Below are 57,671 nucleotides of genomic sequence, written 5' to 3' on the forward strand. Positions count from 1 at the left end.
CCAGGCGAACCAGAAGCGCAGCTGCGCCACTTCGTCGAAGGCGCCCAGTGCATACAGGACCGGCACCGATATGGTGGCGCTGGTCAGGCAGATGACCGGCGTGAGCAGGAAATACACCATCACGTCGTGCCCGGAGTCGATCGCAGGGCGCATGCGGCGCCGGAACTGGCTTGCCCCGAGCCAGGCCTGCAGCAGCGCGCCCAGGGCGCCGGTGAGGGTCGCGACGATGGCGGCCGACTGCGACAGCGCCGGATTGTTGATGTGCAGGGGGAAGGCTGCCAGCCCGGCGCCGAGGGCCACCGCGGGCAGGACGCGCATGCCGCCGGCGGTGGCCAGGGCCAGGCCGACCCCGGCCGGAGGAAAAAGAGGCAGTGCATAGCCCGCCGGCAGCGCAAGCCAGTTGTTTACGACGCGCATCGCGAGGTAGACCGCGATGATCGACAGGCCGGCGACGAGGATCTGCGGCCAGCTCCAACGGGGGTAGTGGGGCGCCTTGCTGTCCATGTGCTTTAGTATTTACATGCCTGAGGCATACAGTACCGCAGCAGGCGGCTGTGCGGCGCGCTGATTGCACCGTCCCCGGCCCTGCGAAACAGGCCAAAAAAGACCCTTGCAGATTACTATCCCCTACGGTTACAATCACGCCCCGAAGCAACGCTGCTATTTGTGCCAGGTTGGTAGTAAAGGCGGAAATAGTTGACAGCATGTTGAGCTTGCTTCATACTCTGCGGTTCTTCGCGGTGGGGTGGCCGAGTGGTTAAAGGCAGCAGACTGTAAATCTGCCCTCTCTGAGTACGCTGGTTCGAATCCAGCCCCCACCACCAAAATGAAGAAGTCGTGAAGACGAATTGAAGTTGTACCTCGCGGGTGTAGCTCAATGGTAGAGCAGAAGCCTTCCAAGCTTACGACGAGGGTTCGATTCCCTTCACCCGCTCCAGTAAATTGTGCTGCAGTCTGTGCAGTGCAAACAATAAGCCCTTTTAGCTCAGTGGTAGAGCACTCCCTTGGTAAGGGAGAGGCCACGTGTTCAATCCACGTAAAGGGCACCAGAATTTAAGCGGCAGTGCGTTGTACTCGTCCGTCATGTGTGCCTGGTAATTCTCAAAATATCGTTAGGAGTCTCAAATGGCAAAAGGTAAATTCGAGCGGACCAAGCCGCACGTCAACGTCGGTACCATCGGACACGTTGACCACGGCAAGACCACGCTGACCGCAGCAATCGCAACCGTCCTGTCGAAGAAATTCGGCGGCGAAGCAAAAGCATACGACCAGATCGATGCAGCGCCGGAAGAGAAGGCACGCGGCATTACCATCAACACCGCGCACGTCGAGTACGAAACGGAAAACCGTCATTACGCGCACGTTGACTGCCCAGGCCACGCCGACTACATCAAGAACATGATTACCGGTGCTGCCCAGATGGACGGCGCGATCCTGGTGTGCTCGGCCGCTGACGGTCCAATGCCACAGACCCGCGAGCACATCCTGCTGGCGCGTCAGGTTGGCGTTCCATACATCATCGTGTTCCTGAACAAGTGCGACCTGGTCGACGACGCAGAACTGCTGGAACTGGTCGAAATGGAAGTGCGCGAGTTGTTGTCGAAGTACGAATTCCCAGGCGACGACCTGCCAATCATCAAGGGTTCGGCACGTATGGCCCTCGAAGGCAAGCCGGGCGAAATGGGCGAAGACTGCATCATCGCTCTGGCGCATGCACTCGACACCTACATCCCAACGCCAGAGCGCGCTGTGGACGGCGCCTTCCTGATGCCAGTGGAAGACGTGTTCTCGATCTCGGGCCGCGGCACCGTCGTTACCGGTCGCGTTGAGCGCGGTATCGTCAAGGTCGGCGAAGAAATCGAAATCATCGGCATCGTCGACACCGTCAAGACCACCTGCACCGGCGTGGAAATGTTCCGCAAGCTGCTGGACCAGGGTCAAGCTGGCGACAACGTCGGCCTGCTGCTGCGCGGCACCAAGCGTGAAGATGTCCAGCGTGGTCAGGTCCTGGCAAAGCCAGGTTCGATCAAGCCGCACAACCACTTCACCGGCGAGATCTACGTTCTGTCGAAAGATGAAGGCGGCCGTCACACGCCATTCTTCAACAACTACCGTCCGCAGTTCTATTTCCGTACCACCGACGTGACCGGCTCGATCGAGCTGCCAGCGGACAAGGAAATGGTCATGCCAGGCGATAACGTGTCGATCACCGTCAAGCTGATCAACCCGATCGCCATGGAAGAAGGCCTGCGCTTCGCTATCCGTGAAGGCGGTCGTACCGTCGGCGCCGGTGTCGTTGCCAAGATCCTTGCTTAAGTAACACGTAGTTCGTAGGGCCGAAGGGGTGGTGTGTGCTGCCCCTTCAAAACATTCTCCACCATGCGCGCGTATGGTGTAGAATGCGCGATTCAGCTGAAGTCTTCGTAGGGGTGTAGCTCAATTGGCAGAGCGTCGGTCTCCAAAACCGAAGGTCGCGGGTTCGATTCCCTCCGCCCCTGCCACCGAATTCTGGTGCGCAGCACCGAAAGTAAAGAAGAATGTCTAATCAATCCGTGCAAACCGTTAGCACCTCGAATGACAAGTTTAAGGTGGCCCTGGCGGTGGTTGCCGCGATTGCAGGCGTAGTCGGGTTCTTTTACCTGAAAGGCCAAAACAAACCAGCCTTGGTCGCCGCCGGCGCCCTCGTGGCTGGTTTAGTTTTTGCTGTCCTGCTTTTGTGGACCTCCACCTCCGGCCGTGAATTCCTGAACTTCGCCAAAGAGTCCGTTCGCGAAACCAAGAAAGTCGTCTGGCCGACCCGCAAGGAAGCGACCACGATCACCATGATCGTTTTCGCGTTTGTCGTCGTTATGGCGATCTTCCTGTGGGGCACGGATAAGCTGCTTGAATTCCTGTTGTACGACCTGGTCCTGGGGTGGAAGCAATAATGAACGATAACGTGCAAGAAAATACGCCGGACGAAGTGCCGGCGTCTGACGCTGGCGATTTGACTCCAGGCGCGGCGCAAGAGGCGGCGCCTGTCAGCGTCCCTGTCAGCAACAAGCGCTGGTACGTCGTTCACGTCTACTCGGGCATGGAAAAGAGCGTCATGCGCGCCCTGACCGAGCGCATCGAGCGCGGCGGCATGAGCGAGCAGTTCGGCCAGATCCTGGTCCCGACCGAAGAAGTCGTTGAAGTCAAGAACGGCACGAAATCGGTCACCGAACGCCGCTTTTTCCCGGGTTACGTGCTGGTCGAGATGGAAATGACCGACGAGACCTGGCACCTGGTCAAGAACACGAGCAAGGTCACCGGCTTCATCGGCGGCAAATCGAACAAGCCAACCCCGATTCCAGCGCGCGAGATCGACAAGATCATGCAGCAGGTCCAGGAAGGCGTCGAGAAGCCAAGGCCGAAAGTGCTGTACGAAGTGGGCGAGCAGGTCCGGATCAAGGAAGGCCCGTTCACCGACTTCAACGGCAACGTCGAAGAAGTGAATTACGAAAAATCGAAGGTGCGTGTGACTGTCACCATCTTCGGCCGCGCAACTCCGGTGGAACTGGAGTTCGGGCAAGTCGAAAAAGTATAAACGCAATAATCGGAGCGTCGCAGCAGCAAGGCGGAATCCGATAAGAGGAGCCCCGCCCAGCGACTAGCCGCGGTGGGGCGCTACTACTCAAAGCCAATCTAGGAGCACTCCATGGCCAAGAAAATCATTGGTTTTATCAAGCTGCAAGTGGCAGCTGGTAAAGCAAACCCATCCCCACCGATCGGCCCAGCACTGGGTCAGCGCGGCCTGAACATCATGGAATTCTGCAAGGCGTTCAACGCCCAGACCCAGGGTCTCGAGCCAGGCATGCCGATCCCAGTCGTGATCACCGCGTTCGCCGACAAGTCCTTCACCTTCGTGATGAAGACGCCTCCGGCAACCTACCTGATCAAGAAGGCCGCCGGCATTACCAAAGGTTCGCCGAAGCCACATACCGACAAAGTCGGCACGCTGACCCGTGCTCAGGCTGAAGAAATCGCAAAAACCAAGCAGCCGGACCTGACCGCAGCCGACATGGACGCAGCAGTGCGTATCATCGCCGGTTCGGCACGTTCGATGGGCATCACGGTGGAGGGTCTGTAATGGCTAAGCTGTCCAAGCGCGTTAAAGAAATGAAAGCTAAAGTCGACCGTAACAAGGTCTACGCCTTCGACAATGCGGTTTCGCTCGTCAAGGAATTCGCAACCGCCAAGTTCAACGAGTCGATCGATGTCGCCGTTCAGCTGGGTGTGGATCCGAAGAAGTCGGACCAGGTCGTTCGTGGTTCGGTCGTCCTGCCAGCAGGCACCGGCAAGACCGTGCGCGTCGCTGTCTTCGCGTCGGGCGACAAGGCCGAGGCTGCTAAAGCCGCCGGCGCCGACATCGTCGGTATGGAAGACCTGGCTGAGATGGTCAAAGCCGGCAACATGCCGTTTGACGTCGTCATCGCTTCGCCAGACACCATGCGTATCGTCGGTACCCTGGGCCAGATCCTGGGCCCACGTGGCCTGATGCCTAACCCGAAGGTCGGCACCGTCACCCCTGACGTCGCTACCGCGGTGAAGAACGCCAAAGCCGGTCAGGTCCAGTACCGTACCGACAAGGCTGGTATCATCCACGCCACCATCGGCCGCAAGTCGTTCGCCGATGCCGATCTGAAGGCCAACCTGTCGGCCCTGATCGAAGCACTGAACAAGGCCAAGCCGGCCACCTCGAAGGGCGTGTACCTGCGCAAGGTCGCGATCTCGTCGACGATGGGCACGGGCGTCCGTGTCGATCACGCTTCGATCGCCGCTTAAGTTTTATAAGAATCAAGTCCCCGCAAGTGTTTAGCGGGGCGCATCTTTGGGCTGTCGGGGCTACCAAGTCCCGGCAGGCAATCAAAGACCGTTGGGCCGGGTGCAGTGGTTGGGCAACCGGTTAATACATCACCCAACGCAGATGGTGTACCCGAACAAGTTTTGTAGTCCATGCTGCGTGAATTCATCCGCGTTAGTTTGACTTCTTAACTTCGGACGCCGTGTTCGAACCGATGCGAACGCTTTTGTTCGCATTAATTAAGGAGATTGACCGTGGGTCTTAATCTGAATGACAAAAAGGCCGTCGTCGAAGAAGTGAGCGCGAAAGTAGCATCCGCGCAAACGATCGTCGTGGCCGAGTACCGTGGCATCCAGGTTAGTCACTTGACGAAACTCCGTGCAGCCGCGCGCTCGCAGGGTGTGTACCTGCGTGTTCTGAAGAACACGCTGGCACGCCGCTCTGTCGAAGGCACGCAGTTTGCCTCGCTGGCTGATGCCATGACCGGTCCGCTGATCTATTCGATCTCGGACGACGCCGTTGCAGCAGCGAAAGTCATCAACGACTTCGCTAAAACCAACGACAAACTGGTCGTGAAAGCCGGTAACTACGCAGGTAAGCAGCTCGACGTAGCTGGTGTTACCGCGTTGGCAAGCATCCCATCCCGTGAAGTCCTCATCGCTCAGCTGTTGGGCGTGATGCTGGCTCCGGTGTCGGGCTTTGCACGTGGCTTGGCTGCCCTGGCAGCGAAAAAAGGCGAAGGTTCGGAAGCTGCTCCTGCAGCCGAAGAAACCGCTGCAGCGTAAGCGCAGCCCTTTTTTCTCAAGTAACTAATCTGTACTACAAACACAACATATTTGGAGTTTCAAATGGCAATTAGCAAAGACGATATCCTGAACGCAGTGAGCGAAATGTCCGTCATGGACCTGAACGACCTGGTCAAGGCATTCGAAGAGAAGTTCGGCGTGTCGGCAGCTGCAATGTCGGCTCCTGCAGCTGGCGGCGGCGCTGCTGCTGCTGCTGTCGAAGAGCAGACCGAGTTCAACGTCGTGCTGACCGAAATCGGCGCGAACAAGGTCGGCGTCATCAAAGCCGTCCGCGAAATCACCGGTCTGGGCCTGAAAGAAGCCAAGGACGTGGTTGACGGTGCACCAAAGACCGTCAAAGAAGCCATGCCTAAAGCTGACGCTGAAGCCGCCAAGAAAAAGCTGGAAGATGCCGGCGCCAAGGCAGAACTGAAGTAATCAAAAGCGATGGGCGTCGTCATGGCGCCCAAAGCCTGAGTCAAAGCTTGCAAGCCCCGTCGGAAGGCGGTGCTGCGGCTTTGGCTCTTTTGTCGTCCCTGCGTCAAACGCAATATGTTTGGTTCCAGCGCAACACGGCAAGAATCGTAGCACAGCATTCGCAGCACGCTAGTCCCTTTTCATTTGATGGAACAGCAAGAGACTTGAGGCCTTGTATGTGGTCGCTCCACCACTGGCAATCCCTGAATTCTCATCCTTTCTGTCACTCACGGAGTGTCCATGCACTACTCATTTACTGAGAAGAAACGCATTCGCAAGTCGTTCGCGAAGCGCGCCAACGTTCACAACGTTCCATACCTTCTGGCTACCCAGCTTGAATCCTACGAGAATTTCCTGCAGGCGGACGCTGGTCCTTCCGTTCGCAAGAATGAAGGCTTGCAGTCGGCTTTCAGCTCGATCTTCCCGATCGTGTCGCATAACGGCTTCGCCCGTCTCGAATTCCTGTCCTACGTGCTGGGTGACCCCGCGTTCGACGTCAAGGAATGCCAACAGCGTGGCCTGACCTTTGCCTCCCCACTGCGCGCCAAAGTGCGCCTGGTGATCCTGGACAAGGAATCGCCGACCAAGCCGGTCGTCAAGGAAATGAAAGAGCAGGAAGTGTACATGGGCGAATTGCCGCTCATGACCGCCAACGGTTCGTTCGTGATCAACGGCACCGAGCGTGTGATCGTCTCCCAGCTGCACCGTTCTCCGGGCGTGTTCTTCGAGCACGACCGCGGCAAGACGCACTCGTCGGGCAAGCTGCTGTTCTCGGCACGTATCATTCCTTACCGCGGCTCGTGGCTCGACTACGAGTTCGACCCGAAAGACATCCTGTTCTTCCGCGTCGACCGCCGCCGCAAGATGCCGGTGACGATCCTGCTGAAAGCCATTGGCATGACGCCGGAACAGATCCTGGCGAACTTCTTCGTATTCGATAATTTCACCCTGCGTTCCGAAGGCGGCGAAATCGAATTCGTCTCCGAGCGTCTGCGCGGCGAAGTGGCGCGTTTCGACATCGTCGATCCGAAGACCGGCAAGACCCTGGTCACCAAGGACAAGCGCATCAATGCCAAGCATGTGCGCGACATCGAAGCGGCCGGCATCAAGGCCATCTCGGTTCCTGAAGACTACCTGATCGGCCGTATCCTGGCCCGCAACATTGTCGACGCCGACACCGGCGAAATCATCGCGTCCGCCAACGACGAGCTGACCGACGAGCTGCTGGGTAAATTGCGCGACGCTAACGTCGACGCGATCCAGACCCTGTATACGAACGACCTGGACCAGGGCGGCTACATCTCGCAAACCCTGCGCACCGACGACACCGCCGACCAGATGGCCGCGCGCGTGGCGATCTACCGCATGATGCGTCCTGGCGAACCGCCAACCGAAGAGTCGGTCGAAGCCCTGTTCAACGGCCTGTTCTACAGCCCTGAGCGCTACGACCTGTCGGCTGTCGGCCGCATGAAGTTCAACCGCCGTATCGGCCGCGACGAACTCGTCGGCGCGATGACGCTGTCGAACGAAGACATCCTGGCCGTGATCAAGATCCTGGTCGAGCTGCGCAATGGCCGCGGCGAAGTCGACGACATCGATCACCTGGGTAACCGCCGCGTGCGTTGCGTGGGCGAACTGGCCGAAAACCAGTTCCGCGCCGGCCTCGTGCGCGTTGAGCGCGCCGTCAAGGAACGCCTCGGCCAGGCCGAAGCGGACAACCTGATGCCGCACGACCTGATCAACAGCAAACCGATCTCGGCCGCGATCCGTGAATTCTTCGGTTCGTCCCAGCTGTCGCAGTTCATGGACCAGACCAACCCGCTGTCGGAAATTACGCACAAGCGTCGTGTTTCCGCCCTGGGACCTGGCGGCCTGACCCGCGAACGCGCCGGCTTCGAGGTGCGCGACGTGCACCCGACCCACTACGGCCGCGTCTGCCCGATCGAAACGCCTGAAGGCCCGAACATCGGCCTGATCAACTCGCTGGCTCTGTACGCCCGCCTGAACGAATACGGCTTCCTGGAAACCCCGTACCGCAAGGTCGAAGGCTCCAAGGTCACCGACAAGATCGACTACCTGTCCGCCATCGAAGAAGGCCGCTACATCATCGCCCAGGCGAATGCGACCATCAACGCCGAAGGCCAGCTGGACGATGAACTGGTGTCGGCACGTGAAGCCGGCGAAACGATTCTGGTCTCGCCAGAGCGCATCCAGTACATGGACGTGGCGCCTGGCCAGATCGTCTCGGTCGCAGCTTCGCTGATTCCGTTCCTCGAGCACGATGATGCGAACCGTGCACTGATGGGCGCGAACATGCAGCGTCAGGCCGTGCCTTGCCTGCGTCCTGAAAAGGCGCTGGTCGGTACCGGTATCGAGCGCACCGTCGCAGTCGACTCGGGTACCACCGTGCAGGCTGTGCGTGGCGGCGTCGTCGATTACATCGATGCGGGCCGTGTGGTTATTCGTGTCAACGACGATGAAGCCTTTGCCGGCGAAGTCGGTGTCGACATCTACAACCTGATCAAGTACACCCGTTCGAACCAGAACACGAATATCAACCAGCGTCCGATCGTGCAGGTTGGCGACCGCGTTGCCAAGGGCGACGTGATCGCCGATGGCGCATCGACCGACCTGGGCGAACTGGCCCTGGGTCAGAACATGCTCGTGGCCTTCATGCCATGGAATGGTCTGAACTTCGAGGATTCGATCCTGATCTCGGAAAACGTCGTCAAGGACGACCGCTACACCTCGATTCACATCGAAGAGCTGTCGGTTGTCGCACGTGATACGAAATTGGGCGCGGAAGAAATCACCCGCGACATCTCGAACCTGGCTGAAAACCAGCTGGCGCGCCTGGATGAATCGGGCATCGTCTACATCGGCGCCGAAGTCACCGCCGGCGACGTGCTGGTCGGTAAGGTCACGCCAAAAGGCGAGACCCAGCTGACGCCGGAAGAGAAGCTGCTGCGCGCGATCTTCGGCGAAAAAGCATCCGACGTGAAAGACACCTCGCTGCGCGTGCCTTCGGGCATGGTCGGCACCGTCATCGATGTGCAGGTGTTCACCCGCGAAGGCATCGTCCGCGACAAGCGCGCCCAGCAGATCATCGATGATGAGCTCAAGCGCTTCCGCCTCGACCTGAACGACCAGATGCGTATCGTGGAGGGCGACGCCTTCCAGCGTCTGGAGCGTATGCTGGTGGGTAAGGTCGTCAACGGCGGCCCGAAGAAGCTGGCGAAAGGTGCTGCAATTACGTCGGAATACCTGGCTGACCTGGACAAGTTCCACTGGTTCGACATCCGTCCGGCCGACGACGAGAGCGCCAACGCACTGGAAGCGATCAAGGAATCGATCAACGAGAAGCGCCACCAGTACGACCTGGCCTTCGAAGAAAAGCGCAAGAAGCTGACGCAAGGCGACGAGCTGCAGCCAGGCGTGCAAAAGATGGTCAAGGTCTACCTGGCCGTCAAGCGCCGCCTGCAGTCGGGCGACAAGATGGCAGGTCGCCACGGTAACAAGGGTGTTGTGTCGCGCATCGTGCCGGTGGAAGACATGCCGTTCATGGCGGACGGCACCCCAGCCGACGTCGTGCTGAACCCGCTGGGCGTTCCTTCCCGAATGAACGTCGGTCAGATCCTGGAAACCCACCTCGGTTGGGCAGCCAAGGGCCTGGGCCTGCGTATCGGCGAAATGCTGCAGAAGCAGGCAGCAGTCGAAGAAGTCCGTGGTTTCCTGGGCCAGATCTACAACGAGACCGGCAAGAAGGAAGACCTCGACAGCTTCAACGACGACGAGATCATGGGCCTGGCCGGCAACCTGAAGAAGGGTGTGCCGTTTGCAACGCCAGTCTTCGATGGCGCCCACGAAACCGAGATCCTGCGCATGCTGGACCTGGCTTACCCGGACAAGATTGCCGCGCACCTTGGCATGACCCCGTCGAAGAACCAGGTCACGATGTACGACGGCCGCACCGGCGAAGCATTCGAGCGCAAGGTCACCGTTGGCTACATGCACATGCTGAAACTGCATCACCTGGTGGACGACAAGATGCACGCGCGTTCGACCGGTCCTTACTCGCTCGTGACGCAGCAGCCACTGGGCGGTAAAGCCCAGTTCGGCGGCCAGCGCTTCGGTGAGATGGAGGTGTGGGCACTGGAAGCGTACGGCGCATCGTACGTGCTGCAGGAAATGCTGACGGTCAAGTCGGATGACGTGAATGGCCGTACCAAGGTGTACGAGAACCTGGTCAAGGGTGACCACGTGATCGACGCCGGCATGCCTGAGTCGTTCAACGTGCTGGTCAAGGAAATCCGCTCGCTGGGTATCGATATCGACCTCGAGCGTAACTAAGAAGGTAGGGAAGGGGAGCCTTTCCCTTCCCGCACTACCCGATTGGTTTGGGATGCGTTGCATCCCGAAATAGAAATTTAGTCACCTCTGGAGTGATACATGAAAGCACTGCTCGATCTATTCAAGCAAGTACAGCAAAATGAAACCTTCGACGCCATCAAGATTGGCCTGGCGTCGCCCGAAAAAATTCGTTCGTGGTCGTTCGGTGAAGTCAAGAAGCCCGAGACCATCAACTACCGTACCTTCAAGCCTGAGCGTGACGGCCTGTTCTGCGCCAAGATCTTTGGCCCGATCAAGGATTACGAATGCCTGTGCGGCAAGTACAAGCGCCTGAAGCACCGCGGCGTCATCTGCGAAAAGTGCGGCGTCGAAGTCACGCTGGCCAAGGTGCGCCGTGAGCGCATGGGCCACATCGAGCTCGCCTCGCCAACCGCGCACATCTGGTTCCTGAAGTCGCTGCCGTCGCGCCTGGGCATGGTCCTGGACATGACGCTGCGGGACATCGAACGCGTCCTGTACTTCGAAGCATACGTCGTGACCGATCCTGGCATGACCCCGCTGAAGAAGTGCCAGATCATGTCGGAAGACGACTACGCCGCCAAGTACGAAGAGTACGGCGACGACTTCACCGCCTACATGGGCGCCGAAGGTATCCGTGAACTGCTGCGCTCGATCGACATCCACCGCGATGCCGAAGCCCTGCGCGTGGAACTGAAGGAATCGAAGTCCGAAGCGAAGATCAAGAAATACGCCAAGCGCCTGAAAGTGCTCGAGGCATTCCAGCGTTCGGGCATCAAGCCTGACTGGATGATCATGGAAGTGCTCCCGGTCCTGCCGCCGGAGCTGCGTCCGCTCGTCCCGCTGGATGGTGGCCGTTTCGCGACCTCCGACCTGAACGACCTGTATCGCCGCGTCATCAACCGTAATAACCGCCTGAAGCGCCTGATGGAACTGCGCGCTCCTGAGATCATTACGCGTAACGAAAAGCGCATGCTGCAGGAAGCGGTCGACTCGCTGCTGGACAACGGCCGTCGCGGTAAAGCGATGACCGGCGCCAACAAGCGTCCGCTGAAGTCGCTGGCCGAGATGATCAAGGGTAAGGGCGGTCGTTTCCGTCAGAACTTGCTGGGCAAGCGCGTCGACTACTCGGGCCGTTCGGTCATCGTGGTGGGTCCACAGCTGAAACTGCACCAGTGCGGCCTGCCGAAGCTGATGGCCCTGGAACTGTTCAAGCCGTTCATCTTCAACAAGCTCGAACTGATGGGTCTGGCAACGACCATCAAGGCGGCCAAGAAGCTGGTCGAAATCCAGGAACCAGTCGTCTGGGACATCCTGGAAGACGTCATCAAAGAACACCCGGTGATGCTGAACCGTGCACCAACCCTGCACCGTCTCGGTATCCAGGCGTTCGAGCCGGTCCTGATTGAAGGCAAGGCCATCCAGCTGCACCCACTCGTCTGCGCGGCGTTCAACGCCGACTTCGACGGTGACCAGATGGCTGTCCACGTCCCGCTGTCGATCGAAGCGCAGATGGAAGCGCGTACGCTGATGCTGGCGTCGAACAACATCCTGTTCCCATCGAACGGCGAACCGTCGATCGTGCCGTCCCAGGATATCGTGCTGGGTCTGTACTACGCATCGCGCGAGGCGATCAACGCCAAGGGCGAGGGCATGATGTTCCCGGACGTGTCGGAAGTCATCCGCGCGTACGACAACAAGGAAGTCGAACTGGCGACCCGCATCACCGTGCGTATCGTCGAGTTCCCACGCGTTGCCGGCACCGACGAGTTCGAGCGCACCGTCACGCGTTACGAAACCACGGTTGGCCGCGCCATCCTGTCCGAGATCCTGCCGAAGGGCCTGCCGTTCAGCGTGCTGAACCGTTCGCTGAAGAAGAAGGAAATCTCGAAGCTGATCAACACGTCGTTCCGCAAGTGCGGACTGCGTGCAACGGTCGTGTTTGCCGACAAGCTGATGCAGTCGGGCTTCCGCCTGGCAACGCGCGCCGGTATCTCGATCGCCGTCGACGACATGATGATCCCGGACGTCAAGAAGGGCATGATCGCGGCCGCCGAAGCCGAAGTGAAGCAGATCGAGCAGCAGTACAGCTCGGGTCTGGTCACGGCCGGCGAGCGTTACAACAAGGTCGTCGACATCTGGGGCAAGACCTCCGATGAAGTCGGCAAGGCGATGATGGACCAGCTCAAAGTCGAGCCGGTCACCCGTCGTGACGGCACCCAGGGCACCCAGGAATCGTTCAACGCGATTTACATGATGGCCGACTCGGGCGCGCGTGGTTCGGCAGCCCAGATTCGCCAGCTGGCGGGTATGCGAGGCCTGATGGCGAAACCGGACGGTTCGATTATCGAAACGCCGATTACCGCGAACTTCCGCGAAGGCCTGAACGTGTTGCAGTACTTCATCTCGACGCACGGCGCCCGTAAGGGTCTGGCCGACACCGCGCTGAAGACCGCAAACTCGGGTTACCTGACCCGCCGCCTGGTCGACGTGACCCAGGATCTGGTCGTGATCGAGGACGATTGCGGCACGACCAACGGCACGCACATGAAGGCGATGGTCGAAGGTGGTGAAGTCATCGAAGCGCTGCGCGACCGTATCCTCGGCCGCGTGACGGGTCATGACGTCATCAATCCTGAAAGCCAGGAAACCGTGTTCCCGGCCGGCACCCTGCTGGACGAAGACATGGTCGAAGAGATCGAGCGTCTCGGCATCGACGAAGTCAAGGTTCGCACCCCGCTGAACTGCGACACCCGTTATGGCCTGTGCGCTTCGTGCTACGGCCGTGACCTGGGCCGCGGCTCGATGGTCAACAGCGGCGAAGCAGTTGGTGTTGTTGCAGCACAGTCGATCGGTGAGCCGGGTACCCAGCTGACCATGCGTACCTTCCACATCGGTGGTGCGGCATCGCGTGCAGCAGTGGCATCGTCGGTCGAAGCCAAGTCGAACGGCACGGTCCGCTTCACGGCGACCATGCGTTACGTCACCAACGGCAAGGGCGCGCAAATCGTCATCTCGCGTTCGGGCGAAGTCCTGATCACGGACGACCATGGCCGCGAGCGCGAGCGTCACAAGGTGCCGTACGGCGCGACCCTGATGGTCAAGGACGGTATGGTTGTCAAAGCCGGTATCGCCCTGGCAACCTGGGATCCGCTGACCCGTCCGATCATTACCGAGTACGCCGGTACGATCCGCTTCGAGAACGTGGAAGAGGGCGTCACCGTTGCTCGCCAGGTCGATGACGTCACGGGTCTGTCGACCCTCGTCGCAATCGATCCGAAGCGTCGTGGTTCGGCCGGTAAAGTGCTGCGTCCACAGGTCAAACTGCTGAACGAAGAGAACCAGGAAGTCAAGATTGCCGGCACCGAACACGCCGTGGCCATCGGTTTCCAGGTTGGCGCGCTGATCATGGTCAAAGATGGCCAGTCGGTCTCGGTGGGTGAAGTGCTGGCACGTATCCCGACCGAATCGCAGAAGACCCGCGACATTACCGGTGGTCTGCCACGCGTTGCCGAGCTGTTCGAAGCACGTTCGCCGAAAGACGCGGGCATGCTGGCCGAAGTCACCGGTACGGTCGCCTTCGGTAAAGAGACCAAAGGTAAGCAGCGTCTGGAAATCACGGACATGGACGGCAACAAGCACGAGTTCCTGATCACCAAGGACAAGCAAGTGCTGGTCCACGATGGTCAAGTCGTGAACAAGGGCGAGATGATCGTCGATGGTCCGGCCGATCCGCAGGACATCCTGCGCCTGCTGGGTATCGAAGCGCTGGCCCGTTACATCGTCGACGAAGTGCAGGACGTCTACCGTCTGCAGGGCGTGAAGATCAACGACAAGCACATCGAAGTGATTGTTCGTCAGATGCTGCGCCGTGTGGCGATCGTCGAAGCCGGCGACACCGACTACATCGTCGGCGAGCAGGTGGAGCGTTCGGAGCTGCTGGAAGAGAACGATCGCATGGAAGCGGCAGGCAAACTGCAGGCAACCTACGAAAACGTGCTGCTGGGTATTACCAAGGCATCGCTGTCGACCGATTCGTTCATCTCGGCCGCATCGTTCCAGGAAACCACCCGCGTGCTGACCGAAGCGGCGATCATGGGCAAGCGCGACGGTCTGCGCGGCCTGAAGGAAAACGTCATCGTCGGCCGCCTGATCCCTGGCGGTACCGGTCTGGCATTCCACCGCGCTCGCAAAGAGAAGGAAGTGTGGGAGGCGGAAGAGCGCCAGGCACTGCTGCAGCAGGAGAAGGCGAATATGGCTGCCGAACTGCAGGCGATGGAAGATCAGCAGAATGCGGCGGCTCCGGTGGAGCAGCATGGCGACGGCGAGTAATCGTCTTCGTTAGCTGAAAGCGAAAACGGCACCCTGAGGGGTGCCGTTTTTTTTCTAGGAAAGCAAAAGGGGCTTGGCTGGCACAACTTGATGCGTTGAAGGTCTAACGCGGATTGAGTTAGGGAGAACGCCATGTCCCGTGATACCGCCCGAGCCGAGCCGGTCGAAGAAGTCCGGCTTACCCCTTGCATGCTCACCTGTCCGGCATGTGGGCAGCCGATGTCGGTGGCGTACACCAAAAAGCGCAAGCTGATGACCCGACGTGGACTAGTGCGCCTGCACCTGTCCATTCGTCGCTGCGAGCACGCCGGCTGCACCTGTTTCCATCATCCCTACCATCCCGAGGACGAAGGCCACTGGGCCTTGCCGGCGCAGGAATTTGGCCTGGACGTCGTTTTGCGCGTCGGGCAGTTGCGCTACCGCGAGCATCGCTCATGCACGGAAATCCACGCGCAACTGGAACAGGAAGGCGTGTCGCTGGCGCTGCGCACGACACAAAACCTGCTGGCCCAGTACGATCTTTTGTTAAGCCTGGCTCTGGAGACGCTTCCGGAGCGCGCGTCCCAGCTGTCAGCGCAGGGACGCGTCATCCTCGCCGTCGATGGCCTGCAGCCCGATGTCGGTCACGAAGTACTGTGGGTGGTGCGAGACGTCCTGTCCGGAACAATCCTGTGCGCGCGCAGCCTGCTTTCGTCGGCAAGCACTGAACTGCGCGCACTCATCGAGGATGTCGCCGCCTCGCTGCCGGTGCCCGTGGTGGCCGTGCTCTCCGACGGGCAAAACAGCTTGCATATCGCAGTTGCCCAAGCCTTACCGGACGTGCCCCACCAGCTGTGCCAGTTCCACTATCTGCGCGAGGCAGCGCGGCCGATATGGGAAGCGGACCGCCACGCTAAAAAGGAATTGAAAAAACGCGTGCGCGACGTGCGTAGCATCGAGCGCTCGGCCGAGCATCAAACCGATGCCGGCGACGACGTGGTGCTGGGTTACTGCGCGGCCGTGCGCAGTGCCATGACCGACGACGCCCGGCCACCCTTGGCGTTTTCCGGATTGCAGCTGGCTGAGCGAATAGAACAGATCGAAACCAGCCTGGAAACAGCAGGCAAAAAAAGGGGGCGCCGGCCACGCTGAAGCGACTCCAAGGCATCCTGCAACGCGCCCTTGCATACTGCGCGCCGCTGTGGCCAGAGGTGAGGCGAGGCGCGCAATGGGTGCGCCAGGCCAGCACTATCCTGGACAATGCAGACGGCGCAAGCACGCAGACAGTACGGCGGCGCTACGACCAATGGTTGCAAGGGCTGGACGGGGCCGACGTGCCCGCAGCCCTACGCGCATCGGCGCAGCACTTCCTCAAGGTGACACGCAGTTACGGTGACAATCTGTTTTACTGCTACCGGATCGCTGACCTGCCACGTACTAACAATGCGCTGGAGCAGACGTTTGGCCGCGTGCGCTATCACGAGCGGCGAGCCAGTGGGCGCAAAGTCGCGTCCCCCTCACTCGTGACCGACGGCAGTGTGCGCGTGCCGGCGTCACTGTACACGCGGGACGCCTTGGTGACGGTGCAAATGCTGGCCAGCGTGCCGCATGCACGCTGGCGCGCACGACGCGCCGAACTCGAACAGCGACACAACGCGCGCCGCCTACGCTGCCGCTTCCGCAAACATCCCGAGCACTACCTTGCAATGCTTGAGCTGGAAATCGACAAGCTGACTTTGCTTTCCTAGTTTTTTTTCGCCATACGCTGAGAGACTCAGTGCTGATAAATGCTGGTCCAGTTACGCGAGCCTGTCTGGTTCACACTGGCCGCATACCCCTCGCCGGCCTGGCGCACGAGCGCCGTGCTGTTGTTGCCCAGTTGCGCGATCAGGGCAGTGTTTCCCAAGCCCGGGAAGCCGGCGCGGCCTTGGGTGACGCTGGCGAAGTTGTTGCTGCCATTCTGGTCAATGTCTGCCTGATGCGCGTCGCCGGACTGGTTTATCTCGGCACGGTTGAGCGTTCCCAGCTGCCCAACCGTGATATTGGAATCCCAACCACCGGTCTGAAAGGCACTCACGCTGTTCATCGTGCCGGTTTGCAGGACGACCTGGCGGGAGCCTGGCGCACTTTCCGAACCTACCGAGGCGCGATTGCCGTCGCCGTTCTGCGTCACGTCCGGACCGTAGAACGTAGCATCGTACTGCCTGATCATGAGCTGGTTGCCGCTACCGTTCTGCGTGGCCCGGACGCTTGTATCGCCGCTGCTGAGCTGCTCGATGCGGGCCAGGTTGCCAATCCCGCTCTGCTCGATGGTGGCAGGACTGTAGGACACGATGTTCTGCCGGATCGTGGCGTCGTTCCGTGTCCCGCGTTGGGTGATCGTGGCGTTGAGCGGCGCGATCATCCCGGACGTTCCGTCCTGCGTGATCCCTGCGTTGTTTCCAGAACCGGCCTGGTCAACCAGAGCGGACGTCTGGTAGTGATTGTCTCGTTGGAATATGCCCCCGCCGGAGGAGCCGGGGCCGCCTACGTGATTGTTGTCGCCGACCTGGATGATGGTCGCGCTGATGCCCAATGGTTGGCTCGTGTCGTACGGTGTCAGGCCGACCTGCTCCGTGGATGACGTGTTGCGGTAGCCCTGCTGTGTCACCGTAACCGTTTGCGCTGAGGCGAGATGGCAAACGCTGACCAGGCTAACGCCGACGGCGATCGCCGACAGTGTGGTTCTCATGAGAACGCTCCTTGAAAAGATAACGAAATAAGAGTGGATACAAAAAAAAATAACTTCTCGTGCATCGAGTGTAGTGGGCGACCAAGCCGGGCCATTGAGCTTTCTCCGGTGTGCGGCCGAGGCGGCTATCTGCTAATGAAAACGGCACCTTCGGGTGCCGTTCTTTTCTCTCCGTACGCCGGACATCCGGATACCCATACGCGCAGCAAGCGAACAGCCGGCGTTACCTGTTACCGGATTTAGTGTTGATAAATGCTGGTCCAGTTGCCCGAGCCGGTCTGGTTCACGTTGGCCGTATAGCCGTCGCCCACCTGACGCACGATTGCGCGGTTGCTGTTGCCCAACTGCGCGATCTGGGCAGTGTTTCCGACGAAGGGGCTGGTCGTGAGGCGGCTCTGGGTGACGCTCGCGACGTTGTTGCTGCCGTTCTGGTCGATAGTCGCTAAGTTAGTCATGCCGGTCTGGTTTGCGTCGACACGGTTGCCCGATCCCAGCTGCCCGATTGTGATCGCGGCATCGAAACCGTCGGTCTGAACGGTGCTTGCGCTGTTCATCGTGCCGGTTTGCAGGAGGGTCTGGTCCCCCCCATCGTTCATGAATACCGAGGCGGTGTTGCCGTCGCCGTTCTGCGTAATGTCCTGGCCGATAAATCCGCTGATCTGGCTCACCGTCAGCCTGTTGCCGGTTCCATTCTGTGTGGCGCGCGTGTGCGAATCGCCGGTGGCGAAATGGTCCAAGCGGATCACGTTGCCAATGCCGTTCTGCTCGACGGTGGCAGGGGTGGTCGCGACGCGGATCTGCCTGATCGTGGCGTCGTTCAGTGTGCCGTGTTGCGTAATCCTGGCAATGGCGGGTCCGCTAAGACTCACTGTTCCATCTTGCGTGATACTTGCGTTGTTTCCAGAACCGTTCTGGTTAACCACAGCGAGCGCCCCCTCCCAGTAATTGTCGCGCTGGAAAATGCCGCTACTGGAGGCGCCGGGGCCGCCGACATGGTTGTTGTTGCCGATTTGCGTGATCGTTGCGGTGGCGACGCCCCTTGGAGGGCCCGGGTCGGTCACTATCGCGCCGACCTGCTCCGCGGACGACGTGTTGCCGTAGCCCTGCTGTGTCACCGTAACCGTCTGGGCCGAAGCGAACTGGCAAGCGCAGGCGAGGCTGGCGCCGATGGCAATTGCCGATAGTGCGGTTTTCATGAGATTGATCCTCAAAGTTGAAAAAAGTGGGACATTTGCACGCGGCACGCATCAGGTGTCTGACATCTAGACACGGCCCTGCCGCTTCCGCCTGGTTCTTCTCGACGCCGTGTGTAAATGTCAAACGTGACCTTGCTACTTGACTGCTAAGGTTAACGGCACGTAGGTACTGTTTTTTTTCCATCTGCGACGGACGTCTGGATACCCGTTGAGCTCGGGAAGCGAGCGGCCCGCGTTGCGGGTTACCCTCCTTAGTGTTGATAAATGCTGGTCCAATTACCCGAGCCGGTCTGGTTCACGTTGGCCATGTATCCTTGGCCGTACTGGCGCACTCTTGCACTGTTGCTGTTGCCGAGCTGGGCGATCAGGGCAGTGTTGAGCCCGCCGCCCAGGATGGGGCCCTGGGTGACGCTGGCGAAGTTGTTGTTGCCGTTCTGGTCGATGGTCGCCGACTGAGCGTAGCCGGTCTGGTTTGCGTCGGCATGGTTGCCCGATCCCAGCTGCCCGATCGTGATCGTGGCATCGAAACCGTCGGTCTGGACGGTGCTTGCGCTGTTCATCGTGCCGGTTTGCAGGATGGTCTGGTCGCCGGCACCCATATTGTCCGCGATTGCCAAGACGGTATTGGCGTCGCCGTTCTGCGTGATATGCGGGCCCCTGTACGCGCCCCCACGCTGGCTGACCGTGAGCTGGTTGCCGGTACCGTTCTGCGCTGTCCGGATCCTCGTGTCGCCGCTGTCGACCTGTTCCACGCGCGCCAGGTTGCCGATGCCGTTCTGCTCGACGGTGGCAGGGCTGTAGGACACGATGTGCTGCCGGATCGTTGCGTCGTTGCGCGTTCCCCGTTGCGTAATCGTGGCGTCGACCGGCGCGAGCATTCCGGAGGTTCCGTCCTGCGTGATCCCCGCGTTGTTTCCGGAACCGACCTGTTCAACCACAGCGGCCGTCTCGTAGTGATTGTCGCGCTGGAATATGCCTCCGCCGGAGGAGCCGGGGCCGCCCACGTGGTTGTTGTCGCCGATCTGGGTGATGGCCGCGCTAACGGCCAATGGTTGGGCCGTGTCGTACGGTGTCAGGCCGACCTGCTCCGCGGACGACGTGTTGCCGTAGCCTTGCTGTGTCACCGTAACGGTTTGGGCCGAAGCGAAATGGCAGGCACAGGCCAGGCTGGCGCCGATGGCGATCGCCGACAGTGCGGTTCTCATGAGATTGCTCCTCGAAGTGGAAAAACGAAGTAAGCAGTCGCCCTAATGCTGGACGATTGTGGCGGACTTGCCATTGCCGTACTGGGTGATGCGGGCCATGCCCTCGCGGCCGTACTGCTCGATGCGGGCCGTGTTCAGGACGCCCTGCTGGTCGATGGCCGCGCGGTTGCCCAGGCCGGCTTGCAGGATGCTGGCCTCGTTCTGCTGGCCGCGCTGCTGCACGAGGGCCTGGTTATCCAGTCCGGTTTGGATGAGGTTCGCGCTGTTGCCGCTGCCCGACTGCAACACCGAAGCCTGAAGCTGCTGTTGCTGGCCCAGCAGGGCGCGTGCTGCCGCCTGCGCGGCCGCTGGCGGCCCGAGTTCGGACGGGGCGAGGTCGCCGGCACAGGCGCCGGAGATGAGCGCCATGGCCAGCAGGCTGCAGAAGCCGCCCCGCGCTGCGTTCATAGCGTGCTCCCGGAGGTGGCATCTGCCACGCGGCGATCCTCGGCTGCCGCGGCAGTGCGGGTTGCGCCAGGCGGCGTGCGGCCGGCGCTCAGATAACGTTTGAGGACCGGATTGGCCATCTCGGCCTGGTTCTGCAGCGTCCAGTTGCCGGCCTGGATGCCCTGGGCGACCAGGTGCGCCACCGCCGATTCGATCGCCTCGCTGACGCACAATTGCGCCGGCTCGTTGCGGGTGGTGCCGGCCTCGAATTCGGCGAGGTCTTTCACGTTGACGAACTTGAATACACTGGGGTGGAGTTCGTAGGAATAAATGCTTTTCGTGGTCGATACGCTCTGCAGGATCTGGCCGCCGCGGATGTCGACCGTGCGCAGGCTGACCGTCACCTGGTCCACCCGGTATTGGGTCGACAGGCCGATGCCGAGGAAGCGCGCGCCCACGCCGCCGGTGCGCACATTGCTTTCGTAGGCCACGATGCCGCCCTCGATCAGGACCGAGGCCGCCAGCAGCGGCGGGATCTTGACCTCCGGCGCGCCCGGCGGCTGCGGCATTTCCAGCGCGCGCACGATCTTGCGTTCGGTCAGCAAATTCTGCAGGTTCTCGCGTTCGACCGGGATGAACCAGCCCGAATCCTGCAGCGCCCGAACCAGCATCGACGAGGCGCCCTGCGTCACCGCGGTCGAAAACGAGCTGTCCGGCGCGGGTTTATATTGGCCGGTCTGGTCGCGGATGCCATACACGGCCACGGCGATCTTGCCCATCGGCGCAGGCAGTTTCAACAAGTCGCGGGTAATGCTGGTCTCGGGCGTAAGCTGGGCGTTGTCCCGTACCCCCGACGGCGCGTGGGCGCAGCCGCTCATCAAGAGCAGGAGCGCCAGTGCGGCCAATGTTGCCGGGTGCGCGGCCTTCATTGCGAGACCTCGAACGAGGTGACGGCGCCGCTCGCCTTGTCGGTGGTGGTCACGCGCAGTACGCCGCCGCCGAGGTCGGTGACCGTGATGAGGAAGTTCTCGGTCGAAAAGGAGCCAGGCATGAGCTTGCCGTCCGGCCCCATGAGCTTCGAGGTCGCGGAGGTGGCGAGCTGGCTCAGCACCATCCGCTCGAGGGTCTGGTTGAACTGCGCCAGCGGCGACTGGTTCAGGGCCGACGACCCGAGCCCCTGGGCGCTGTGCTTGTTGGTGGCCGTCGCCGACGCGAGCAGGCCCGGTGCGTTCAATGGCGAGCCGCCGAAATTCGGATTGACCGGCACATAGACAAGCTCGGTCGCGCAGGTGGCGCCGCTCCACAGCAGGACGCCGCAGGCGAAGGTCAGGGATGGTCGGACGGGCATGGCTCGCTCCTTCATGGCAGGATCAGAATTCGTCAGGCGCAAGATCGGCATCGCGGATGAATTGCCGCTGGCGCTCGATCTCGAGGATGGCCTGGTAGACGCTTTCGGCGGCGCTGGCGCCGAGTTCTTTCAGCCCGGCGCGCGCCGAGGGCAGCTGCGCCTGGTACACCCGCCGCTGGGCGAAGTCGATCCAGACCTGGCTGCCCCAGCGTGCCGACGGCCGCTCGCGGATGGCGATCGTGTAGCGCTCGCTGCCCGGCTTGTCGCGCCACTCCACGCCCAGGCGATCGCAGAATTCATGCCCCGCGACCGTGACGGCCTGGCAGGTGACGAGGCCCCAGGCATCGACCGGCTCGGTGGACTCGGCTGCGCATGCGCCCGCCGTGAAGGTGAGCACTGACAAGGCCAGGAAGCGGATGAAGCGGTCAATGCATCGCGCGAGTTGCATGATGGATATAAAAAAGATAACTTCTCATACATGGAGTGTAGTGGGGGAACAAGCTCGGCCTTTGAGCCTGATCAGTGCACCAGACTGAAGCGACGATCACGGAATATCTGGCCATCAAACTCGCTAATTGACTGAGGGCAAGTTACTATGAAAGATAACTTGCTGAATTTGCATCCTTCGGACAGCGCTCTTCACCATGCCAATCACCAGAACCGTTCGCCCCGCTACCAGCGCCGATGCCGATCGCATCTGCGCCATCTACAACCACTACATTGCAACCACGACCATCTCGTTCGAGGAGGCGCCCGTCACGGCCGCCGACATGGCGCAGCGTATTGCCGATGTGACTGCTGCCAAGCTGCCCTGGCTGGTCATGCTCGAGGGCGACACGCTGACCGGCTACGCCTACGCCACCAAATGGCGCGTGCGGGCCGCCTACCGCTTCGCGGTCGAGAGCTCGGTCTATCTCGACCCGGCGCATGCCGGCAAAGGCGCAGGCACGATGCTGTATGAGGCACTACTCAATGAACTGCGCCAGCGCGAACTGCACCTGGCCATCGGCGGCATCGCGCAGCCGAACGAAGCGAGCGTGCGCCTGCACGAGCGGCTGGGTTTCAAGAAGGTGGCGCACTTCGAGGAGGTCGGGCTGAAGTTCGGGCGCTGGATCGATGTCGGGTACTGGCAGCTGAAGCTGATTGACACCGCATGAACCCACCACTGCCTTGCCTGATCCTGATCGACATGCAAAAAGGAATGGCGAATCCCGCTGCCGGCAGCCGCAACAATCTTCAGGCGGAAGACAATATCGCGCAGCTCCTGCAGGCCTGGCGCGCGGCGGGTGCCTACATCGTCCACGTGCGCCATATCTCGCGCTCGCTGGCGTCTGCCTTCGCACCCGGGCAATCCGGCGTCGAGTTCCAGGACGCGCTGCAGCCGCTGGCACACGAACACGTGGTCGAGAAGAACGTGCCGGACGCGTTCATCAATACCGCGCTGGAACGCTGGCTGCGGGTGCGCAATTTGAATGACATCGTGCTGGTCGGCGTCAGCACCAACAACTCGGTAGAAGGCAGCGCGCGCACGGCGGGCAACCTGGGTTTTAATACCGTCGTCGTTTCCGATGCGAGCTTTGCGTTTGCGATGCGCGACTACGCCGGCGTGCAGCGCAGTGCCGACGAGGTGCATGCGATGGCGCTTGCGAACCTGGATGGCGAATATGCGGCGGTCAAGGATACGCAGGCCGTGCTCGCGCAGTTCGCAGCCTTGCAGCGTTAAGCTTCCATGGACGCGCACGCATTCGACACCGACGGCTTCACCACGCTTCCCCGTGTTTTGGCGCCAGACGAATGCGAGCGGCTGCTGGCGGAGTCGATCAGTCTCGACGCCACGTCGGCTGGATCGCGCTGCCTTCTGCAGCATGCCTGGTGCCGGGATCTCGTCGCGCGGCTACGCTTGCATCCCGAAATCGCCGCGCTGCTGCCCGCCGCGCACGTGGCTGTCCAATGCACCTATTTTGAAAAGTCGCTGTCCCGTAACTGGCTGGTGCCGATTCACCAGGACCTGAGCATTCCGGTGGCGGCGCGGGTCGACCATCCGGCCTTGCGCGGCTGGGCGGAGAAGGAGGGCGCTTTATTCGTGCAGCCTCCCGCGGCGCTGCTCGAACGGCTGCTCGCGATCCGCCTGCATCTGGATCCGTGCAGCGAGGCCGATGGGCCGCTGCAGTTCATTGCCGGCAGCCATACCCATGGCCGGATCGATGCGGCCGACGCAGCCAACTGGCGCCGCACCCGGCCCCTGGCCACCTGCACCCACGCACAGGGGGACGCGCTCCTGATGCGGCCGCTGGTGCTGCACGCGTCGTCCAAGGCATCCGGCACCAGCCTGCGGCGCGTGCTGCATCTCGTCTTCGGCCCGCCGACGCTGCCGTATGGGCTGCGCTGGCAAAACCCGGTCTGATCGGCGCGGGTCGAGATTGGGCCAATGCCTGCCGGGTAACTTCAGCCGGGCTCCCTCATCATTTCGGATGCACTACACTTTTCGGCGTTGGACTATCTCGTTTGAATAACCGGATGACTGAAAGGGTAAGCCATGAAAGCTCAATGGATTTGCGCACTGGTGCTCAGTTCGACCTGGGCGGCGGCGGCCGTGCACGCGGCGGAAATGCGCGCGACGATGAATACGGTGTCGGAAAGCGGCGTCGGCGCCTCAAGCGGCACGGTGACGATCAGCGAATCGAAATACGGCCTCGTGTTCACGCCGGCACTCACCGGCCTGCCGCCGGGCGTGCACGGCTTCCACGTGCATGAAAACGGCAGCTGCGCGACGAACGAGAAGGACGGCAAGCCGGTGCCGGCAGGTGCGGCGGGCGGGCACCTGGATACCACCAAGAGCAAGAAGCACGGGCTGCCGTGGGGCGATGGGCATATCGGCGACTTGCCGGCGCTGTATGTGGAGAGCGCGGGGGCGGCGAATAATCCGGTGCTGGCGCCGCGCCTGAAGCTCAAGGATGTGAAAGGCAAGGCGCTGATGGTGCATGCGGGCGGGGATAATCATGCGGATCATCCGGCGCCGCTGGGTGGGGGAGGAGCGAGGATTATGTGCGGGATTATTGAGTGAAATAAAATTTCAAGGGCATCATAACAATGAAATAATATTTCATACTAATTCAATGTAAAACGCCCGATTATCTCGGGCGTTTTACATTTGAGCTGCTATTGGAGAGGAAATAAGACTTCAAAATTTCAACGTAAAAGCTGCTTGTGGGCAACAATTTGGTTTAAAATAGTTGATTATTATAAATATAATGAACGTGAAAACTTTGGTATTCACGTCGTCAACTACTGGAAACCATGTTCCCCCCTAATCTGAAAAGACCGCTGATCACGCTGCTCGTCGCGGCGATCTGCGCCCAGTCGACCATCGTCAATGCCCAGGACTACAATGCCGGGCAACAGTCCGAAAGCGACCCTTGCGCCAGCAACACCAGCCAGGCAGTCGGCGCAGTGGCCGGCGCCCTGCTTGGCGCCTGGCTCGGTAGCAAGGTCGGCAAGGGCAACGGCCGAAAACTCGCCACCGTTGCCGGCGCCGTTGGCGGCCTGGCACTCGGCAATTACATCGGATCTGAAATGGACCGGCGTAAATGCGAGGTCTCAAAAATTGCCAAACAAAATAACCTGAATGTCGTTATCAGCGACATCCGCACCGGCGGCGGCGAGGAAAAACCTGCAGAGGGAGAAGAGCGCGCGGGCCTCAGCATTTCCATCCAGGATCGCATCGACAACGGCGACCTGACGGACCAGGCCGGAGGTGAAACACTGGGCAATGCGGCCGCAAGCGCGCAGTTCCAGAGCGGCTCCGATGTCCTCAACAGCAGGGCCGAGCATTACTTCCGCGAGATTGCACTGACCTATGTGAAGGCGTTCAACGGCGCCGCGCAAGCGAACGCATCGCAGGAAGATGCCGAGTCGGCACGGCGCCTGCGCGAGAAGCGCATCTTCGTGCTTGGTCATACCGACGACACCGGCAGCTCGCGCCTGAATGCGGATCTGTCGGAAAAGCGCGCCCGTGCCGTCGCCCGCCTCTTCAGCGATGCCGGTGTACCGATGAATCAGATCTACTTCCAGGGCAGCGGCGAGACCCAGCCGGTTGCGGACAACCGCAGCCCGGAGGGCCGTGCCCTGAACCGCCGCGTCGAAATCGTCGACCTAGCCGACGAACCGGCTTTCCAGCGTTACCTCGCCAACCGCGCGGCAAATGTGGGTTTCTACCGTATCGCCGCAGCACCGGCGCCAGCGCAGGAGACCCATCCGCATGCCGAAGAGGTGAATGCTGTACAACCGGCGCCGCGCGCCGCGCGCCCGGCCAAAACCGGCACGAAAGTGGCGGTCCAGCCCGAGACCACCCCTGCAGCGAGCATGGCGCCGGTCCGCAGCGCTACAGCGACCAGGCCGGCCGTCCCGGCGGCCGCCGCAGTGCATCCGCGTGCGGCTGCACCCGCCATCGATTTCGGCGGCAGCGCCAGCCTGGCCCAGGCCGCCACGATCGACATCGGCAAGCCCGTTGCCGCCAAAACCTCGTGGAGCCTGATCGCCACGGCGCACGCGGACGACCTGCCGATGGCGCGCGCCTGTACCGACGACCGCCCGCGTATCGCCAACCCGGTGCGCGAACTCACCGGCAACCGCGCCTACCCAACCTCGGAATATGTGCCGGGCCTGTACAGCACCTCCTGGGTCGACCAGGTCAACGGCAACCTGGTGGCGCTGACCAAGGTAGCGGTCCTGCGCGATGGCGCCGCCCCTGTGGGCAAGCCGACGGTGCTGGTCTACAAGGCCGGCGCCGACGGCAAGCCCAATACCCGCGGCAAGCCGGACTTCAAAACCGAAGCCTACGTGAATGCTTATCAAGGCCAGAACGGCCTGCTGTACCGCGTCTTCGTCGATGGGCCGATCAAATGCCTCGACGTCGTGATGCGCCCGGGCCAGTCCGTCAGCGCCGACTCGAACCTGTATTACCAGTCCGGCGCGACCATGATGGTCAAAACCTTCCAACCCAAACTCGTACGCAACTAATTCACCGAAAAGTCCTGCACCCATGTCCGACTTCATTACCCACAATATGGCCGCGATCCAGTCTCTCGTTTCACTGGTTCTGCTGATCGCCATCTATGCCACCTTCAAATTTCGTATCGATCTCTGGTGGATGAATTTCTGGTACGCGCTGCCCGTCATCGGCAAGACGGCGCGCCTGTCCCAGGACTCCTCGCGCTATGCCAAGGACAAGAGCTGGACCAATTCCGAGCGCACCTTATGCGCCGACTACAAGCGCTTCATCCACTTGACCAGCGAGTCCGAGTTCAACAAGCGCATCGACTACATGGCCAAGGCGGGAGACACGGGCCGCTCGCCTACGCCGACCTGGCTGTTCCTGGTGCTGGGCCTTTTGATTGTCGCCGAAGGCATGGGCTTCAGCTACCTGCTCGGCACCTGGATGGCGACCGAGGGCAGTGAGAACACCCGCGTCCTGCTGATGGGCGGCATCGTGCTGGTGCTGTGTGTGGTGCTGGGTTTCCTGACCCACAACGCTGGCCACCAGCTGTTCCGCACCAACCTGATCCGCCGCAGCGCGCGCGAATGGCGCGACGACGGCCAGCCCGGCCAGCTGCGCAGCGCGAACATCACCCTGAAGGACGACCAGACCCAGGACGACAAGCTGCCGCACTACACCCAGTGCATGAACCGCGTCGGCAGCGACGGCACCTATGTGCTGGTCTGGATCGCCGCCGCCGCGATCCTCGTGATCGCTATCGCTTCCACCGTGATGCGCGTGAAGCACCTCGAAGCGGAACTGGGGCGTGAAACGATCAGCGCCGCCAGCACCCAGGCGGGCAGCGCCGACGCCGGCAACCCGTTCGCGGCGGCCGACCTGCCGGCCGAAATCACGGCGCCGCAAGCGGCCGCCGATGCCAAGGCCAAGGCCGACATCAACGACTCCTCCACCGTCGAAGGCCTGTCGGCCTTCCTGATGCTGGCGTTTATTTTTGTCGTGACCCAGATCGTCGGCATCATTGCGGGTTTCAAGTGGGGCTTCGCCGGCAAGAACAGCAAGGACGCCTACAAGAGCACCCTGGGCTTCTCGACCTTCGACGATTACACGCGCCACTTCAGCCCGATCCTGGCCGCGGCTGAATCGAAGCTGACGACGCTCCAGCAGCGCATGATCGAGCGTAACAACAATGTCCATCTCGGCCTGAAGAACACCTTCGAGAACTTCCTGCTCGAGCGCCACGTCAGCCAGGTCGAACACCAGCACGCCACCTACCAGGCCAGCACTGTGGCGCCGAAGGGCGTGGAGCACGCAGCTCCGCAGCGCAGCGCGCCGGCCGTCGAAGAAATCGTCGCCAATGTCGAGGCCTTCGGCAGCGACAAGGACGGTGCCAAGGCTTACCTGTTGGGACTCGACGCCGCGACACGCGCCGCCGTCACCCCGGCACTGAAGGCACGCAAGGAAGCGCGTCAGCGTGCGGAAGAAGCCAGGCGCGAAGCAGCCCTGAGCGAGGAACTGGACGACATTCTGTGAGCGCGGCGATGCACAAGCAGATGCGCAGCGTCATCGCGGCCCTTGCAATCGGCCTGGGTCTGAGCGCCGGTGCCGGCGCCGCAGGCATCAACCAGGTGCCCAGCTGCTATGCCGCGAACAAGCTCGAGGTGGCGCCGCAGGCGCCGCAACGCGCCTTTTTCATCGTCCTCGACGAGACCGTCGTACTCGACGACAGCCTGAAACGCTCGCTATGGGAGCTGGTGCGGCCGCACATCGCCCCGGGGACGGTCTTCTCGGTGTTTCGTTTCTCCGCATTCTCGCAGGGCAAGTACCTCGACATCGTCGCCTCCGGCGAGCTCGAGTCGCCGATCCCGAACCGGCTGCGCGACTCGGTCAGCGTGCCGAAGCTGCGTACTTTCGAGGCGTGCCTGAAGGGGCAGGCCGATTATGGCCTGAAGCTGACCAGGAACGCGATGGGCAAGGTGCTGCAGGCGAGCTCGTTCGACCTGGGGAAATCCGATATCGAGGGCAGCCTGGTGGCCTTGGCGAAGGCGGTTCGCGAAGTCAAAGCACCGCTGCGTACAGTGCTGCTGGTGTCGGACATGCTGGAGAATTCGAGCGTGTCGAGCTTCTACCAGAACAAGGGCGTGCGCAACATCGATCCAGCGGTGGAACTGAAGAAGACCGAAGCGGCGCGCCTGTTCGCCGACTTCGGCGGCGCGTCCGTGTATGTGATGGGCGCCGGGCTGATCCAGCCGGCCGCCGGCGCCCCGGCGAAGACGCCGGGCCAATACCGCGATACCAAAACCATGGCCTCGCTCGAGCAGTTCTGGTCGCAGTATTTCGCGAAGTCGAATGCCCGCCTGGAAGCATTCGGTGCCCCGGCACTGCTCACTGTAATCAAGTAAGCCGCGCAAGTACCGGCAACAAAAAAACGCCCGGTCAGCGATGACCGGGCGTTTTTACCTTGCAGCGCGCGAATTACTTCGCGCTCGCTGCGCGAATCTTGCCGAAGGCGTCGCCCGCTTTCCAGGCCGGCATCTTCGGCGAGTCCGCCACCATGCGGCCCAGGTTCAGCGTGAACTGCGCCTGCTGCACCATGCCGCTCAAATCCCAGCTTGGATCGTATTCGTCCGTCACCTGGTGGTAGCGCGCGCGGTAGGCTTTGGCCTTGGCGCTGTTCGCCTCGACATCCTTCACCCAGGCGCTGCCGCCGCCGATCGAGAAGGCCGGGATGCCGGCTTTCGCAAAGCTGAAGTGGTCGCTGCGGAAGTAGCCGCCGGCCAGGTCCGGCTTGGCTGGCGCTACCGTCAAGCCCATGGCTTTCGCGGTCGCTGCCGCCATCGCGCCCAGTTCCGTACGCTCGCTGCCCGATGCGCCGATGTCCTTGGCCTGGCCCACGAAATTCAGGCTGTCCAGGTTCAGGGCTGCCGCCGTCTTCGCGGCCGGCCACAGCGGACGCGCCGCATAGGCCGCGCTGCCCAGCAGGCCTTGTTCTTCAGCCGCCACCCACAGGAACATCTGCGAGCGCTTGGCGGGATTGCGCGCCGCTTCCTGCGCCATCGCCAGCAGGCCCGCCGTGCCCGAGGCATTGTCGACGGCGCCGTTGAAGATGGTGTCGCCTTCGGTGCCTTGCTTGCCCATGTGGTCCCAGTGGGCGCTGTAGATGACGACTTCGTCTTTTAATGCTGGATCGGTGCCCGGCACGATGCCGGCCACGTTGTACTCGCTCAGCGTACGGATCGCGGCGCGGGTCTCGCCTTTCACACGCGCGTTCAGGGTCACTGGCTTGAACGCCTTGTCTTCGGCGGCGGCGCGCAGTTTATCGAGGTCCTGGCCGGCGGCCGCGAACAGCTTGCGCGCGGCGGCGTCGGTCATCCACCCCTGCATTCCGGTGCCGAGGTCGGCGTCGGCCAACTGAAAGCGCTCGGCGCCGGCCCAGCTGTTCTGGACTACGCTCCAGCCGTACGAGGCCGAGGCGTCGGTGTGGATCAGGAGGACGCCGGCCGCGCCCTGGCGCGCCGCTTCCTGCAGCTTATAGGTCCAGCGGCCGTAGAAGGTGAGGCCGGCGCCGTTGAAACGGTTCGGCTCCGATGCGGTCGGCGCCGGGTCGTTGACCATCATGACCAGCACCTTGCCCTTCGCATCCAGGCCCTTGAAATCGTTCCAGCCTTCTTCCGGCGCGGTAATGCCGTAGCCGACGAAGACCAGTTCCGCATCCATGCTGTGCTCCGGCTTGGCGTCGCCCGGTGCCCAGAGCCAGTCGGCCCCGAAAGCCATCGGCAGCGCCTGGCCGCCTGCGATGATTCCCACATTGCTTTGCTGCGGCAGCGGACGCACGCCCGCAATCTTCACTTCCTGGCGGAAGCTGGTGCCGTTGGCCGGCTTCAGGCCGGCGGCCAGGGCCTGCGTTTCCAGGTAAGTCACGGTCAGTTCGCCGCCGCGCTGGCCGGTGCCGCGGCCTTCGAGGGCGTCCGAAGCGAGGAAGGCGAGATGGCCGCGCAGCGGCGCTTCTTTCACGACGGCGGCGGGCGCCTTGCTTGCGGCGGCGTGGGCGGGAAAGCTAAGGGCCAGGCTGCTGGCGAGGGCGGTGAGGACGACGGAGGCGGCGATCTTGTGCATGGAATCCTGCTGCGAAAGTGGTTGAAGGTGCGCGGCACATTGTAGTGCAAGCGGACCTAATAGAACCACAGCGTATCGGCCGCGATCGACTGGCCGCTCAGCGGAATGACCGGCGTGGCCGGCCGTGGCGGCAGCAGCTGTTCCGGCAGCCCCGGAATCACCTCCTCGATGCGCACGCCGAAGATCGGATCGGACAGCACCGAAATCTTAAAATGCAGCAGCGCGTCCTCCATCCCGTACAGGACCATCGTCAGCGATTTCGCTTCCGTATCGAGCAGCACGCGCTCGTTCATCGTCACCCGATGCGGCCGCGCTCCCGTCACTTGCAGCCGGATCTGCGGCGCACGGTTCTGCGACACCAGCGTGAAATCGGCGTGGCGATCGGGCGCCTTGCCGTTGCGCAGAATGCGCACGAAGGGAAATTTCAAGCCGTCGCGCGGCGCCCAGGCATACCACTGGCGCGGGCTCTGCCAGCCGAAGACGTTGACGAACACATACGGCTCCTTCAGGTTGGCGAACAGGGCTCTCTGCCACGGATCGAGTTCGCCCGCCGGATGCAGCCAGTAGGCGTCCCAGCTCGGCATGTCCTTGTAATACACCAGCGCGTTCGCGCGCAGCAGCGGCGCTTCATCGAACGCGCGTGCGCCGCCCGCCAGCGCCAGGCTGCCCAGCCCCGCCACCAGCAGCGTGCGCGCGGCGTAACGCCGCAGCTGCGCCAGCAGCAGGGTCGACGCGCTCAGCACGAGCGCCAGCATCGCGATCGGGATATTCATGCGCTGCGGTGAGAGCACCAGGAAGCTGTCGCGCAGCAGCGGCAACACCAGCAGCACCGCCGGCAGCACGCCGGCCAGCAGCACGGCAAGGCGCGCCCAGGCCGGCCAGGCAGCGACGCGGCGCGAATGCAGGCCGGCCAGCGAGGCCAGCGCCGCCAGCACGGGCCACACGATCAGGAAGCTGGCCCCAGGCGCCAGCCAGCTCACCAGCAACAGCACCAGCACCAGGCAGCCAAGGCCGGACAGTGCCGCCGCTGCCGTGCCGGTCACGCGCGCCAGCTGGCGCTGGGCGAGGATGAAGACGGCCGCGCACAGCGCGCATACCCCTCCCAGGTAGAGCAGGGCGTGGCGCGCATGTTCGGGCGCGCCCGGATTCCAGGCGCGGTGCAGGCCTGGCACGTGCATCCACAGCTGCCATGCGCCGACGCCGAGCGCGACTGCGATCGAGGGCACGATGAATACCGCCTGCAGCAGGGCCGCGTAGGGCACGCTTGAGCGCCGCATGGCGATCCAGGCCGCACCAAACAGCAGCAGGCAGGCCAGCAGCGTCAATGGCCAGACCAGATGGCCGCTGTAATGCACGGTGCCGATCAGCGGCAGCGAAAAGATCACATGCCCGTTGCCCGGCCGCGGATCGATGCGCGTGGCGCCGAACTCGCGCGTCAGGCGCAGCATGGTCTCTCCCATCTGCTGCAGGGTAGCGCGCTCGAAGCGCTGCGGCGTGTCGAGTTCGCGCGCGTGCCCGAAGGGCCGCCCCGTATGCGCAAACTGCAGCACCGGCACGCCCAGCAGCCTCGATGCGCCCATGCGCAGCGCGCCCGGCGCCAGCTGCTGGACCTCGTGCATCAGCGAGGAGCCGGTGACCTCGGGCGCCGCGCGCAGCCAGCCGTCGATCGCGGCGCTGTTCGCGCCCAGCGTGTTGTACAGCTGGAGCGGCCCGCCGCTGCCGGCGCCATCGAAGCGCAGCGCCAGCGCGACCTCGCGCGCCCACGGATGCTGCTCGGCGAAGGCCTGCATGCCCAGGCTGCCGACATGCTCGCCATCGGCGAACAGCACCAGCACGTCGTTGGCGAGCGGCGCGCCGGCACGCAGGGTGCGCAGGGTTTCGAGCAGCGCCGCCACCGGCGCCGCGCCGCTGGCGCCAAGGCTGGCCGCATCGCTGTCGATATGCGCGACCAGCAGCAGGCTGGAAGGGCGCCGCCGGTCGGGCGCCGTGCCCGGCAGGCGCACCAGCACGTTGTGCACCACGCCCAGCGTCGCCTCGACATTGGCGTTGTAGTCGACATAGTTTTTCTGGACGATGGCGCGCTGCACCTGCGGCTTCAGGCCGGTTGCGCGCAGGCGTGCGAGCAGCCAAGCGCGCGCCTGGTGGTTGGCGCTGCTGGCGATCGGACGCGGCGTGCGCGCCAGCGCGGTGAGGTCGGCGCCTGCCCGCGCCGCCGAGAACTGCGCCGCCGGGGCATTCGCCGATGCCGGGGGCGCCAGTGGCTGCGCGGGCCGCAGCGCCAGCCAGGCAACGGCGGCAACGAGGATCAGGGCTGCGGCAAGGCCGGCGGGGGCAGGGGTAGCTGAATCGGAAAGCATGGGTTCTCGTGAAAAAAAGGGCGAACGGGGGCCTGCCAGGGGCGCGCAGGCACAAAAAAACCCGCCAGGCTGAGGGATGGCGGGTTAAACGGAACGAGGTGAAATTATTCGAGCGACCAGACGTAGGCGATCTGGCCCCAGCCGGCTTCGGGCACGCCGTTGTTCATCGCGGGCTTGAACTGGCACATGCTCAGCGCCGTCACCGCGGCCCGGTCGAGATCACGCGAGCCGCTCGACTTCTGGATCTTCGAGTTGGTCACGCGGCCGTCGGCACCGACCAGCAGGGCCAGCGTCACCGTACCCGTCTCGCCGTTACGGGCGGCGTTGGCCGGATAATTCGGCTTGGCGCAGCCGCTGGCGTCGGCCAGCACGGCGCTGCGCATCGCGCCGCTGTTGGCCGAAGTCGTGGCCGGCTGCGCAGGGACCTCGGATTGCATCGGCTGCGCCGGTTCCTGGGTGACGGGAACTTCCGTCGTGCTCTGCACCTGGTTGTCCATCGGTGGCGGCGGCACGTCGACTTCCACTTTCGGCACCACGATTTGCGGCGGGGCGAGCTTCGGCATCGGGGTAGGCGGCGTTGGCGGCACCGGTGGTGGTTCGACCACTTCAGGCGTCATGAACACGGTCAGGTCCTTGGGCAGCGAGGGCAACGAGATGACCTTGTTGTTCATCATGTTGACGACACCGACCGCGATCAGCGCGTGCAGGCCGGCGACGAGGGCGAATTTGCCGGCTTTGCTGCCGCCGTCGTGGTGCATGGATGAGAAATGCATGGCGATCTCCTTGTTGTTATGCCCCGATCGAACGGCTGGCAGGGCCTTTGCTTTCGGAAAGTGCTGCGTATTTCCAGTGTGTGGAAATAATATATGCCATTGAATAGCAATGAGTAAAGCGTTTTCTTGGTAATCGTGTCTCCCGCGCTGCGCCGTGGGAATGTCGCAGGGCAAAGCGATTGCTCGCTTGATCCCCTGTTGTATGAAATAATCCTCCTGGACCGAACCCGGTTCTGTCCAATGGCACACATAGCTGCCAGACATTGGTAAGCGGATGTAACGGAGAAGAGAGTGACAAATTCGAACGCAATTCGCGTCATGCTGGCCGACGACCACCCGATCGTGATGACGGGCTTTGCGATGTCGCTCGCGGCCGAGGGCATGGAGGTCGTCGCCCAGGCGCGCACCCCGGACGAGGCGCTGGCGCTGTACGCCGAGCAGAAGCCCGACGTCGTCGTGCTCGATATCCGCTTCGGCACCGAACTCACGGGCCTGGACGCGGCGCAGAACATCCTGCGCGCGGACCCGCAGGCGAAGGTGGTGTTCCTCAGCCAGTTCGACCAGGATAGCCTGATCAAGGAAACCTACCGCATCGGCGCCCACGCCTTCGTGACCAAGGATTGCGACCCGGCCGACCTGGCCGCGGCCGTGCGCCAGGCCAAGGCGGGAAAACTGTATTTTCCGCCGCAGATCGCCGAGCGCCTGGCCAGCATCGCGGTGCGCGGCGACGTGTCGCCGCAGTCGCAGCTGGACGAACGCGGCCTCGAGATCTTCAAGCTGATGGCCGAGGGCCTGACGAATGGCGAGATCGCCGAGAAGCTGAACCTGTCGACCAAGACCATCAGCAATACCAGCCAGTCGATCAAGGAAAAGCTGGGCGTCGAGCGCCAGGCCCACATCACCAAGCTGGCCGTGAAATATGGCCTGATCCAGCCTTGATGCGATTGCGCGCGCTGCTTGCCGGCCTGCTGCTTTCTGCCGGCGTGGCAAGCGCCGATCCAGTGCCCCCCACCTCCGGCTACCGCTTCCAGATCGTCACCGGCGACGACAGCAACCTGACGGTGCGCATCGCCGAAGATTTATATAAACGCCTGGTGCCGACCTTCGCCGCTTTTCGCACCGAACTGGCCCAGCGCCGGCGCCTGGTGGTCGTTGCGATCGGCCCCGATGCGCTGCGCCAGGCTTCCACGCGCCGCTGCGATTGCGTCGTCATTTCTGCGTTCACCTCGAGCCAGGTCTGGCGCTCGGTGGTAGCCGGCTTGCCGCCCGCGCGCGCGAAAGCGATGACGGCGGTGTATGCCGAGCCGGCGCCTCTTGATCAGGTGCGCCTGGCCACGCTGCTGTACCGGCGCCCGGTGCGCGTGGCCGCGATCCTCGGCCCCGACACTACCTTTCTCATGCCGGCGCTGGCCGGCCAGGCCGAGGTGCTGCAGGCCGCACGCGACGCCGACATGGGCGATATCCTCGCGCGCATTGGCCGCAGCGAAGTGCTGCTGGCGCTGCCCGACAGCGCCATCTACAACCCCGAAAACATCCGCAACATCCTGCTCTCGACCTACCGCCGCAAGCAGGGCGTGATCGGTTTTTCCGCCGACATGGTCAAGGTGGGCGCGCTGGCCACGACCTATTCCGAGATCGAGGACATCAACGCCCAGGTGGCCGAGATGGCGGCCAATTTTGTCGCGACCGGAACGCTGCCGGCGCCGCAGTTCCCGCGTTACTTCCGTACCGCGATCAACGAGGGCGTCGCCCGTTCGCTCGACATCGCTGTGAGCGATGAGGCGCGCCGCTTCGCGCGGGCGCGGCCATGAACCTGCGCTTCTGGCGCAGCTGGAGCATCGGCCTGCGCATGGCCTTCATCACCATGCTGCCGGTCGTGTTCCTGTTCACCGCCTTCGTCTGGTACTCGTGGTACGCGCACCGGGCGCAAGTGGCGGAAGAACTGGCTGAACGCGGCCGCATCCTGGCGCGCGCGCTGGCCGAGACCAGCGAATACAACGTCATCTCGGGCAACCTCACCGACCTGCGCCTGACGATCAATGGCCTGGTCCAGTCCGATAAAAGCATCTACCGGGTCGACGTGATCGACGCCAAGGGCAAGCGCGCGGTGCGCGTCACTTCCGAGACCGCGCAGCACGCCGAGCCGCATTATTACGAAGCGCCGATCCGCAAGCAGGTGGTCTGGATCAACTTGTTTACGGACAACGGCACGCCGCACGTCTCGGCCTCGGGCGACGCGCGCCCGCCCACGCTCACCACCGAAATCGTCGGCGCGGTGCAGGTGCGCATGTCGCCTTCGAACATGCTGGCCAAGCAGGCAAAACGCTTTCGCATCGAGCTGGCGATGGCGGCCCTGGCGCTCATTGCCAGCGGCATCCTGGCCTGGGTGCTGGCGCGCTCGCTGATCCTGCCATTGAGGCAAGCGATCGGCGCCCTGCGTGCGATTCGCGGCGGCCAATACCGGGTCGAGCTGCCGGTCACGACCGGCGGCGAAGTAGGGGAGCTGCAAGCCTCGATCGGCGAGATGTCGGTCGCGCTCGATCAGTCGACCCAGGACCTGGAAAACAAGGTGGCCGAGCGCACGCGCGACCTGCTCGAATCGCGCAACGAGGCCTTGCGGGCCGATGCCGACAAGCGAAAGCTGATCCAGAAGGTGAACAGCATCATCGAGGACGAGCGCAAGACCATCGCCGTCGAGATCCACGATGAGCTCAATGCCTCGCTCATTGCCGTGCGCCTCGAAGCGCAGAGCATCGGTAGCCTGGCCTCGAAAGTCGAGCCGGGACCTGAAGTGGATGAGATCCGCAATAAAGCCCAGGCGATTACCAAACTGGCGCTCGACCTGTATGCCAACGGCCGCCGCCTGGTGCGCCGCCTGCGCCCGGAAGTGCTGGACATGCTCGGCCTGCACGGCGCGGTCGAAGAGATGCTGCGCCATTACGACAGCGCCGACTGCCGCTTCTCCTTCCATTCGGAAGGCGATTTCTCCAAGCTCGGCAACGAGCTCGCCATTTCCGCCTACCGCATCGTGCAGGAGGCGCTGTCGAACATCATGAAGCACGCCAGCGCCACCGCGGCCGAGGTGACGCTGGTGCTCGATGCCACCAACGGCCTGCTGCGCATCGAGGTCGAGGACAACGGCCAGGGTTTCGATCCGGCCTCGCGCTCCGAGGGCATCGGCATCATCGGCATGCGCGAGCGCGTGTATGCGCTGCAGGGCACGATCGCCGTCCGTTCGGCGCCCGAGCGCGGCACGACGCTGGCCATCGCACTGCCACTCACGCCGCCATCTGCGGTATCGTAGCGCCTTGTCTTCATTATCCCGGCCATCACCATGTCGAACGCATTGAATACGCCCTACGAACTGGGCAACCAGAACCAGACCACCACCCTCGCCGAGTGCATCGCCTGGTACGAGGACCTCGCCCGTCAATACCCGTCCGTGCTGCGCTTCGGCGTGATCGGCACCTCGGATGCAGGCGTGCCGATTCACGCGGGCGTGGTCAGCGCCGACGGCGTCTTCGAGCGCGACGCGATCAAGGCAGCCGGGCGTCCGGTCTTCTTCAACAATAACGGCATCCACCCGGGCGAGCCGGAAGGCGTCGACAGCTGCATGGCGCTGGTGCGCGATTTCTGCACGCAGCCGGAGCGCCTGACCAGGCTCGGCAAGACCGTGTTCCTGTTCGTCCCGCTGTACAACGTCGACGGCAGCCTGAATCGCGCCAATACCTCGCGCGTGAACCAGGACGGCCCGGAACAGTTCGGCTTTCGCGGCAACAGCCGCCACCTCGACCTGAACCGCGACTTCGTCAAGTGCGACACGCTCACCGCCCAGGTGTTCAACAAGCTGTTCGCCAGCTGGGACCCGGACGTGATGGTCGACACCCATACCTCGAACGGCGCCGACTATACCTACACGATGACCCTGATCCACACCCAGGCCGACAAGCTGGGCGCGGAACTGGGCGGCTTCTTGCGTGACACCATGCTGCCGGCGCTCTACGCCGACATGGAAGCGCGCGGCTGGCCGACCTGCCCGTACGTGAATCCGGTAAAAGACAGCCCGGACCACGGCATCGCCGAGTTCCTGGAGACGGCGCGCTTCTCGACTGGCTACGCGGCCCTGCACCACACGATCGGCTTCATGCCCGAGACGCACATGCTCAAACCCTTCAAGGACCGCTACGAATCGATGCGCGCCCTGGTCGAGTCGGCGCTCGACTTCACGGTGGCGCACGGCGCGCAGATCCAGCAGCTGCGCCGCGCCGCCAAGGATGCGGGCCGCACCCGCGCCGAGTGGCCGATCCACTGGGTGATGGACGAAAAGAACACCGCGACCTTCCGTTTCAAGGGTTACGAGGCCAAATACAAACCGAGCGTGCTGGGCGACTACAACCGCCTGCACTACGACCGTTCGAGCCCGTGGGAACGCGACATCGCCTACTACAACCGTTTCAATGCCGACGTCACGGTGGCGGCGCCGAAGGCCTACATCATCCCGCAAGCCTGGCGCGAGGCGATCGAACGCCTGGAGCTGAACGGCGTGCAGCTCGAGCGTGTCGAAGCGGACCGCATGCAGGACGTGGCGTATTACCACATCGCGTCGGTGTCCTCGCGCCCGAACCCGTATGAAGGCCACATGTTCCACGACGACGTACAGCTCGAAAAGCGCCGCGGCAGCGTGCAGCTGCGCGCTGGCGATGTCGTCGTCTCCCTCGACCAGGACAAGGCCCGCTACGTCGTCGAAACCCTGGAGCCGCTCGCCCACGACAGCTTCTTACGCTGGGGCTTCTTCAACAGCGTGCTGGAAAAGAAGGAAGCGTATTCGGACTACGTGTTCGAAGACGAAGCCGAGCAACTGCTGCGCGACGAACCCGCCCTGGCCGCAAAGTTCGCCGACTGGAAAGCCGCCAATCCGGGCCTGCTGTCGAACCAGGAAGCCGTCCTCGACTTCATCTTCGCCAACTGCGACAAGTACCGCGAACCCGAATGGCGCCGCTATCCGGTCTTTATGGTCGAGTAAGCGGACTTACAGGTACGCGACCTGTCCCGTAGGGTGGGCACTCCGTGCCCACGCGGACGTCGCGTACCAATAACAGCGCAGGCAACAGCCCCACAAACGCAAGCGTTCCCTACACGGGCACATTGCGCCACTAAAAACGAAAAGCCCCCCATGCACACCGCCCTCCGCGCCGCCATCGCCGCCTGCCTCACGCTCCCGGCCATTGCCACCGCCGCCCCCACCGGCCAAACCACCTTCGACCAAAACTGCGCCAGCTGCCACACCGTCGACCCCGGCCTGTCCTCGCGCGCCGGCCCTGGCCTCTTCAACGTCCTGGGCCGCAAAGCCGCCGCCGTCTCCGGCTTCAACTACACCGACGCCTTGAGTAAAGCCGGCGCCGCCGGCAAAACCTGGACCAGGGAGGAACTCGACCTCTTCCTGCGCGACCCGAACAAGAACGTCCCCGGCACCGCCATGCCGATTGGCGTCACCGACGCCAAAGCCCGCGCCGCCGTGATCGACTACCTGGCCGCCCAAAGCGGCAAAGCCACCGCGCCCGCCGCTGCCGCAGTCAACAAAGCGGACAAGGACAGCGCCGCCTGGACCGCCGACAAACCCGGCGACCTGCATCACATCAAAGCAACCGACCTGGTCAAACCCTTCGCCAGCGACAGCGCCGGCAACGGCCCCAAGCTCGCCGCACGTCCCGACGGCGCCATGCCCGCCGTCCCGAAGGGTTTCAAGGTCGGCATCTACGCTGACCAGCTCGGCAAGCCGCGCCTGCCATTGCGCGCACCGAACGGCGATATCTTCCTGTCCGAGGCGGCCAAAGGCCAGATCACGCTCCTGCGCTCGAACGGCGGCGACAAGGCCGGCACGAGCAGCGTGTTTGCGACCGGCCTGTCGCGCCCCTACGGCATGGCCCTGTGGCCAGCCGGCCCCAATCCGCAATACCTGTACGTCGCCAACGTCAACTCGGTGGTGCGCTTCCCTTACAGCGCCGGTGACCTGAAAGCGAGCGGCGAGCCGGAAGTGATCGTCGATAAGATCAGCGACACCAGCGGCGGCCACGTGACGCGCTCGATCGCGTTCTCGAAGGACGGCAAGACCTTGCTGTTGTCGGTCGGCTCGGCCACCAACGTCGCAACGAAGATCGGCCCGACGCCGCCGCAGCCGCTGGCGCAATGGGAAGCGAAGTACGGCGTCGGCGCTGCCTGGGGCGAAGAGCTTGAACGCGCCGCCGTGCTGGCATTCGACGTCGACGGCCGCAACCGCCGCCCCTTCGCCAACGGCCTGCGCAATTGCGTCGGCATGCTCGTGCATCCGAGTACGGGAGACCTCTACTGCAGCGTGAACGAGCGCGACGAACTGGGCGACAACCTGCCGCTCGACTACATCACGCGCGTCAAGAAGGACGGCTTCTACGGCTGGCCGTGGTACTACATCGGCGCCAACGAAGAGCCGCGCCTGAAGGGTATCCGTCCTGATTTGAAGAACAAGGTGATCGTGCCCGATACCCTGATCCAGTCGCACTCGGCGCCGCTGGGCATGGTCGTCTACCAGGCGCCTAAGGGCGCACAGCACGCCTTCCCGGCGGAGTACGAGGGCGACGTCTTCCTGGCGCTGCACGGCTCGTGGAACCGGGGACTGCGCACCGGCTACAAGGTCGTGCGCGTGATGATGAAGAAGGGCGTGCCGACCGGGCAGTACCAGGACTTCATGACCGGCATGGTGCTCAGCGACCGCGATGTGTGGGGACGTCCGGCAGCCGTCGAAGTGGCGCTTGACGGCGCGCTGCTGGTGGTCGATGACGGCGGTGGCGTCGTGTGGCGGATCACGCCGCAGAAATGATCCGGCCGGGAGGGCCTCGCCGGCCCTCCCGTCACGATGGCTTTATTTCGGCATCAGGACACTGTCGACGACGTTGATGACGCCGTTGGACTGGTACACGTCATAGGTGCTGATGTTGGCCGTTTGGCCCTTTTCGTCCATGACGGCGATGTTGTGCATGCCGTTCATCATGAACTTCAGTTTGCCGCCGTTCACGGTGGCCAGTTGCGCCGTCCCGTTTGCCTTCTTGATCGCAGCGCTCAGCGCCTTGAAGTCATGCTTGCCCGCGACGACATGGTAGGTCAGGATGCTGGTCAGCGCAGTTTTGTTCTCCGGCTTCACCAGCGTGTCCACGGTCCCGGCAGGCAGCTTGTTGAACGCGGCGTTGGTCGGCGCGAACACGGTAAACGGGCCCTTGCCCTTCAGGGTGTCGACCAGGCCCGCGGCCTTGACGGCGGCCACCAGCGTCGTGTGATCGGCCGAGTTGACCGCGTTGTCGACGATGTCTTTCGAAGCGAGCATGCTCTGGCCACCCACCATGACATCGGCAGCATGGGCTTGCGCGATGGCGGCGGCGGAGAGGAGGGCGGCAATGATGAACGTCGATTTAAGTGTGCGCATGGCGATTCCTTGGTAGTTGGAGGGTGTGTTACCTCTGTATATACGTTGGGAATCTGCAAACGGATTCAAGGTCGCACGAACATTGATCGCATGTCCGGTCTCACTCTGGTCGACGTACGCTGGAAGGCGCTGCCTCCCAGCGAATCTGTCTACTTGCTCGCCGCAATCCAGCGATCCACCTTCTTCTCCAGCAGCGCCAGCGGCAGCGTGCCTTCCCCCAGCACGATGTCGTGGAAGGCGCGCAAATCGAACTTCGAGCCCAACGCAGCCTCCGCGCGGCGCCGCAGTTCCATGATTTTCAAGGAACCGATTTTATAGCCGAGCGCCTGGCCCGGCCAGATCATGTAGCGCTCGATCTGTGCGCGCGAATCCGCCTCGCTGTAGCCGAGCGTCTCGCTGAAATACTTGATGCTCTGCTCGCGCGTCCAGCCCTTGGTGTGAATGCCGGTGTCGACGACCAGACGCGCGGCGCGCAGCATTTCGTCGTTCAAGTGGCCGAAATAATCTTCCGGCTTGTCGAACAGGCCCATGTCCTTGCCCAGGGTCTCGGCGTAGAGCGCCCAGCCTTCGGTAAAGGCGTTGTTGCCGCCGAACTTGCGGAAGTTCGGCAGGCCCAGTTCCTGTACCAAGGCGATGTGAAAGTGGTGGCCCGGCTGGCCCTCGTGCAGGTACAGGGTGACCATGCCGGTGCTGCCGTACTGGGTCGGATCGTTCACCACCGACCAGAACACGCCCGGACGGGTGCCGTCCACCGCCGGCGGCGTGTAGTGATCCGACGCCGTGGCGCGGCTCAGTTCAGGCTCGAGGCGCAGGTCCAGCGGCGATTTCGGGCGCAGGTTGAACATCGACGGCAGCTTGGTGCGCAGCTCGGCGTCGAGACGGCGGTAGACGTCGATGACTTCCTGCTCGGTTTTGAATGGCTTGAATTTCGCCTGCTGCGAGACCCAGGCCGGCAAGCCGGCGGCAGGTCCCGTATAACCCATCTTCGGGCCGATGCGGCCATATTCTCCCTGGATGCGCGCCACTTCCTTCAGGCCGATGTCGTGGATCGCGTCCGGCTGCAAGCTTGTCGTGGTCTGGCTGGCGACGCGCACCTGGTACCAGGCGGCGCCGTTCGGCAGCGCGTTCCAGCCGGTGCTGGTGCGCGTGGCCGGCAGGTAGTCCTTCTCGATGAAGGCGGCCAGGCGGTCCAGCGCCGGATTGAGCTTGGCGCCGACGGCGTCGTCATACAGTTTCGTGAGCGCGCGCTTGTCCGCATCCGAGAAAGCGGCCGGGAAGTTTTTGATGGGCGTGTAATAGATGCTCGCTTCAGGCGTCGCCGCTACCAGCTGCTTGAACTGGGGCAGGGCCGACACCATTACCGGACGCGGATGCACGATGCCGCGCTTGATCCCTTCGCGCATGTTGGCAATCGCCTGGTCGACCCAGGGACCGAGCTGCGCCAGGCGGCTGGCGTAGGCGCGGTAGTCCTGCACGGTGGCCAGTGGCTGGGCGCCCTGGCCGCTGGCGTAATTGGCCAGCGTGACCGGCATGCTGTCCATCTGGTTCAGCGGCAGCAGGTGCTCGGGGAAGGGCTCGAAGCGCAGCGCCATGCCCAGCTCATAGTCGAGGATGTCGTAGCTGGTCTGGTCGCGGCTGTTCAACTGGCTGCGCTTGATCGCATGCAGGCGTTTTACAAACGCTTTGTAGCGCGCGAACTGTTTGGCGCGCTCCAGCGGGGAGATCGTCATGCCGATCTGGTCGATGAAGCGGTTGTCGCCGCTTTCGCTGGCGGATACCGGATCGAAGCGCGCCAGCGCGTCGTAATACTCGTCGGCGAGGACATTGAGCTTCTTGCCGGCCTGCGGATTGGCGATTGCCTGCTTCGTCGCGGGCGCTGCGGCCTGTTCGACGGCAAACGCCGGTGCGCAGGCGATGAGGGCGGCGGCGGCCAGGGCGCCGAGTCTGAAAGTACGAGTCATATTCAATAAAACCTTAGTAGCTGGCCAGGGGCGCCAACGCGCCGTTCTTGAAGGTGTAGACGGTAACGGCAGTCTTTTTCAGGTTGCCCTTGTCGTCGTAGCCATAGGTGCCGACCACGCCCTGGTGGCTGAGCGTACGCAGCTGGGCCGCTACGGCCGCCGGATCGAGGCTGTTGGCCGCCTTCATGGCCTGCGCGATGAACATGGTCTGGTCATAGAACGAAGGCGCGTAGACGTCGGGCTCGCGCTTGAAGCGCTCCTTGTATTTGGCGAGGAATGCCGGACCCGCAGGCTGCTTGGCGATGATGGCGCCGGCCTGGGCGCAGCGCACATTCTCGCCGACAGCCGCGCCGCCGAGTTTTGCCATCTCCGGGCTGCACAGGGTGTCGCCGCCCAGCAGCGGCACGTTCAGGCCGAGCGCCTTCATCTGGCGCACCATGGGCGCCGCTTGCGGCGCATAGCCGCCGAAGAAGATGGCGTCGACCTTTTTCGCGCGCAGTGCGGTAAGGATGGCGGCGAAGTCGCTGGCTTTGTCGTTGGTGAATTCGTGGCCCGCGACTTTCAGGCCGGCCGCTTGCGCCTGGCGCTTGAATTCGGTGGCAATCCCCGTGCCGAAGGCCGTGCGGTCGTCGATGACGCCGACGTTTTTCAGCTTCAGCTCGCGTGCGGCGTAGCTGGCCATCGCGCCGCCCACTTGCGAATCGCTGGCGACGATGCGAAACACGCCCTTGTAGCCGGACTGGGTGATCTTCGGATTGGTGCCGACGGTGGACATCAGCGCGCCGGCGTCGTTGTAGACGCGCGAGGCGGGAATCGCAACGCCCGAGTTGTAGGGCCCGAGCACGAATTTGACGCCGCCGTCGACCAGCTTCTGCGCGACCGTCACGCCCTGTTTCGGGTCGCCCGCGTCGTCTTCGGATTGCAGCTCGAAGCGCAGCGTTTTACCCGCCACCTTGATTTTCTGGGTATTGAGTTCTTCGACGGCGAGTCGCACGCCGTTTTCGTTGTCCTTGCCGGCAAAGGCATTCGCGCCCGAGAGCGGGCCGGTCACGCCGATCCTGACGCTGTGTTCCTGCGCCTGGGCGGCGAAGGATGCGCACAGCAGCGCGGCCAGCGCCAGCGGCGCGATGGTGAATTTCGATGGCATCAGCCTGTCTCCGTTATATGACTAACGGGCGCCATCATCGCATGAATCAGCTCAGCGGTGCAGTGGTCTCAGGCAGGCAGGCCGTGCGCAATCAGCTCCAGCGGCAGGGCAGTCGTGCACTTGATCTGCTCCATCGAGAAGGCCGAGGAGACACCCGACAGTTGCGCGGTCTTGATCAGCTTTTTGTAGAAGCGGTCGTAGCCGGCGATGTCGGTCGTGGCGACCTTCAGCAGGTAGTCGACGTCGCCGCTCATGCGGTGAAATTCCAGCACTTCGGGCAGGGCGACGACGGCGGCGGCAAAGCGCTCCAGCCATTTTTCGTCGTGTTCCGCAGTGCGCACGCTGACGAATACCGTCACCGGCAAGCCGACCTTCTGGCGGTTGACGATGGTGACGCGGCTTTCGATATAGCCCTCTTCCTCGAGGCGCTTGACGCGCTTCCAGCAGGGCGTGCTGGACAGGCCGACCTTGTCGGAAAGGCCGGAAATCGACAGTGTTGCATCGGCCTGGAGTGCAGCGAGAATTGCACAATCAAACTTGTCTAGTGAATTCATTTTAGTTTTTCGTAACTAATAGAACAAACATGCTGTAATAATTGTTTTTAATAGCTCATTTAGTACACACTTTCCGCAACATCTTCGTAACATATTGCTTAACAATAACACGATCTCTACCTGTCTTTACAGTTTTTGCGATTTATTATGCATAGTGAAATTTACCTCGACGCGAACGCGACTTCCCCCGTGCTGCCGGCCGCCGTTGCAGCGGCCCAGGCGGCGCTGCTGGCCTGCTTCGGCAACCCCAGCAGCAGCCACGCAAGCGGCTTGCGGGCGCGCGCTTTGCTGGACGATACGCGCAGCCGCGCGCGCCGCGTACTCGGGGCCGCGAGCGGACGCCTGGTCTTTACCAGCGGCGCCACCGAAGGCATCCAGACTGCCGTCCTCTCGGCCTTGTGCGCCGTGCGCGCGCGGCGTGCGGCCGGGCTGCCCTGCGGCGACCTGCTGCTGTACGGCGCGACCGAGCACAAGGCGGTGCCGGAAAGCCTGGCGCACTGGAACGCGCTGCTCGGCACGAACCTGACCCTGCAGGCGCTGCCGGTCGACGCTACCGGACGCCACTGCCTCGACCAGCTGCGCACGCTTGCGCCGCGCACCGCTTTCCTGTGCACGATGGCGGCCAACAACGAGACCGGCGTCGTGTCCGATCTCGACGGCATCGCCGCCGTGCTGGCGCAATCCAGGAGCGATGCGCTGTGGATGGTCGACTGCGTGCAGGCGCTCGGCAAGCTGCCGCTGGCGCTCGACCGCACCCGCATCGATTACGCGCCGTTTTCCGGCCACAAGCTGTACGCGCCAAAAGGCATCGGCATGCTCTACGTCCGCGAGGGCGCGCCCTACACGGCGCTGATGTGCGGCGGCGGCCAGGAAGCGGGCCAGCGTTCCGGCACCGAGAACATGGCCGGTATCGCCGCGCTGGGCGCGGTGCTGCGCGCGCTGGAAGAGGGGCAGACCTTCCGCACCCACGCGCAGCTGGCCGCCATGCGCGACCGGCTGGCCGCGAGCCTGCGCGCGGCCTTTCCCGGCATCGCGTTCAACGCGCCCTTCGAGCACGCGCTGCCGACCACGCTCAATTTCACGGTCCCGGGCAGGTCGGGCAAGGCGCTGCTCGACCTGTTCGACGCCGCCGGCGTGCGCGTGAGTGCCGGCTCCGCCTGTTCGGCCGCGAAGGCTGCGCCCAGCTATGTGCTGCAGGCGATGGGGCTGGCGGACAGCCGCTGTGCGAATGCGGTGCGCATGTCCTTCGGGCCGCTGGCGGACGATGCCTTCATCGACGAGGCATGCGTGCGCATCGCGCATTGCGCCCAGGCCTTGCTGGCGCCGCCGCCGGCGGCGTGTCCGGTCACGGGATCGGGCGCCGCGGCCTCGGCACAGCCAGGCCCGCCAACGCAAGACCTGGCCAGCTGCGACCTGGATGGGCAGGCACTGGCCCATTTCCTCGACGGCCACCCGAACGCACTCCTGATCGACGTGCGCGAAGCCTGCGAACATGCGCTCGGCACCCCCAGGCTGCATGGCCGCGCGGCCTATAGCCTGCCCCTGTCGCGCCTGCCCGAGCACGCCGCCTGGCTGGCCCGGGAAGCGCGCCCGCTGGTGTTCTTCTGCCGCAGCGGCAACCGCAGCGCCCAGGCGGCGAGGATCGCCGTCGAGCTCGGACACGGCAATGTGCGCCACCTGGCCGGCGGACTGGCGCTGCTGGGCGCCTGATCCGGCCTTTCAACCGGGCGCGCCTGCGGCGTGCCCGCAACCATCGGGCTACTCCGTTCGTTAACGCACAGTCTCCCAATCGATGAGGTTTTAGCATTGCCTTGCAGTGCGGCGTGTCTCCCGCACGCCCATCATCGAGGCTCTGTTGAACGAAGAATTGCACACCAAGGCCGACGCGCCGCGCGCGGGGCAACTGCCCGTTCGCGACGTCAACGCCGCGGACGGTGCACCACTGCGCGCCGAGCGTTTCGATGCCGCGCAGATGGCGGAACACGCCCGCCGGCTCGCCGCACTCCATGGGCCCGCGCCGCAGGATTGCTCCGGGCATCTGCTGGAGCGCCTGGCGGACAACGCCGAGGCCATCGCAGCCGCCTGCGCTTCGCTGACCGACGCCGAGCGCAGCGGCCATACGGACCCTGCCGCCAGCCTCCTGCTCGACCACTACCATCTGATCGCCGAACAGATCCGCAGCGCGCGCCTGCAGCTGCCGCGCGACAAACGCGCGCTGCCCTGCGTGAACGCCCCCGGCGCGGCCGCCGGCCTGCCGCGCATCCACCACCTGGCTTTGGCACTGGTGGCGCATACCGACAGCCTGATCGGCGAAGACAGCCTCGCGCGCACCATCGCCGCCTATCAGGAAGGCCGGCCATTGCGCCCGGCCGAACTGCGGGCGCTCCCGGCCATGCTGCGCCTGGCGCTGACCGAGAACCTGCGCCGCCTTGCCGTGCGCCTGGCCGCGCGCCTGCACCAGCGTGGTCTCGCCGCCGCGTGGGCCGCGCGCCTGCTCGAGACGGCGGAGCGCCGGCCGGGCGACCTGGTGCTGCTGATGGCCGACATGGCGCGCGCCGTCCAGCCTTTCGATCCCGCCTTCGTCGCCGAACTCGCGCAGCGCCTGCAAGGGCAGGGCGCGCCGCTGGACCAGGTGCTCGCATGGATCGGCGCGCGCCTGGCCGACGAAGGTCTTACCATCGAAGTGCAGGTGCAGCGCGATGGCGAGGCGGGAGCGCTCGACGCGGCCTCGCTCGCCAACGGCCTGGCGAGCCTGCGTTTGCTTGAGCGCATCGACTGGCAGGCCTTTGTCGAAACCGCGAGCCTGCTCGAGCAGGCCCTGCGGCGCGATCCGGCCGGCGTCTACGCCTGCATGGATGGCGCCACGCGCCAGTACTACCGCGACACCGTCGAACGCCTGGCGCGCCAGTGCGGACAAAGCGAGAGCGAGGTCGCCGCCGCGGCCCTGGCATTGGCCGGCGCGCATCGATCCGCAGCCGAAGGCGGCCTGGATGCGCGTACCCGCCACGTCGGCCATTACCTGGTCGGCGACGGCCTGCCGGCACTGCGCGCGGCCTTGAAACCCGCACCCGGCAAGCTGCTGGCCTTGCGCCGGGCCGCGCGGCGCCGCCCGCTGCTGTCCTGGCTCGGCGCGGTCGGAGCCCTGACGCTGCTGTGCACGGCGGCCCTGCTGGTCCACGCCTGGCAGGGCGGCGCCAGCGCACCCTTGCTGATCCTGTTTGGCCTGCTGGCCGCTTTTGGGGCCAGCGAACTGGCGCTGCAGCTGACCAAACTGATGACGGCGCGCCTGGTGGCGCCGCGTCCGCTGCCGCGCATGGACCTGGAAGCGGGTATCCCGGCCGACGCGCGCACCCTGGTGGCCGTGGCGGCGCTGCTGCACGACAGCGACCATGTAAAAGCGCTGTGCGCGGGCCTGGAAACACACTACCTGGCCAACCGCGACCCGCAGCTGCGGTTTTGCCTGCTGACCGATTTTACGGACGCGCCCGAGGAAACCGTGTTCGGCGACGCCGAGCTGCTGGAAGAGGCACGCGCTGGCGTGGCCGCGCTCAACGAGCGCCATGACGCTCAGCCCTTCCTGCTGCTGCATCGGCCACGCACCTGGAGCGCGGGCGAACAGGCCTGGATCGGGCGCGAGCGCAAGCGCGGCAAGCTCGCCGACCTGAACGCATACTTGCGTGGCCGCGCGCGCGAGCGCTTCATGCTGGCCGAAGGGAATACCGACGCGCTCCTTGGCGTGCGCTATGTGATCACGCTCGACGCCGGCACCCTGCTGCCCATGGAGAGCGCGCGCCGGATGGTGGCGGCGATGCTGCACCCGCTGAACCAGCCGGTCCTGGACGGCGCCGGGCGCCGCGTGATCGCCGGCCACGCCTTGCTGCAGCCGCGCCTGGCGGCCTCGCTGCCGTTGGAACGCGCATCGCGCCATGCACGCCTGGGCGGCGGCGAACCGGGCATCGATTTCTCCACGCAGGCCACGCCGAACCTCTACCAGGACCTGTTCGGAGAAGGCTCCTTCATCGGCAAGGGCATCTACGAAGTCGACACGTTGACCCGCGTGCTGGACGCTCGCCTGCCCGACGGCGCCGTGCTCTCGCACGAGCTGCTCGAAGGCTGTTACCTCAGGAGCGGCGTCCTGAGCGACGTCCAGCTGATCGAATCCTGCCCGGCGCGCTACAGCGACGCCGTCGCCCGGCGCCACCGGCGCATCCGCGGCGACTGGCAGCTGGCCGGCTGGCTGCGCGCACGCGTGCCCTCCCAGGACGGCCGGCGCGAAGCCAATCCTTTGACGCCGCTGGCGCGCTGGAAGCTGTTCGACAGGTTGCGCCGCAGCCTGGTGGCGCCGGCGGTCATGGCCATGCTGGTGCTGTGCTGGTCGCTGCTGCCGGGACCGGCCTTCTGGAGCGCCGCCGCGCTGTCGGTGTTCTTCCTGCCGGCGTTCATCACGATCCTGGTCGGCCTGGCCGACAAGCCGCGCGGCATGCCCTGGCGCCAGCACGTCGGCAACTGGGCGCGCGCGGCGGCCAACAGCCTTGGGCACGCCGTGATGCGCACTGCTTTCCTGCCGCACGAAGCCTGGTACAGCCTGCACGCGGTCGCGCGCACCGGCTGGCGCATGCTGATCTCGCGCAAGCACCTGCTGCAATGGAAGGCATCGAGCCTGGTGCGCTCGAGTACCGATGTCGAATCGGCCTGGCGCAGCATGTGGTTCGCGCCGCTGCTGGCCGTCCTCGTCGCCGTGCAGCTGACCTTCCTGCATCCGTTCGCCCTGTTCGCGGCGGCGCCCCTGCTGCTGCTGTGGTTCCTGTCACCGCTGCTCGCATGGTGGGTCAGCCTGCCGTTCGAGCGCGCCGCGCCCGATCTGTCAAACCAGCAGCACCAGTTCCTGGCCAGGCTGGCGCGCCGCACCTGGCGCTATTTCGAGGACGTCGTCACGCCCGCCACCCACTGGCTGGCCCCGGCCGGCCTGCAGGAGCACCCGCAGCAGCAAGTGCTGCACACGACCACGCCGACCGGCATCGGCCTGTCGCTGCTGGCCAACCTGGCGGCCTGGGACTTCGGCTTCGTCGCGCAAGCGGCCGTGCTGGCGCGGGTGCGCGCCGCGTTCGGCAGCATGGCGCTGCTCGAGCGCCACCGCGGCCACTTCTACGCGGCCTACGACGTGCGCACCCTGGCGCCGCTCCAGCCGGCGCGCGTGTCGACCGAGGACAGCGGCAATCTGGCCGGCCACTTGCTGACCCTGGCCATTGGCCTGGAGCGCCTGGCGGACGCGCCGATCGCCAGCCTGCGCAGCCTGGAAGGCTTGCGCGCCACCCTGCTGGTACTGGAAGAACATGCGCAAGGTGCGCCGCGCGGGGTGCGCAAGGCGATCGATGCCTGCCGTGACGCGCTGGCGCCAGAACGCTGCCGCAACGGCGACACCCTGCCTGGCCTGGCCGACTGCCTGGGGGCCGCCGTGCGCGCGGCCTCGATGCTCAGGGCCACGCTGCCCGATGGCGCCGATGCCCGGTTGCGCGACTGGGCGGCCTGTCTCGACGAAGACTGCCGCGCCGCCCGCGACGACCTGCTGGCCCTGGCGCCATGGATACGCGCGGTGGAGGAATATGTGCTCGACGCCAGCCTGACCCGCATCCCCACGCTGCGCGAACTGGCGGGATGCGCGCTGCGCGTCTCCGGCGAAGGCGATGCAGGCCACGCGCTGGCGCAGATGGTGGAAGAGGGCGCCGCCACTGCCCGTGAACGGCTGGCAGAGATCGAGGGCCTGGCCGCTTGCGCGCGCGAGTTCTCGGACATGGATTTTGGCCTGCTGCTCGATCCCGGCACGCAGCTGCTGGCGACCGGCTACGACGTCGGCGCCAGGCGCTGCGAACCCGGCGCCCACGAACTGCTCGCGTCCAGCGCGCGCCTGGCCAGCTTCATCGGCATCGCGCGCGGCCAGCTGCCGCAGGAACACTGGTTTGCGCTCAAGCGCACGCTCTGCCTGGTCGGCGGCGAGCTGCTGCTGGTGTCGCCCGATGGCGCGCTGTCCGACTACCTGGCGCCGAACCTGGTGCTGCCAACCCGGGGCGGCACCCTGTTCGACAAGGCCAGCCGCGCGCTCGTGCGCGTCCAGATCGATCATGCGGCGCGCCACGACATCCCCTGGGGCATGTCCGGATCGGCCTGCAACAGTCTCGATGACGAGATGCAGTATGAACGCCGCGCCTTCGGCGTCCCGGGAACCGGCCAATCGCGCGGGCACGGCGGCGATTCCATGGCCGCGCCCTACGCTGCGATGCTGGCGCTGATGGTGGCGCCCGAAGCGGCCTGCGCCAACCTGGAACGGATGGCCGCGCTGGACGCCGCCGGGCCCTACGGCTTGTACGAGGCAATCGACTGCACCGCGTCGCGCCTGGCGCGCGGCCAGGTCTACGCGGTGGTGCGCGCCTGGCATTCCGACCACCAGGGCATGGGTTTGCTGGCCTTGGACAGCCTGCTGCACGGGCGTCCGATGCAGTCGCGTTTCGAAGGCGACCCGGAGATGCGCGCGGCGCTGCTGCTGTTGCAGGAACGGGTGCCGCTGACGGGCGCGTTCGAAGCCGCGCAATTCGAACTGGAAGCACAGCGCGGTGTCCAGGCGCAGGGGCCGTTGCCGCTGCGCTCGGTCAGCCGGGTCGGCCCGCCGCAGCCACAGGTACAACTATTGTCGAACGGCCGCTATCACGTGATGGTGACCAGCGACGGCGCCGGCTACAGCCAGTGGGGCGACCTGGCCCTGACGCGCTGGCGCATGGACGCCACCAGCGACGACTGGGGCGTGTTCTGCTATCTGCGCGATGTGGGTGATGGCAGCGACAGCGGCGCCGTCTGGTCGAGCGCCTGGCAGCCGACCTTGGCCCAGCCCGACTATTACGAGGCCGTGTTCCCGCCGGGGCGCGCCCAATGGCTGCGGCGCGACCATGGGATCGAGCTGCTCACCGAGATCGTGGTGGCGGCCGGCGACGACGTCGAGCTGCGCCGCACGCGCATGCGCAACCTTTCCAGCCACGCGCGCAGCATCGAGGTCACGAGCTACACCGAACCGGTGCTGGCGCCGGCCGCCCTCGACGATGCCCATCCGGCCTTCAGCAAGCTGTTCGTGCAAAGCGAGATCGTGGCCGAACAGAATGCCATCCTGTGCATGCGCCGCCAGCGCGAGGAGGCCGAACCCGGCCCCTGGCTGGTGAACGCGATGGCGGTCCATGGCGGCGCCGTCGCCGGCGCCTCGTTCGAAACCAGCCGCGCCGATTTTATAAAGCGCGGCGGGGCCACGGCGCTGCCAGCGGCGCTCGTCGAGACCACGCCGCTCAACGGCGCCGCCGGTTCCGTGCTCGACCCGGCGCTGGCGATTCGCCGCACCATCGACCTGGCGCCAGGCGAGGAAGCCACGCTCGACCTGGTGTTTGGTGTGGCAGGCAGCCGCGACGCCGCACTCCAGCTGGCCGCAAAATACGCCGAGCGCGGCGAAGCCGACCGCGCATTCGCGCAGGAGCTGCCGCAGGAGACGACGAAAGACGCCGACGCCCAGCTCTACGCGCGCCTGGCCGGCGCCGTGCTCTATCCACAGCGCGCGCTGCGCGCCGATCCCGGCCTCATCGTGCGCAACAGCCGTGGGCAGTCCAGCCTGTGGCCGTATGCGATTTCGGGCGATCTGCCGATCGTGCTGGTGCAGGTGGACGAAGCCGCCCACCTGGCGCTGGCGCGCCAGCTGCTGCAGGCGCAGGCCTGGTGGCGCGCCAGGGGTTTACAGGTCGACCTGGTGATCTGGTGCGGCGACAGTGCCAGCGGCCCGCGCTCGCTGCACGCGCAGGTGCTGGCGCTGGTCGACCCCGATCTTGCCGACCGTGCCGGCGGCGTGTACGTGCAGGCGTTCGCCCAGCTGCCGCAGGAAGACCGCGTCCTGCTGCAGGCGGTCGCGCGCGTGGTGCTGCCGGGCGAGCGTGGCACCCTGGCCGAACAGGTGCAGCGCGCGCAGGCGCAAGCGGCACCTGGCCTGCCGGCGCTGCGCCCATCGGCGCCGCAGCCCGCTACAAGCCCGGCCTTCGAAAAAACGGGAATCGAACAGCCTGCGCTCCAGTTTGACAACGGCATCGGCGGCTTCAGCCTCGATGGCCGCGAATACATCATCCGCACCGGTCCCGGCCGCCCGACGCCGGCGCCCTGGTCGAACGTGCTCGCCAACCCGCTCTTCGGCTCGGTCGTCTCGGAAAGCGCCCAGGCCTGTACCTGGAGCGAGAACGCCCGCGAACTGCGCCTGACCCCTTGGGACAACGACCCGGTGAGCGACCGCGGCGGCGAAGTGTTTTACTTGCGCGACGAAGCGGGCGGCGCCTGCTGGTCGCCGGCGGCACTGCCGATGCCCTCGGGCGGCGACCACCTGACCCGCCACGGCTTCGGCTACAGCGTCTTCGAACACACGGCCCACGGCATCCACTCCGAACTGTCGCAGTTCGTGGCGCTCGATGCGCCCATCAAGTACATGGTGCTGCGCGTGCGCAACGACAGCGGCCGGCCGCGGCGCCTGTCCGCCACCGGCTATGTCGAGTGGGTGCTGGGCGAGCTGCGCGCCGCCTCCAGCATGCACGTCGTCACCGAGGTCGATGCCGCCAGCGGCGCGCTGCTGGCACGCTCGGCCTGGAACAGCGACTACGCCGGCCACACCGCCTTCTTCCACGTCGACGCCGGCGATCGCAGCTTTACCTGCGACCGCACCGAATTCATCGGCCGCGGCGGTAATCTGGCGCAGCCGCAGGCGATGCAGCGCAGCAGCCTGTCGGGCAGCGTGGGGGCGGCGCTGGACCCGTGCGCGGCGCTGCAGGTGGCCTTCGCACTGGCGCCGGGCGAACAGAAGGAACTGGTGTTCATGCTGGGCGCGGCCACGGGCGACGCCGCCGGCCTGGTGCAGCGCTACCAGGGCAGCGTGGCGGCGCGCGCGGTGCTGGAACAAGTGCACGCCTACTGGGAAGAGACGCTCGGCGCGGTGCGCATCGAGACGCCCGACCCGAGCCTGGACGTATTGGCCAATGGCTGGCTGGTGTACCAGACGATCGCCTGCCGCCTGTGGGCGCGCGCCAGCCTGTACCAGTCGGGCGGCGCCTTCGGTTTCCGCGACCAGCTGCAGGACGCCATGGCGCTGGTCCACACCCGCCCGCAACTGCTGCGCGAGCACCTGCTGCTGTGCGCCGCGCACCAGTTCGTCGAGGGCGACGTCCAGCACTGGTGGCATCCGCCGTCCAACCGCGGCGTGCGCACGCGCTGCTCGGACGATTTGCTGTGGCTGCCGCTGGCCACCTGCCGCTACATCCGCGCCACCGGAGATATCGGTGTGCTGGGCGAGCCGGCGCCCTACCTGGAAGGGCGTGCGCTGGAGTTTGGCGAAGAGTCGTATTTCGATGCGCCGCGCGAGTCAAGCCAGCGCGGCGACCTGTATGAACATTGCGTGCGCGCGATCCGCCACAGCCTGCGCTTCGGCGAACACGGGCTGCCGCTGATCGGCAGCGGCGACTGGAACGACGGGTTCGACCGCGTTGGCGCCAAGGGCCGCGGCGAAAGCGTGTGGCTGGGCTTTTTCATGATCGAGGTGCTGCAGCGCTTCGCGGAGCTGGCCGACCGCCGCGCCGACTATGGCTTCGCCACCACTTGCCGCGCCGCGGCGCAAGCGCTGACGACCCAGCTGGAACACCACGCCTGGGACGGCGAATGGTACCGGCGCGCCTGGTTCGACGACGGCACGCCGCTCGGCTCGAAAGACAACGACGAATGCCGCATCGACCTGGTCTCGCAAAGCTGGAGCGTGCTCTCCGGCGCCGCCGGTCCCGAGCGGGCGGCCAGCGCCATGGCGGCGGTCGATGCGCGCCTGGTGCACCAGCAAACGCGCTTGATCCAGCTGTTCGATCCGCCTTTCGGCAGCGCCACCGGGAGCGGCAGCGTCAATCCCGGCAGCCTGCGCGGCTATGCGCCCGGCCTGCGCGAGAACGGCGGCCAGGCCACCCATGCCGCGCTGTGGGGCGCGATGGCCTTCGCGCGCATGGGGCAGGGCGAGCGCGCCTGGGAGCTGTTCGACATGCTCAATCCGGTGCGCCTGACCGACACGCCGGCCGATTGCGAGCGTTACCGGCTCGAGCCGTATGTGGTGGCGGGCGACGTGCTGGCGGCCGCCCCGCATGTCGGACGCGGCGGCTGGAGCTGGTACACTGGCGCCGCCGGATGGATGTACCGGCTGATCGTCGAATCGCTGCTCGGTATCGAGCGCGTCGGCGAGCGGCTGGTGCTGGCGCCGCAGCTGCCGCGCGGCTGGCCGGGCTTTACGCTGCACTACCGCTACCGTGCCACCACCTATGCAATCGAGGTGCGCGCCGGCGAGCGCCCCGCGCTGCTGGTCGATGGCGTCGACATCGGCGGCGATACGGTGCACCTCGTCGACGATGGCCAGGCGCACCGCGTCGAGCTGCACGTCGCGCCCCGGCACGGCGCGTCCATCCTTGCGCCACCCGTAGAACCTCACTCGAAGACGATCACATGACCAAGACTATCCTGCTCGCCACTGGCGCCACCTTGCTGCTCTCCTGCGCCACCGCCGGCGCGGCCGACTGGAGCGACACCTCGATCAGCTGGCGCTACGGCAGCCGCTTTGCCGAGCCGTTCAACCCCGAGCACATCAAGAAGCACATCTTCGCGCTGACCCACGCCAGCGGCTACAAATACGGCAGCAACTTCTTCAACGTCGACCTGCTGCAGTCCGACGAGACCGATCCGGCCTCGCTCCAGCAAGACGAAGGCGCGCAGGAAGCCTATGTCGTCTACCGCCACACGCTCGACATCGGCGCACTGCGCGGCGCCGAGATGCGCTACGGTCCCGTGAAGGGCGTCGGGCTGACCCTCGGCTTCGACTGGAACACCAAGAACGACGTCGGCTACAACTCGAGAAAGCGCATGCTCGTCGTTGGTCCGACCCTGATGTGGGACGTGCCGGGCTTCCTGAATACGAGTTTGCTGGTGCTGCGCGAATCGAATGCGCCGAGCGGCGCCTTTGCGCCGATTTCGAACGTCAACGGCCGCTACACCTACGACACCCACGCCGCGCTGTCGGTGAACTGGGCCATTCCCGTGGCCGAGCGCTTCTCGTTCGAAGGCTATGGTTTGTTCATCGGCGCCAAGGGGCGCGATGAAGTGGGCAACGGCACCGGCGCCGAGACCAATGTCGACCTGGCCCTGATGTACGACATGAGCTCGCACTTCGGCCAGCCGAAGAACCGCCTGCGTGTCGGCCTCGAATACCAGTTCTGGAACAACAAGTTCGGCAACACCAGCACCACGACCGGCGGCCGCGGCCAGCGCGCCAGCACGCCGATGGTGCGCGCCGAATACCACTTTTAACTGAAGGCGCGGCCGGGCGGCGATCGCACCCGGCTGTCCTTTTGTCAAAAAATCTATAATTAGTAGCAACTAATTCCCGGCCTGGCGCAAGCGGCTGTCATGGTGCAATTGCAACAATTGCACCATGAAAACCATTCTCTCGACCCCCTCCCGGCTCGCTCTCTTCTTGTTGTGCTGCTGCGCTCCCGGCGCCTTTGCAGCCATCGACGAACACAGCGAATTCGAAGCCACGCTCCACGCGCCTTACCGGGCCCCTGAACCCGGCAAGGGCGAGGCGCGCACCTTCACGCTCGCCTTCGATTATCCGAATGCGCGCCATGCCCAAGTCGTCGACTGGCGGCTCGAACTGATTTCCCCGCGTGGCGCCGTGGTGCGCCGCTGGCAGGACAGCACGCCGCTGGCGGGCCAGCCGGTGACGGTCGCGGTGCCCTGGTCGGGCCTGGACGCGGGCCGGCTTGCCGCCGGCCTGTACCAGGTGCGCCTGCGCGCCGCCAGCCGCGACGCCCTGGCCAGCGCGCCGGCGCTCGACGTGCACGAGCAGGCCTGGCAGATCGAGATCGGGCCGCCGCAAGCGCCGCTGCTGCCGCCCTTCGCGCCCTTGCCGGTGGGCCGCATCGGCCAGGCGGGCCTGGCGCCTGCCATGGCGGCGCTGCCGTACACGGTTTATCTCGGCAACCTGCACAGCCAGACCAACCACAGCGACGGCGGCGCCGAGCTGTCCGACTGCAAGGGCGCGCAGGAGCCCTTGACCGCGAAATACGGTCCCGAGGCCGCCTTCAGCTACGCCAGGAACCACGGCCTCGACATCCTCGTCGCGTCCGAACACAACCACATGTACGACGGCTCGGACGGCACCCGGCTCGAGGCCGACCCGGCCACGCCGAAAGCGCTGTACCGCAAGGGGCGCGACGCCGCCGCCGGCTTCAATGCCGCGCATCCGGACTTCCTCGCCGTGTACGGCATGGAGTGGGGCGTCATCAACAAGGGCGGCCATGTGAACATTTTTAATAGCGATCACTTGCTGGGCTGGGAAAAGAATGCCAAGGGCGAGCTGCTGGCCGACCTGGCCACGCCGCGCAGCGATTACGCGGCACTGTATACCCTGATGCGCGAACGCGGCTGGGTCGGCCAGTTCAACCATCCGTCGACCTCCGGCCAGTTCGCCGTGAACGGCGTGGCGCTCGGCTATACGGCGGACGGCGACGAGGCCATGGCCTTGTGCGAGGTGGTCAACAGCACCGCGTTTTCGGT

The 57,671-nt window shown here is 64.4% G+C and carries 41 protein-coding genes and 4 tRNA genes (2 of these 45 running past the window's edge); 30 read left to right on the forward strand and 15 right to left on the reverse strand.

Translation table 11 applies throughout. The features are described from left to right. Positions 1-504 carry the beginning of a bifunctional diguanylate cyclase/phosphodiesterase gene (locus NMB41_RS01325; RefSeq protein WP_494380701.1) on the reverse strand. Its footprint begins 2,760 nt before the window's first position, so the window shows 504 of its 3,264 coding nt (coding positions 1-504); it begins with the start codon at positions 502-504; the stop codon falls past the left edge of the window. 235 nt (positions 505-739) lie between these two features. On the opposite strand from NMB41_RS01325, the gene NMB41_RS01330 reads away from it, so the two are divergent. The 14 genes from NMB41_RS01330 to NMB41_RS01395 all read left to right on the forward strand — a co-directional run bounded on the left by NMB41_RS01330 (position 740) and on the right by NMB41_RS01395 (position 16,514). Continuing rightward, positions 740-824: transfer RNA gene (locus tag NMB41_RS01330), tRNA-Tyr, on the forward strand. 39 nt (positions 825-863) lie between these two features. Further along, positions 864-937, forward strand: a tRNA-Gly gene (locus NMB41_RS01335). Positions 938-974: 37 nt separating this feature from the next. Continuing rightward, positions 975-1,049: transfer RNA gene (locus tag NMB41_RS01340), tRNA-Thr, on the forward strand. Positions 1,050-1,125: 76 nt separating this feature from the next. Beyond that, entirely contained in the window at positions 1,126-2,316 is a 1,191-nt protein-coding gene (tuf, locus tag NMB41_RS01345) for an elongation factor Tu (protein WP_494380048.1), read from the forward strand. Between the two features lie 109 nt (positions 2,317-2,425). Beyond that, positions 2,426-2,501, forward strand: a tRNA-Trp gene (locus NMB41_RS01350). A 36-nt stretch (positions 2,502-2,537) separates the two neighbouring features. After that, positions 2,538-2,927, forward strand: coding sequence for a preprotein translocase subunit SecE (gene secE / locus NMB41_RS01355; RefSeq protein WP_494380702.1), 390 nt, complete (start codon positions 2,538-2,540; stop codon positions 2,925-2,927). After that, entirely contained in the window at positions 2,927-3,568 is a 642-nt protein-coding gene (gene nusG, locus NMB41_RS01360) for a transcription termination/antitermination protein NusG (protein ID WP_494380703.1), read from the forward strand. Before secE ends, nusG begins: the two co-directional genes overlap by 1 nt. 111 nt (positions 3,569-3,679) lie before the next feature. Further along, a complete protein-coding gene (rplK, locus tag NMB41_RS01365) occupies positions 3,680-4,111 on the forward strand; it encodes a 50S ribosomal protein L11 (RefSeq protein ID WP_192055850.1) in 432 nt (143 codons plus the stop codon). Beyond that, complete coding sequence (gene rplA, locus NMB41_RS01370) at positions 4,111-4,806, forward strand: 50S ribosomal protein L1 (RefSeq protein WP_494380704.1); 696 nt, start codon at positions 4,111-4,113, stop codon at positions 4,804-4,806. The genes rplK and rplA overlap by 1 nt, the downstream gene beginning before the upstream one ends. A gap of 273 nt (positions 4,807-5,079) precedes the next feature. Further along, on the forward strand, positions 5,080-5,610 hold the full coding sequence (rplJ, locus tag NMB41_RS01375) for a 50S ribosomal protein L10 (RefSeq protein WP_494380705.1): 531 nt from the start codon (positions 5,080-5,082) through the stop codon (positions 5,608-5,610). 63 nt (positions 5,611-5,673) lie between these two features. Continuing rightward, positions 5,674-6,048 carry a 50S ribosomal protein L7/L12 gene (rplL, locus tag NMB41_RS01380; protein ID WP_494380706.1) on the forward strand — a complete coding sequence of 125 codons (375 nt, stop codon included), beginning with the start codon at positions 5,674-5,676 and terminating at the stop codon, positions 6,046-6,048. A gap of 279 nt (positions 6,049-6,327) precedes the next feature. Then, positions 6,328-10,437, forward strand: a complete 4,110-nt coding sequence (gene rpoB, locus NMB41_RS01385) for a DNA-directed RNA polymerase subunit beta (RefSeq protein ID WP_494380707.1) — start codon at positions 6,328-6,330, stop codon at positions 10,435-10,437. A gap of 99 nt (positions 10,438-10,536) precedes the next feature. Next, positions 10,537-14,787, forward strand: a complete 4,251-nt coding sequence (gene rpoC, locus NMB41_RS01390) for a DNA-directed RNA polymerase subunit beta' (protein WP_494380708.1) — start codon at positions 10,537-10,539, stop codon at positions 14,785-14,787. A 219-nt stretch (positions 14,788-15,006) separates the two neighbouring features. Further along, positions 15,007-16,514, forward strand: a protein-coding gene (locus NMB41_RS01395; protein WP_494382871.1) for a transposase whose coding sequence is annotated in 2 segments (ribosomal slippage) — positions 15,007-15,898 and positions 15,898-16,514 — 1,509 coding nt in all. Because the reading frame shifts where the segments join, the coding sequence is not laid out codon by codon here. Between the two features lie 26 nt (positions 16,515-16,540). On the opposite strand, the gene NMB41_RS01400 is transcribed toward NMB41_RS01395, so the two are convergent. The 7 genes from NMB41_RS01400 to NMB41_RS01430 form a co-directional block, all read right to left on the reverse strand. Next, the gene (locus NMB41_RS01400) at positions 16,541-17,497 is read right to left on the reverse strand and encodes a hypothetical protein (RefSeq protein ID WP_494380709.1); all 957 of its coding nucleotides are present in this window, start codon (positions 17,495-17,497) and stop codon (positions 16,541-16,543) included. A 239-nt stretch (positions 17,498-17,736) separates the two neighbouring features. Continuing rightward, positions 17,737-18,693 (reverse strand): hypothetical protein, encoded by a 957-nt coding sequence (locus tag NMB41_RS01405; protein ID WP_494380710.1) that lies wholly within the window; start codon positions 18,691-18,693, stop codon positions 17,737-17,739. Positions 18,694-18,944: 251 nt separating this feature from the next. Next, positions 18,945-19,898: a hypothetical protein gene (locus tag NMB41_RS01410; RefSeq protein ID WP_494380711.1), complete on the reverse strand. Its 954-nt coding sequence runs from the start codon at positions 19,896-19,898 to the stop codon at positions 18,945-18,947. Positions 19,899-19,940: 42 nt separating this feature from the next. Continuing rightward, on the reverse strand, positions 19,941-20,345 hold the full coding sequence (locus NMB41_RS01415) for a hypothetical protein (protein WP_494380712.1): 405 nt from the start codon (positions 20,343-20,345) through the stop codon (positions 19,941-19,943). Beyond that, positions 20,342-21,253 (reverse strand): CsgG/HfaB family protein, encoded by a 912-nt coding sequence (locus NMB41_RS01420; RefSeq protein ID WP_494380713.1) that lies wholly within the window; start codon positions 21,251-21,253, stop codon positions 20,342-20,344. Before NMB41_RS01420 ends, NMB41_RS01415 begins: the two co-directional genes overlap by 4 nt. Further along, positions 21,250-21,672 (reverse strand): curli assembly protein CsgF, encoded by a 423-nt coding sequence (locus NMB41_RS01425; protein ID WP_494380714.1) that lies wholly within the window; start codon positions 21,670-21,672, stop codon positions 21,250-21,252. Before NMB41_RS01425 ends, NMB41_RS01420 begins: the two co-directional genes overlap by 4 nt. Positions 21,673-21,694: 22 nt before the next feature. Further along, entirely contained in the window at positions 21,695-22,120 is a 426-nt protein-coding gene (locus NMB41_RS01430) for a CsgE family curli-type amyloid fiber assembly protein (protein WP_494380715.1), read from the reverse strand. Between the two features lie 196 nt (positions 22,121-22,316). Here NMB41_RS01430 and NMB41_RS01435 point away from each other — a divergent pair, with 196 nt between their 5' ends. The 7 genes from NMB41_RS01435 to NMB41_RS01465 all read left to right on the forward strand — a co-directional run bounded on the left by NMB41_RS01435 (position 22,317) and on the right by NMB41_RS01465 (position 29,067). Next, the gene (locus NMB41_RS01435) at positions 22,317-22,829 is read left to right on the forward strand and encodes an arsinothricin resistance N-acetyltransferase ArsN1 family B (RefSeq protein ID WP_494380716.1); all 513 of its coding nucleotides are present in this window, start codon (positions 22,317-22,319) and stop codon (positions 22,827-22,829) included. Then, a complete protein-coding gene (locus NMB41_RS01440; protein WP_494380717.1) occupies positions 22,826-23,395 on the forward strand; it encodes a cysteine hydrolase family protein in 570 nt (189 codons plus the stop codon). Before NMB41_RS01435 ends, NMB41_RS01440 begins: the two co-directional genes overlap by 4 nt. A 6-nt stretch (positions 23,396-23,401) precedes the next feature. Beyond that, positions 23,402-24,076, forward strand: coding sequence for a phytanoyl-CoA dioxygenase family protein (locus NMB41_RS01445; RefSeq protein ID WP_494380718.1), 675 nt, complete (start codon positions 23,402-23,404; stop codon positions 24,074-24,076). Between the two features lie 132 nt (positions 24,077-24,208). Continuing rightward, a complete protein-coding gene (sodC, locus tag NMB41_RS01450; RefSeq protein ID WP_494380719.1) occupies positions 24,209-24,736 on the forward strand; it encodes a superoxide dismutase [Cu-Zn] SodC in 528 nt (175 codons plus the stop codon). A gap of 233 nt (positions 24,737-24,969) precedes the next feature. Continuing rightward, complete coding sequence (locus NMB41_RS01455; protein ID WP_494380720.1) at positions 24,970-26,691, forward strand: OmpA family protein; 1,722 nt, start codon at positions 24,970-24,972, stop codon at positions 26,689-26,691. 22 nt (positions 26,692-26,713) lie between these two features. After that, complete coding sequence (locus NMB41_RS01460) at positions 26,714-28,198, forward strand: hypothetical protein (protein ID WP_494380721.1); 1,485 nt, start codon at positions 26,714-26,716, stop codon at positions 28,196-28,198. Between the two features lie 8 nt (positions 28,199-28,206). Further along, positions 28,207-29,067: a hypothetical protein gene (locus NMB41_RS01465; protein ID WP_494380722.1), complete on the forward strand. Its 861-nt coding sequence runs from the start codon at positions 28,207-28,209 to the stop codon at positions 29,065-29,067. Positions 29,068-29,140: 73 nt separating this feature from the next. On the opposite strand, the gene NMB41_RS01470 is transcribed toward NMB41_RS01465, so the two are convergent. The 3 genes from NMB41_RS01470 to NMB41_RS01480 form a co-directional block, all read right to left on the reverse strand. Beyond that, entirely contained in the window at positions 29,141-30,781 is a 1,641-nt protein-coding gene (locus tag NMB41_RS01470) for a M28 family peptidase (protein WP_494380723.1), read from the reverse strand. 56 nt (positions 30,782-30,837) lie between these two features. After that, positions 30,838-33,138, reverse strand: a complete 2,301-nt coding sequence (locus tag NMB41_RS01475) for a M28 family peptidase (RefSeq protein ID WP_494380724.1) — start codon at positions 33,136-33,138, stop codon at positions 30,838-30,840. A gap of 104 nt (positions 33,139-33,242) precedes the next feature. Further along, positions 33,243-33,911 carry an energy transducer TonB gene (locus NMB41_RS01480; RefSeq protein ID WP_494380725.1) on the reverse strand — a complete coding sequence of 223 codons (669 nt, stop codon included), beginning with the start codon at positions 33,909-33,911 and terminating at the stop codon, positions 33,243-33,245. 291 nt (positions 33,912-34,202) lie between these two features. On the opposite strand from NMB41_RS01480, the gene NMB41_RS01485 reads away from it, so the two are divergent. The 5 genes from NMB41_RS01485 to NMB41_RS01505 all read left to right on the forward strand — a co-directional run bounded on the left by NMB41_RS01485 (position 34,203) and on the right by NMB41_RS01505 (position 40,764). Then, the gene (locus NMB41_RS01485) at positions 34,203-34,850 is read left to right on the forward strand and encodes a response regulator (protein WP_494380726.1); all 648 of its coding nucleotides are present in this window, start codon (positions 34,203-34,205) and stop codon (positions 34,848-34,850) included. Then, positions 34,850-35,722 carry a hypothetical protein gene (locus tag NMB41_RS01490; RefSeq protein ID WP_494382913.1) on the forward strand — a complete coding sequence of 291 codons (873 nt, stop codon included), beginning with the start codon at positions 34,850-34,852 and terminating at the stop codon, positions 35,720-35,722. Before NMB41_RS01485 ends, NMB41_RS01490 begins: the two co-directional genes overlap by 1 nt. Further along, the gene (locus NMB41_RS01495; RefSeq protein WP_494380727.1) at positions 35,719-37,215 is read left to right on the forward strand and encodes a sensor histidine kinase; all 1,497 of its coding nucleotides are present in this window, start codon (positions 35,719-35,721) and stop codon (positions 37,213-37,215) included. The genes NMB41_RS01490 and NMB41_RS01495 overlap by 4 nt, the downstream gene beginning before the upstream one ends. Positions 37,216-37,245: 30 nt before the next feature. Continuing rightward, entirely contained in the window at positions 37,246-38,934 is a 1,689-nt protein-coding gene (locus tag NMB41_RS01500; protein ID WP_494380728.1) for a M14 family zinc carboxypeptidase, read from the forward strand. A 150-nt stretch (positions 38,935-39,084) separates the two neighbouring features. Further along, complete coding sequence (locus tag NMB41_RS01505; protein WP_494380729.1) at positions 39,085-40,764, forward strand: PQQ-dependent sugar dehydrogenase; 1,680 nt, start codon at positions 39,085-39,087, stop codon at positions 40,762-40,764. A 42-nt stretch (positions 40,765-40,806) separates the two neighbouring features. On the opposite strand, the gene NMB41_RS01510 is transcribed toward NMB41_RS01505, so the two are convergent. The 4 genes from NMB41_RS01510 to NMB41_RS01525 form a co-directional block, all read right to left on the reverse strand. Then, on the reverse strand, positions 40,807-41,364 hold the full coding sequence (locus NMB41_RS01510; RefSeq protein WP_494380730.1) for a fasciclin domain-containing protein: 558 nt from the start codon (positions 41,362-41,364) through the stop codon (positions 40,807-40,809). A 149-nt stretch (positions 41,365-41,513) separates the two neighbouring features. Continuing rightward, the gene (locus NMB41_RS01515) at positions 41,514-43,325 is read right to left on the reverse strand and encodes a DUF885 domain-containing protein (protein ID WP_494380731.1); all 1,812 of its coding nucleotides are present in this window, start codon (positions 43,323-43,325) and stop codon (positions 41,514-41,516) included. Between the two features lie 13 nt (positions 43,326-43,338). Continuing rightward, positions 43,339-44,472, reverse strand: a complete 1,134-nt coding sequence (locus NMB41_RS01520) for a branched-chain amino acid ABC transporter substrate-binding protein (RefSeq protein ID WP_494380732.1) — start codon at positions 44,470-44,472, stop codon at positions 43,339-43,341. Between the two features lie 68 nt (positions 44,473-44,540). Continuing rightward, positions 44,541-45,026: an Lrp/AsnC family transcriptional regulator gene (locus tag NMB41_RS01525; protein ID WP_379722724.1), complete on the reverse strand. Its 486-nt coding sequence runs from the start codon at positions 45,024-45,026 to the stop codon at positions 44,541-44,543. Positions 45,027-45,173: 147 nt separating this feature from the next. Between NMB41_RS01525 and NMB41_RS01530 the strand changes: the two genes are divergently transcribed. The 4 genes from NMB41_RS01530 to NMB41_RS01545 form a co-directional block, all read left to right on the forward strand. Further along, a complete protein-coding gene (locus tag NMB41_RS01530; RefSeq protein ID WP_494380733.1) occupies positions 45,174-46,736 on the forward strand; it encodes an aminotransferase class V-fold PLP-dependent enzyme in 1,563 nt (520 codons plus the stop codon). 145 nt (positions 46,737-46,881) lie between these two features. Further along, complete coding sequence (locus NMB41_RS01535; RefSeq protein WP_494380734.1) at positions 46,882-55,566, forward strand: glycoside hydrolase family 94 protein; 8,685 nt, start codon at positions 46,882-46,884, stop codon at positions 55,564-55,566. Next, entirely contained in the window at positions 55,563-56,420 is an 858-nt protein-coding gene (locus NMB41_RS01540) for an outer envelope protein (RefSeq protein ID WP_494380735.1), read from the forward strand. Before NMB41_RS01535 ends, NMB41_RS01540 begins: the two co-directional genes overlap by 4 nt. A 124-nt stretch (positions 56,421-56,544) precedes the next feature. After that, positions 56,545-57,671, forward strand: the 5' portion of a protein-coding gene (locus NMB41_RS01545; RefSeq protein ID WP_494380736.1) for a CehA/McbA family metallohydrolase. It continues 532 nt past the right edge of the window; only the first 1,127 of its 1,659 coding nucleotides appear in the window; its start codon is at positions 56,545-56,547; the stop codon falls past the right edge of the window.

The organism is Massilia sp. FBCC-B171 (assembly GCF_059134155.1).

Bases quoted from the DNA above. Each gene is read 5' to 3' on its own strand.
- NMB41_RS01520 (WP_494380732.1), bottom strand. From the start codon at position 44,472: ATGCCATCGAAATTCACCATCGCGCCGCTGGCGCTGGCCGCGCTGCTG.
- NMB41_RS01470 (WP_494380723.1), bottom strand. From the start codon at position 30,781: ATGCACAAGATCGCCGCCTCCGTCGTCCTCACCGCCCTCGCCAGCAGC.
- NMB41_RS01495 (WP_494380727.1), top strand. From the start codon at position 35,719: ATGAACCTGCGCTTCTGGCGCAGCTGGAGCATCGGCCTGCGCATGGCC.
- NMB41_RS01480 (WP_494380725.1), bottom strand. From the start codon at position 33,911: ATGCATTTCTCATCCATGCACCACGACGGCGGCAGCAAAGCCGGCAAA.
- rplL (WP_494380706.1), top strand. From the start codon at position 5,674: ATGGCAATTAGCAAAGACGATATCCTGAACGCAGTGAGCGAAATGTCC.
- NMB41_RS01505 (WP_494380729.1), top strand. From the start codon at position 39,085: ATGCACACCGCCCTCCGCGCCGCCATCGCCGCCTGCCTCACGCTCCCG.
- NMB41_RS01405 (WP_494380710.1), bottom strand. From the start codon at position 18,693: ATGAAAACCGCACTATCGGCAATTGCCATCGGCGCCAGCCTCGCCTGC.
- NMB41_RS01425 (WP_494380714.1), bottom strand. From the start codon at position 21,672: ATGCCCGTCCGACCATCCCTGACCTTCGCCTGCGGCGTCCTGCTGTGG.
- rplK (WP_192055850.1), top strand. From the start codon at position 3,680: ATGGCCAAGAAAATCATTGGTTTTATCAAGCTGCAAGTGGCAGCTGGT.
- nusG (WP_494380703.1), top strand. From the start codon at position 2,927: ATGAACGATAACGTGCAAGAAAATACGCCGGACGAAGTGCCGGCGTCT.
- NMB41_RS01510 (WP_494380730.1), bottom strand. From the start codon at position 41,364: ATGCGCACACTTAAATCGACGTTCATCATTGCCGCCCTCCTCTCCGCC.
- NMB41_RS01500 (WP_494380728.1), top strand. From the start codon at position 37,246: ATGTCGAACGCATTGAATACGCCCTACGAACTGGGCAACCAGAACCAG.
- NMB41_RS01540 (WP_494380735.1), top strand. From the start codon at position 55,563: ATGACCAAGACTATCCTGCTCGCCACTGGCGCCACCTTGCTGCTCTCC.
- NMB41_RS01475 (WP_494380724.1), bottom strand. From the start codon at position 33,138: ATGCTTTCCGATTCAGCTACCCCTGCCCCCGCCGGCCTTGCCGCAGCC.
- NMB41_RS01490 (WP_494382913.1), top strand. From the start codon at position 34,850: ATGCGATTGCGCGCGCTGCTTGCCGGCCTGCTGCTTTCTGCCGGCGTG.
- rplA (WP_494380704.1), top strand. From the start codon at position 4,111: ATGGCTAAGCTGTCCAAGCGCGTTAAAGAAATGAAAGCTAAAGTCGAC.
- NMB41_RS01465 (WP_494380722.1), top strand. From the start codon at position 28,207: ATGCACAAGCAGATGCGCAGCGTCATCGCGGCCCTTGCAATCGGCCTG.
- NMB41_RS01440 (WP_494380717.1), top strand. From the start codon at position 22,826: ATGAACCCACCACTGCCTTGCCTGATCCTGATCGACATGCAAAAAGGA.
- NMB41_RS01455 (WP_494380720.1), top strand. From the start codon at position 24,970: ATGTTCCCCCCTAATCTGAAAAGACCGCTGATCACGCTGCTCGTCGCG.
- rpoB (WP_494380707.1), top strand. From the start codon at position 6,328: ATGCACTACTCATTTACTGAGAAGAAACGCATTCGCAAGTCGTTCGCG.
- NMB41_RS01530 (WP_494380733.1), top strand. From the start codon at position 45,174: ATGCATAGTGAAATTTACCTCGACGCGAACGCGACTTCCCCCGTGCTG.
- NMB41_RS01435 (WP_494380716.1), top strand. From the start codon at position 22,317: ATGCCAATCACCAGAACCGTTCGCCCCGCTACCAGCGCCGATGCCGAT.
- NMB41_RS01515 (WP_494380731.1), bottom strand. From the start codon at position 43,325: ATGACTCGTACTTTCAGACTCGGCGCCCTGGCCGCCGCCGCCCTCATC.
- rpoC (WP_494380708.1), top strand. From the start codon at position 10,537: ATGAAAGCACTGCTCGATCTATTCAAGCAAGTACAGCAAAATGAAACC.
- NMB41_RS01460 (WP_494380721.1), top strand. From the start codon at position 26,714: ATGTCCGACTTCATTACCCACAATATGGCCGCGATCCAGTCTCTCGTT.
- NMB41_RS01410 (WP_494380711.1), bottom strand. From the start codon at position 19,898: ATGAGAACCGCACTGTCGGCGATCGCCATCGGCGCCAGCCTGGCCTGT.
- NMB41_RS01445 (WP_494380718.1), top strand. From the start codon at position 23,402: ATGGACGCGCACGCATTCGACACCGACGGCTTCACCACGCTTCCCCGT.
- NMB41_RS01400 (WP_494380709.1), bottom strand. From the start codon at position 17,497: ATGAGAACCACACTGTCGGCGATCGCCGTCGGCGTTAGCCTGGTCAGC.
- secE (WP_494380702.1), top strand. From the start codon at position 2,538: ATGTCTAATCAATCCGTGCAAACCGTTAGCACCTCGAATGACAAGTTT.
- NMB41_RS01525 (WP_379722724.1), bottom strand. From the start codon at position 45,026: ATGAATTCACTAGACAAGTTTGATTGTGCAATTCTCGCTGCACTCCAG.
- NMB41_RS01430 (WP_494380715.1), bottom strand. From the start codon at position 22,120: ATGCAACTCGCGCGATGCATTGACCGCTTCATCCGCTTCCTGGCCTTG.
- sodC (WP_494380719.1), top strand. From the start codon at position 24,209: ATGAAAGCTCAATGGATTTGCGCACTGGTGCTCAGTTCGACCTGGGCG.
- NMB41_RS01420 (WP_494380713.1), bottom strand. From the start codon at position 21,253: ATGAAGGCCGCGCACCCGGCAACATTGGCCGCACTGGCGCTCCTGCTC.
- tuf (WP_494380048.1), top strand. From the start codon at position 1,126: ATGGCAAAAGGTAAATTCGAGCGGACCAAGCCGCACGTCAACGTCGGT.
- NMB41_RS01415 (WP_494380712.1), bottom strand. From the start codon at position 20,345: ATGAACGCAGCGCGGGGCGGCTTCTGCAGCCTGCTGGCCATGGCGCTC.